Consider the following 57,671-nt stretch of genomic DNA (forward strand, 5'->3'; position numbering starts at 1 on the left):
GGCGCGAGGGTGGCCAGCCCGGACAGGTCGGCGCCGACCGCGACCACCGGGGTGCCGGCGACCACCGCCCGGGCCACCACCATCAGTCCGGCCACGTAGTGGGTCGGCAGCGCGAGCAGCCACTCGCCGGGTCCGCCGACCCGTCGGTGGGTCGCCCGGGCCGAGGCGACGATCCCGTCCCGGGTGAGCACCACGCCCTTGGGTCGGCCGGTCGACCCGGAGGTTGCCACCACCACGGCGGCGTCGTCCTCGTCGACCGGCCGGTCGGGCTGCAGCATGGCCAGCGCCTGCTCGCGTTCGAGGTCGTGACTCGGCAGCGGGGCCAGCACCCGGTCGGCGCCGTCGAGCACCGCGGCCAGCTCGGCGCGCAGCCGGTCGAGGCCGCCCGGATCGGTCGGCACGGTCGTCAGCTGCGCCACGCGGTCATCCTCGCCGGTCCCCGCCGGAGCGCCCAAATCCGCTCGTAGGCTGGCGCGGTGCCCGCCGACGACCAGCCGCGCGTCTACGCGATCGCCATGCGGCAGCGGTTCCGCGGGATCACCGAGCGCCAGGGCGTGCTCTGGCGCGGACGGGCCGGCTGGACCGAGTGGAGCCCGTTCCTCGACTACGACGACGCCACCGCGGCCGCCTGGCTGGCCGCCGCCGACGAGGCCGCCGAGCAGGGCTTCCCGGCGCCGGTCCGGGACCGGGTCCCGGTCAACTGCACGGTGCCCGCGGTGGACCCCGCCACCGCACACCGGCTGGTCGCCGCGTCGGGCTGCCGGACGGCAAAGGTCAAGGTGGCCGAGCCCGGCCAGCGGCTCGACGACGACCGCGAACGGGTGGCCGCCGTCCGGGACGCGCTCGGCGCCGCCGGCCGGGTCCGGGTGGACGCCAACGGCGGCTGGGACGTCGACACCGCGGTCGAGGCGCTGACGGCGCTCGACCGCTGGGACCTCGAGTACGCCGAGCAGCCGTGTCCGCGGGTCGAGGACCTGGCCGCGCTCCGCGTCCGGCTGGCGGGGAAGGGACGCTCGGTGCCGGTGGCCGCCGACGAGTCGATCCGGCGGGCCGCCGACCCCTACCGGGTGGCCGAGCTCGAGGCTGCCGACGTCGCGGTGCTCAAGGTGCAGCCGCTCGGCGGCGTCCGGGCCTGTCTGGAGATCGCCGAGCGGATCGGGCTGCCGGTGGTGGTCTCCAGCGCGCTCGAGACCGGCGTCGGGCTCGCCGCCGGGCTGGCGCTGGCCGCGGCCCTGCCCGAGCTGCCGTACGCCTGCGGACTCAACACCGGCCCGCTGCTCACCGACGATCCGGTGGCCGCGCCGCTCCGCGCCGTCGACGGCGTGATGCCGGTGCCCACCCAGGACGCGCTGGTGCTCGACGAGGCGGCCTGGTCGCGCTGCGCCGCCGGCGTGCGGACCGCCGAGGGCTGGGCCGAGCGGCTGGCCCGGGTCCGGGGGGTGCTCGGTGCACGCGACACCGAGGGCCCGCGCGACGGGGGAGCCCGGTGAACACCGCCACGTCGGCGGCCCGGCTGGTCGTCGACCAGCTGGTCGGCTGGGGCGTCACCGACGCGGTGCTGGCGCCCGGGTCGCGGAGCGCGCCGCTCGCGTACGCGCTGGAAACGGCCGACCGCCGGGGACAGCTGCGGCTGCACGTCCGGATCGACGAACGCGGGGCCGGCTTCCTCGCGCTCGGGCTGGCCCGGGCCACCGGGCGCTGCGTCCCGGTGGTCACGACCTCGGGGACGGCCGCCGCCAACCTGCACCCGGCGGTGCTCGAGGCCCGGCACAGCGGGGTCCCGCTGCTGGTGGTCACGGCCGACCGGCCGACCGCGCTCCGCGACCGCGGGGCCAACCAGACCACCACCCAGAACGGGCTCTACGCCGCAGCCGTGCGAGCCGAGGCCCAGCTCGACGCCGCCGACCAGGACCCGGCCGGCTGGCGGCACCAGCTGGCCCGGCTGGTCACCGCCGCACAGGGGCTCCGGACCCGGACGCCCGGGCCGGTGCACCTCAACCTCGGGCTCGTCGAGCCGCTGCTCCCACCTGCCGACGACCTCGACGGTCCCGGACCGGCGGTCGCCGGTCCGGCGGTGGTGCAGGCGGCCCGACCGGACCCGCCCGAGGTGCTGCCCGCAGGGCCACCGACCGTGGTGCTGGTCGGCGACGCGCGACCGGCGGTCGGGGCCGCGGCGGTCGCCCTGGCCCGGGCGTCCGGGCTGCCGCTGCTGGCCGAACCGTCGAGCAACGCGCGGGTGGCCGAGGCGGTGGCGGGCTACCGGCTGCTGCTCGGCGACGACCGGCCGGAGGCGGTGCGCCGCCGGATCGAGCGGGTGATCATGGTCGGTCACCCGACGCTGTCCCGGCCGGTGACCCGGCTGCTCGGACGGTCCGACGTCGAGCTGGTCGTGGTCGCCGACGGGGCCGAGTGGGTCGACCCCGGTGCGCGAGCCGCCCGGGTCTGCGACGCGGTCCGGCTCGACGGGCCCGGCGATCCGGGCTGGCTCGCCGCCTGGCGGGACGCCGACCGCGCGCTGCGACCGCGGGTCGAGGCGGTGCTCGCGGGAGCCGGGGTGACCGGGCCGGCGGTGGCCGAACGGGTCTGGCGCTCGTCGGGCGCCGACGACGTGCTGGTCGCCGGGTCGTCGAACCCGATCCGCGACCTCGACCTCGCCGGACCCCACCCGGCGCCGCCGGAGGTGCACGCGAACCGCGGGCTCGCCGGGATCGACGGGACGCTGTCCACGGCCATCGGGATCGCCCTCGGCACCGGACGTCCGACCACGGCGCTGGTCGGCGACCTCACCTTCCTGCACGACGTCACCGCGCTCGCCGTCGGACCGGCGGAGCCGCGGCCCGACCTGCGGATCGTGGTGGTCAACGACGACGGCGGCAGCATCTTCGCCACCCTCGAGCAGGGCGGACCCGACCACGCCGGGCCGTTCGAGCGGGTCTTCGGCACCCCGCACCACGCCGACCTCGGCGCGATCTGCGCCGGTTTCGGGGTGCCGTTCCGCCGGGCCACCACCCTCGACGAACTCGACGCGGTGCTGGCGACCCCGCCGCGGGGCCTCGAGGTGGTCGAGGTCCCGCTCGACCGCACCCGACGCCGCGACCTCGACGCAGCCCTCCGCGCCCTGGTGCGCTGACGCGTGGGTTGAGCTTGTCGAAGCCCTGGGTGGAGACGTGGGCTGAGCTTGTCGAAGCCCCGGGTGGAGACGGTGGCTGAGCTTGTCGAGGCCCTGGGTGGGGGCGGTGGCTGAGCTTGTCGAGGCCCTGGGTGGGGGCGGTGGCTGAGCCTGTCGAAGCCCCGGGTGGGAACGGTGGCTGAGCTTGTCGAAGCCCCGGGTGGGAACGGTGGCTGAGCTTGTCGAAGCCGTGCTCGTGCGCTCAGCGCGTAAAAGCCTGTCGGGTTTCCGTGCACTTCGACAGGCTCAGTGCACGGTGTGCAGTCCCGTGGGCTGAGCGGTTGCACTTCGACAGGCTCGGTGCGCGCGGGTGTGCAGTCCCGTGGCAGAGCGGTGGCACTTCGACAGGCTCAGTGCGCGTGGGCGCGGTGCCGTCGGCTGAGCTTGTCGAAGCCCTCGGTGGGGACGGTGGCTGAGCTTGTCGAAGCCCTTTTTCCTGCACCTCGACAGGCTCAGTGCGCGTGGGTGCGGTCCCGTCGGCTGAGCTTGTCGAAGCCCGCTGGGTTCCCGTGCACTTCGACAGGCTCAGTGCACGGGGTGCGGTCCCGTGGGCTGAGCGGTGGCACTTCGACAGGCTCAGTGTGCGTGGGTGCGATCACACTTCGAGAGGCTCCGGGCACGTGGGTGCGCGATCAGGGAGCGGCGGGGTGGACCACGGCGGCGAGGGCGGCGATGTCGGCGGGGCCGACCTGGCAGCAGCCGCCGACGAAGCGGGCGCCGGCGTCGATCCAGGCGCGGGCGACCGTGACGTCGATCTGCGGCTCGTCGATCCAGCGGTGCTCGACGGCGTCCCAGCCGGAGCCGCGGTTGGGATAGACGACCCCGGGTTTCCCGGTGGCGCCGACCTGCTCGAGGGCGGGAAGCACCTCGGCCGGGTCGGAGCAGTTGATCCCGACCGCGATCACCGCGGGGCAGCCGGCGACCAGGGCGAACGCCTCGTCGAGCGGCTGACCGGCCCGGGTCCGGCCGCGGGCCACCGTGTAGCTGAACCATGCGGTCAGCCCGGTCCGGGCGTGCAGGTCGGCGAGCAGGTCGACCAGCACCGCCGCCTCGTCGAGGTCCGGGACGGTCTCGACCGCCAGCAGGTCGGGCCCGGCCGCGGCGAGCAGCTCGAGCCGGTCGGCGTGGAAGGCACGCAGGGCGGCCGCCGGCACCCCGTACCGACCGCGGTACTCCGACCCGTCGGCCAGCACCGCCCCGTACGGACCGACCGAGGCCGCCACCAGCCGCGGCCGGTCCCGCGGGTCCTCGGCGTCGACCGCGTCGCGCACCTCCCGGGCCAGGGTCACGCTCCGCTGGATCGCCCGCTCCGCCTCGACCGCGCTCAGCCCGGCGTGGACGAACCCCTCGGTGCTCGCCTGGTAGCTCGCGGTGGTCGCCACCTCCGCCCCGGCGTCGAAGTAGGTCCGGTGCGCCGCGGCGATCTCGCCGGGCGCCTCCTGGAGCAATCGCGCGGTCCACAGCTGGCCGCCGAGCCGGTGGCCACGCTCGGCCAGGGCGTCGGACAGCCCGCCGTCCAGCACGACCGTCCGGTCCGCGCTGGTCACGGCTGCGACCGCAACCAGTCCCGGACCCGGGCGGTGGCGATCACGTCGTCCTCGTTGTAGGCGAGCAGCCGCTCGCGGGCCGCGCGGCGCTCGGTCCCGGTCTCGCCGTGGACGGCGTCGAGGAACCAGCGCTGCGAGTTCAGCCCGCCCGGGTCGTCGTCGCGCCAGGCGAAACCGGCGCCGTCGCTGGCCACCACCTTGAGCCCCAGACCGCGCGCCCCGAAGAAGTGGGCCTTGACCACGCCGAGCAGGTCGACGAACCCGCCGAGCCCGGCCAGACCCCCACGCCCGGTGGCGAATGCGTCGACCCAGGCGAACAGCTCGTGCTGGTCCGGTGTGGCCCCCGGGTCGGTCGCCAGCCGGTGCAGGTGGTTCGTCTCGAACTCGGAGTAGTGGTAGACCCCGGTCCGCCCGCCGGCCAGCACCGTCTCCCGGAGCCAACCGAGCGCCTCGGCGGCCAGCGCCCGCTCCGCCTCGTCGTCGAGGTCCTCGAACGCGGCGAAGGACCGGTAGCGGCCGCCGAGCAGGAAGCCCCACAGATAGACCCGGCCGTCGGCCGAGGTCTCGATGTCGAGGTCGACCTCGGTGGCGAACGCCGGCCCGTCGGCCGGCACCCGGATCGGGCCGTCGGTGGTCCGGACGAAGGCGACGTCGGCCAGCAGCATCCGGGCCCGCCGGGCGGCCGCGGCCAGCCGGTCGGCCGCACTGGTCCGGTGCGCGACCTCGGGCAGGTACCAGACCGCGACCTCGTCGAGATCGGCCGCGGCCAGCTGCGCGACCGTCCGGATGCCGTGGGCCCGCAGGGTGCCGATCTCGCGGATGTCGAGCGCCCCGGACCCGATCCGCAGGCTGATGTCGTCGGGGTCGAGCCGGGTGGCGCAGTGCTCCCACCACTCGCAGCGCCCGCACTCCTTGACCACCACCGGCTCGACCAGCGGGGCCGGCGGGTCCGGCTGGTCCTGACGGCGCGCGACCTCGGCCACCGCCACCCGGAAGCCGAACTCGTGGTCGTAGCGCTCGAGCGGGCTGTGCAGCGTCCACCCCTCGCCCGACGCCGCGCCCTCGTCCGCGCGGGTGCGGTCCGACCGCGGGTCGGCGCTGCGCGAGAACGTCCGGAGCAGCGGCTCGTCGAGGTCGACCCAGGTCACCAAGGTGCGTCCGGCCCAGTCGTCGGTGCCGACCAGCATCGCGGCGGGCCGCCCGGGGGCCGACCAGCCGGCCGCCTCGAGCATCCGGTGGTAGTGCGCGACCTGGAGCAGATCGGCCTCGCGGGTGTGGGTCCGGAACCCGTAGCCCCACTTGCGCACCGCGCGGTCCCGGGCCGGCGCGTCGAGCTCGGCGAGCAGCAGCGCCGTGTTCGGACGGGTGGTGCCGGTCAGCGTCCGGCGTTCGTGCAGCTTGTGCCACTTGATCTCGCCGGCGTGATAGCCGTGGCGGCCGTCGGGACGTCGTCCGCCGCGGACCAGCAGATCGACCGATCCGAGCCGGCCGGCGGTGCCGTCGGTCCGGCCGGCCGCGCCCCGGCCGACGGTTCGCTCCGATCCGCCGGAGCCGTTCGCGCCGTCGGCCAGCGTCGGGGGAAGCAGCGCACCGACGATCAGGTCGACGCCGTCGGCCACCGCCTGCGCCGAGGCCGCCTGCTGCACCGGCCACGGCTGGTCGGCGAGCAGCCGCAGGTCGACGACGCTGAGCCCGCTCTCCCGGACGAGCCGGTCGACCACCGCGCTCTCGAACCCGTCGCCGCCGTTGAACAGCTCCTGCAGCGTCTCGTCCGGCTGCCAGCTGACCGTGGCCACCGTCGGGTCGAACTGGTTGTGGGTCTTCACCGCGCAGCTGCGGGCGGCGTACGCATTGAGCCAGATCGGGCCGTCGGCCGCTCCGCTGCCGACCTCGCCCGAGGGTGCGCCGACCTCGGGACCGGTCGGGGCTCCGTCGGGCACCGGCCGGTCGTCGAGGCCGAGCCGGCCGGCCAGTCCGAGCCGGTGGGTCAGGTCGAGCCCGGAGCGGCCGCTGCTCACCGCGCGACCGCCCGGTGCAGCGCGACGATCCCCCCGGAGAGGTTGCGCCACCGGACCTCGCCCCAGCCGGCCGCGCCGATCAGCTCGGCCAGCGCACGCTGGTCGGGCCAGGCCAGGATCGACTCGGCCAGGTAGACGTAGGCCGACGGGCTGGGGGAGAGCCGGCGGGCGATCCGGGGCAGCGCCGCCAGCAGGTAGTTGCGGTAGACCGAGCGGAACGCGGCCGAGGTCGGCTGGGAGAACTCGCAGATCACCATCCGGCCCCCCGGCCGGGTCACCCGCCGCAGCTCGGCCAGCGCGGCCGCGGTGTCCTCGACGTTGCGCAGCCCGAAGGAGATCGTCACCGCGTCGAAGACGCCGTCGCCGAAGGGCAGCCGGAGCGCGTCCCCGGCGACGAACCAGAAGTCCGGACGGCGGCGCTTGCCCACCGTCAGCATCCCCAGCGACAGGTCGGTCGGCACCACCTGGGCGCCGGCCTCGGCGAACGGCACGCTCGAGGTGCCGGTGCCGGCGGCGAGGTCGAGCACCCGCTCGCCGCGGCGGGCCCCGACGGCCTGGGTCACCCGGCGCCGCCAGACCCGGTCCTGGCCGAGCGACAGCACGTCGTTGGTCAGGTCGTAGCGGCCGGCGACCGCGTCGAACATCTCCGCGACGTCGGCCCGGCGCTTGGCCAGGGTGGCGCGGTGGTCGCCCGGAGCGGTCACCGGGGCGGAAGGATCGGACACGCGTTCAGCCTGCCATGCGGCACCGACAAGTCCGGGTGCTCGCCGCTGAGCAGCGGGCTCAGCTCAGAGCTTCACCACGGCGAACGGCGTCATCGTCGGAGCGGTCGGCGTCGACCCGGCCCGCTCGACGGTGATGGCCAGGGCACCCGCCCGGTCGATGTCCCCGGTCATGAAGACCCGCTGGTTGGTGCCGGCGACGAAGGTCGTGTCGCGGACCGGCTGACCCGACCCGGGCACCGTCCACAGCTGCCAGACCCTGTCGGCGCCCGGGCTGCGGACGTCGGCGGCCACCAGCATCGCCTGGTTGAGCCGCTTCGACACCACGTAGGAGACCGGGGTGCCGTCGTTGAGCGTGGTCGCGTAGACCGTGGCGTCGGGGGCGTTGAGCAGCGCCGACTCGCGCTGGTTGAGCTGCTGCCCGGCGACCTGCGCCTGCTGCTGCTGCTCGAGCTGTCGGTTGAGGTTGACCGCCCAGCCACCGGCGCCGACGGCGATCACCGCGGCGGCGGCCGCCACCGCGATCCAGGCCCGACCGCGGCCGGTCCGCCGCTCACGCCGCTCGCGGGCCGCGCCGAGATCGGCCACCGTTCCCCCGCTGCGTTCGGCGACGGTCCCGCGGACCCCGTCCTCGCTCGCGCTCGCCGTCCGGCTGTCGGGCTCGCCGCTCTGCCGGCTGTCCGGCTGGCTGTCCGGCTGGCCGTCCGGCTGGCCGTCGAGCTGCGCGGCGTGCCGCGGCCCGTCGGCGGCCTCGATCGGGGGCAGCTGCGCGGTCCCCGCGATGGCGGCCAGCACGTTGCTGCGCACAGCCGGGGGCGGGGCCACCTCGATCACCCCGTCGAGCTCGGTCAGCGCCTCGCGGAAGGAGCGGACCTCCTCGCGGCACTGCGCGCAGTCGTGCAGGTGCGCCTCGAACTCGCTCAGCTCGGTGCCGGTCAGCGCGTGCACCGCGTAGCTGCCGCTGAGCTCGTGCAGCGACTCCTCGATGGGCGGGGTCATGCGTTCACCCCCAGCACCGACCGGAGGCCGCTGAGGCCGTCGCGGATCCGGGTCTTGACGGTGCCCAGCGGCACGCCGAGGTGCTCGGCGACCTGGCTCTGGCTGTAGCCGCCGAAGTAGGCGAGGGTCAGCGCCTCGCGCTGGATGCTGGTGAGCTGGGCCATCCCCTCACGCACGCGCTCGACGTCGAGCCGCTGGTCGACACCGGCCCAGACCTCGTCGTGCGCGACCTCGACGGTGTGCTCGGCGTACTTCACGTCGCGCGCGGTCTCGCTGGTCACCGAACGCACCCGGTCGACGGCACGGCGGTGCGCCATCGTGGTGATCCAGGCCAGCACCGAGCCGCGGCCGGCCGAGTAGCGGGTCGCCTGTCGCCAGACGTCGACGAAGACCTCCTGGGTGACCTCGGCGGCGTGGTCGGGCGAGCGGAGGACGCGCAGCGCGACGCCGTGGACCCGGGCACTGGTGCGGTCATAGAGCTCGGCGAAGGCCTGCTGGTCACCCTCGGCGGCCGCGGCGAGCAGAGCGGCGAGCTGGTCGTTGCCGCGCTCGGGGCGGTCCTCGGGAAGCTCGGACGAACCGGCGGAGGCGGGGTCGTCCCCGCCGTGCACCGCGCCGTCCATGGAGGCAGCTTCTCACATGCGCTGTAAAACCCGCGGGTGCGAATCCCGGGCACGGCGGTGCGCAGGCTGACGCCTCTGCTCATGCCACCTCCGCCCGCTCCCCGGCCGCCGTGCGACCGGTCGTCCGTCCCGTCACCGTTGGTTCGCAGCGGGATCCGTCCCGGATTGGGCGAACCGCCTCCGGGTGCCGTGAGGTGGGTCCGTTCTCAGTCGGCCCGCAGCACGGCAGCTTCGCCGGGTTCGTCCGGCGCGGACGGAACAGGCAGAATCAGTGACTATGGCCAAGGGCAGCAACACCGTCGTCAGGGTGTCCGGACTCCGTCGGGCGTTCGGGTCGACGGTGATCCTCGACCGCTTCAACCTCCAGGTGCGTGAGGGTGAGGCGATCGCGCTGACCGGCCGCAACGGGGCCGGCAAGTCGACGCTGCTCCGGCTGCTGGTCGGCGCCGACAAGGCCGACGAGGGCACCATCGAGGTCTGCGGCACCCCGATGACCGAGACCTCGGCGGCGATCCGTCGCGACATGGCCACCGTCATCGACGACCTCGACTTCTTCCCCGACCTCAGCGTGGTCGAGCACCTCGACCTGCTGGCCCGCGCCCACGGCGTCGAGAACCCCGACCCGCTGGTCGACGAGGTGCTCGAGGAGGTCCAGCTGGTGCCGCAGTCCGGCCAGCTGCCCGGGACGCTCTCCTCGGGTCAGCGCCGCCGGCTGGCGCTGGCCACCGCCTTCGTCCGGCCGCGCCGGCTGCTCATCCTCGACGAGCCCGAGCAGCGGCTCGACGTCGAGGGCGTCACCTGGCTGGCCAACCGGCTCAAGAACGAGCGCGAGCAGGGGCTGGCCATCATCTTCGCGAGCCACGAGCCCCGACTGGTGCAGACCGTGGCCACCCGGGTGGTGACGCTCGGTGCGCCGCGCGCCGGCGCCGAGAACCTGCTCGCCGGCACCGACCCCGACGAGGTCCTCAGCGCCGACGGGGAGACCCCGGTGGCCGACGACGTCGCCCCGAAGCCGCCGAAGCCGCAGGCCGCGAAGCAGCAGGGCGGCAAGGGGGGTGGTCGTCCCGGCCAGCCCAAGGGCCGTCCGCGTCCGCGGCAGGGTGGTCGCCGGTGACCGCGTCCACCGTTGGGTCCTCCGGCCCCTACGACCCGCTCGAGGCGATCCGCCGCGCCGACCTGACCCCGGCGCGGCCGCGCGAGCTCAAGCTGATGGTCCGCGACTGGCGGTCGGGCCGGGCCACCAAGAAGCTGTCCGAGGCGATCTTCGACGGCTACGTCGTGCTGTTCGGCGTCGTCCTGGTCGGCGCGATGATCGTCAACGTCGTGCTCCAGGCGCAGCGGGTCGTCGCCTCCTGCGCGACCGGGCCCTGCCTGTCCGGCCGCACCGTACTGCCCTGGGCGGCGTACGCGCTCGCCGCCGCCGGCGCGCTGGCCGCGGCCCGGCTGTTCGGCCCCGTGCTGGCCTCGGCCGCCGAGGGCTTCTGGATGCTCGACGCCCCGATCCGCCGGTCCTCGATGCTCCGGGCGCGGATGGCCGGGATCATCGCCGGCGCCGGGGTGATCTGCTTCGTGCTCGGCGGGCTGGTCTCGGCCCTCACCGGCTCGACCTGGACCTCGATCCTGATCTGGGCCGCCGCCACCGGCGTCGCGGGGGCCGGCGCGGTCGCCTTCGCCGCGGCCCAGCAGGGAGCCGAACGCCGCCTGCTCACCAAGCTGGCGACCTGGCTGTTCACCGCGCTCGGGGTGGCCGCCCTGCTCGCGGTGATCGCGGTCGCCGCCGGCTGGGTGACCCTCGCGCTGCCCACCGGCTTCAACCCCGAGCTCGGGGTCGCGCTGCTCGGGCTGGCCCTGGTGGTGCTCGTGATCGGCGCCGTGATCGCCAGCGCCCGGCTGGGCCGGATCCGACGCAGCACCCTGACCAGCGGCGGCGCGCTGGTCAGCGGCATCTCCGGAGCGTTCTTCGCGCTCGACCTCGGCCTGGTCCGCGACATCGTGGTCGAGCGCCGGGCCCTCGAGATCGGCCAGGTCCGCTCGAAGCCGGGCCGCTCGGTCGGGCTCCAGACCCTGGTCTGGCGCGAGCTGCAGCGGCTGGGCCGCGCCCCGCAGGTGCTGATCGCGGTCGCGGTGGTGCTGGTCGTCCCCTACGCCGCCGACGCCCTCGGGCTCGGCCAGGTGGCCCCGGTCTTCTCCGCACTCGCGCTGTTCGGGTCGCTGATCCCGCTGATGGGCGGGCTGCGCGTCTTCACCCGGACGCCCGGGCTGGCCCGCTGCCTGCCCTTCACCACCGGCCAGATCAAGCGGGCGGTGGTCACCGTCCCGGCGATCGTCGCGGCGGTCTGGGCGTTGCTGGCCACTCCGGCCTTCGCGGGGTTCGGTCAGGGCAGCACCCGACGCGACGTCGTCGCCGCGTTCCTGTACGCGGTGGCGGTCGGCGCCGCCGGGTTCCTCGGTGCGGTCCGCTGGACCACCGCCAAGGGCCCGGACTTCAGCAAGCCGGCGATCTCCACCAACGCCGGGGCGGTGCCGCCCGGGCTGATGACCAACATCTTCCGCGGCTTCGACATGTGCCTGTTGATCACCGCCCCGCTGCTGCTCAACCTGTCCCCGGTGATCTCGCTGGTGCTGGCCGGCATCGTGGCGCTCTTCCTGCTGGCCTTCGACTTCGAGGCGATGCGGATCCAGAGCGAGCAGCAGCGCAAGCAGATGGAAGCCGAGCGGGCCAAGCGGAACGCCGCCCGCAAGTAGCGCTCGTTCGCCGGCGGCGAAAGGCCTCGGCGCAGGTACGGGTCCCGGCCTAGCGTGGGCAGCGGTCGGCGACCCTCTGTCGCGGCCGTGGATGGTCGCCGGAGGGAGCCCGATGTCCGAGCCAGCCACCCCGCGCCGGGACCCGGCGACCCGGACCCCGGACGGCCGTGACCGCGCCCCGGTGCTCCGGCCGGTGCCCGGGCGCCAGCGGCCCGATCCGCTGCTCCGGACGCTCGAGGGCGCCGCGCTGCGCCGGGCCCGGCACCGTCAGGGGCTGACGCTCACCCGGCTGGCCGCCCGGTCCGGGGTCTCGCTGGCCTACCTGTCGGAGATCGAGCGCGGGCGCAAGGAGGCCTCCTCCGAGATCCTGGCCGACGTCTGCAGCGCGCTGGGGATCGGGCTGTCCGACCTGCTCCGCGACTGCGTGCTCGACCTCACCACCCGCAACCGCGACGACCGGCTCCGACGAGGCGACCGACCGGGGACGCCCGACCGACCGGGGACGCCCGACGGGAAGGGGCGTCCGGACGTGGGACGTCCGCTCGCCGTCCGCCCGCTCCGGGTGCGGCCGGCGCCGGTGGCCGACCGCCCCCGGGTGGACCTGCTGCTCGCGGCCTGAGCGGGGCCACGCTCAGGCGGCCATCCGTGCCTTCCGGCTGCCGATCACGCTGTCGGCCAGTCCGTAGGCCACGGTGGCGCGGGCGTCGAGGACGAGGTCCCGGTCGGTGTCGGCGCGGATCTTCTCCACCGGGTGCCCGGTGTGCGCGGCCAGGATGGTCTCCATCTCGGCCCGCACCTTGGCGATCTCGGCGGCCTGGACGGCCAGGTCGGGGATGGTGCCCTGCGCCCGGGCCGACGGCTGGTGCAGCAGCACCGTGGCGTGCGGGAGCACCGACCGCTTGCCCGGCGCCCCGGCGGCCAGCAGCACCGCGGCGGCGCTGGCGGCCTGACCCATGACGGTGGTGGCCACGTCGGGCCGGATGAACTGCATGGTGTCGTAGATCGCCGTCATCGCCCGGTAGTCGCCGCCGGGGGAGTTGATGTAGAGGTTGATGTCGAGGTCCGGGCTGACCGACTCGAGGTGGATCAGCTGGGCCATGATCACGTTGGCCACGCCGTCGTCGATCTCGGTGCCGACGAAGACGATCCGGTCGCCGAGCAGCCGGCTGTAGATGTCGAAGGCCCGCTCCCCGGTGAGCGTCCGCTCGACCACGGTGGGGATCGTGTACTGCCCGCTCACAGCCCGGCCCTCCGCGCGACGCCCGCCGGGCGGACGTCGTCGAGCCGTTCGACCACCGCATCGATCATCCCGTAGTCGAGCGCCTCGGCGGCGGTGAACCAGCGGTCCCGCTCGCTGTCGGCCCGCACCCGGTCGGGGCTCTGGCCGGTGTGCCGGGCGATCAGCTCGGTCATCAGCCGGTTGGTGTGGTCGAGGTTCTCGGCCTGGATCTCGATGTCGGCCGCGGTCCCGCCGAGCCCGGCGGAACCCTGGTGCATCAGCACCCGGGCGTGCGGCAGGCTGAACCGCTTGCCGGGGGCGCCGGCGCAGAGCAGGAACTGGCCCATGCTCGCGGCCAGGCCCATGGCCAGCGTGCCGACGTCGTTCGGGATCAGTCGCATGGTGTCGTAGATGGCCAACCCGGCGGAGACCGAGCCGCCGGGGGAGTTGATGTAGAGACTGATGTCGCTGCGCGGGTCCTCGGCCGAGAGCAGCAGCAGCTGCGCGCAGATCCGGTTGGCGATCGGGTCGTCGACCTCCTGGCCGAGCACGACGATCCGCTGCTGGAGCAGCCGGGCGCCGAGCTGATCGTCGCTGGGGGCGAGCGGTGCGGCAGTGGGTGTGGCGGTCGCCGCCGTCCGTGCGGAGCTGCCGCGGGGCAGCGTGGGCGAGGTGTGCATCGGTCCTCCTGGCGTCGGGTCCGGGTGCCGGGGTCGGCTCCGGACACCGCCAGCCTGCGGCGGCGCGGCCCGGGATCGCGGACGCTTCTGCCGGCGGCGGATCCGCTCCTGGCAGAACCAGATGCTTCGAAGATCGAACGGTCAGACCGTCAACCATCCGGGAAAAACTCCCCCGATGAGCCGATTCGAGGTAAAGTTCCACCAATCCAGCCGATCAGCGGGATCGAATTAGGCTGGGAGTCTCACGAGAGCCCACCGCGGTGTTCACCTCGGGGGAGGGCGCCGGCGCGGGCCGCGTGAGCACCTCACGTCTCCAACGGGGGGATGTGATCCCAGGGCGCGGGGCGACCGTTTCGACGGGAGCCCCGCGCTTTGGTCTCTCCCGGGGGCTGTCCCGCCCTGACGCGAGGCGACGGCGCCCGTCATTCCGACGGGGTCGGGACGGATGCAGCCCGAGGGGCGTTCCATCTCACACCGTCCGGGCCGCTCCGCCGCACGGTCCCCGACCCCGCGCGCATACGCTGGCGCCGTGATCTCGTCGCCACGGCTCTACGTGCGCACCGAGGCCATCGCCGACCCCGGACCGCTCGACCAGGTGCTCGAGCAGCTCGCCGCGAGCGATCCCCGGGCGCTGGTCTGGATCCGGGCCGGCGACGGCATGATCGGCCTCGGCGAGGTGATCCGGCACAAGGCGACCGACGTGGCCGACGCCGAGGCCTGGTGGGGCGAGGTCTGTCGCGCGGTCGTCGACGTCTCCACCGACCCGGACGCGACCGCTGGGCTCTTCGGGTCGGGCCTGCTCTGCTTCGGCAGCTTCGTCTTCGATCCCGACAACACGGCCGGCCAGTCGGTGATGATCGTCCCGCAGCAGGTGATCGGCCGCCGCGCCGGCCGGGCCTGGCGGACCCGAGTCGCCGAGACCGAGGAGGCGCTCGACCAGCCGCCGGTTCCCGACCCCGTGTCCCGCTCCTTGCCGGCGTCGGTGAGCCTGCCGGTCGCCGCCCCGGGCCGGGTCGGGCCCGCGAGCCCCGCCAGTGCTGACAGTCCCGCCAGCCTCGACGGCACGGACAGCGTCGACGGGCGGGCCGAGCGCGACCCGCGGTGGGAGCGGGCGGTCGCCGACGCGGTCGGGCGGATCCGCGCCGGACGGCTCGACAAGGTGGTGCTGGCCCGCGACCTGACGCTGGTCGCCGAGCGTCCGGTCGACCCGCGGTGGGTGGCCACCCGGCTGGCCGACCGCTACCGGCGTTGCTGGACCTACCACGTCGACGGACTGGTCGGGGCGACGCCGGAGATGCTGATCCGTCGCGAGGGCGGGCTGGCCGTCTCGCGGGTGCTGGCCGGAACCATCCGCCGATCCGCCGAGCCGGCCGGGGCAGCGGGTCGCGGCGCGACCGGCGACCAGGCGCTGGCCGCCGCCCTGGCCTCGTCGACCAAGGACGTCGAGGAGCACGAGTACGCGGTCAGCTCGGTGGCGGCGGCGCTGGCGCCGTTCTGTTCCGCGATGAACGTCCCCGACGCGCCCTACGTGCTCGAGCTGCCCAACGTGCTGCACCTGGCCACCGATGTGACCGCGGTGGCGAGGCCCGAGGCGACCGCCCTCCGGCTGGCCGCCGCGCTGCACCCGAGCGCCGCCGTCTGCGGCACCCCGACCGCGGTGGCCCGCGAGACCATCGCCGAGCTCGAGCGGATGGACCGTGACCGCTACGCCGGTCCGGTCGGCTGGGTGGACGCCGACGGTGACGGCGAGTGGGCGATCGCGCTCCGCTGCGGGCTGGTCGACGCCGACGACCCGCACCGGATCCGGCTGTTCGCCGGCTGCGGCATCGTCGCCGGCTCCGAGCCGGTCGCCGAGTCCGCCGAGGCCGCAGCCAAGTTCCTGCCGATGCGCGAGGCGCTCGGCGCGGGCTGAGGGGTTGCGAGGTCGGCCCGACGCGCGGGGACGCGCGCAGCCGGCCGGACGGGTGGCATTGTCCGGCCCGACCGCCTAGGCTCGACGGGCCCCTCCGGTCCGCACACCGATGTCCGGTCCGTGCAGCACGCCACCACAGCGTCAGGACGGAGGATCGATGACCTCGGCGACCACCCCGGCCGCGACCACCATCCCGGCCGGGACGACGACCACCGTCGCCGGCCGCAGGTCCGACCCGCACCCGCAGAGCGACCACGACACCGACGAGGCCGTCGAGCCGATCCGGCTCCGGGTGGTCGGGGGCGGCGAGATCGCGGTCGCGCTCGCCCAGCTGGCCAGCGTGCTCCGCTGGGACTGCACCATCTGCGAACGCCTCGACGACGCCGACGACCTCCGCGGCACCCACGCGCTGGTCGTGCTCAGCCACGACCTCGAGGTCGCGGGCACGGCGCTGTGCCGCGGGCTGGCCGGCCCGCTCGACTACGTCGGCGGGCTCGGCGGCCACACCACCCAGCGGCTGCGCCGCGACTGGCTGCGCAGCCGACGGGTCGACCCGCAGCGGATCGACCGGATCCACGGCCCGGCCGGGCTCGACATCGGGGCCTCGGCGCCGGTCGAGATCGCGCTCGCGATCGTGGCCGAGATCGTCGCCGTCCGGCACGGCGCCGCGGGCGGCCCGCTCAGCTGAACGGCCCGCCCAGCCGAACGAACGGTTCAGCCGAACGAAGGGTTCAGCCGAACGATCGGTTCAGCTGAACGGCGGCCGGGTGTCCAGCGCGATCGAGCGCCGGCCGGCCCAGCGCCACAGGCGCGCGGTCAGGTCGTGGTCGGCCTCGGTGACCAGGTTGCCCATCACCCGCAGCGCGACCGTCATCAGCAGCCGCGACCGCATCCCGATCGGGCCGAGCCGGGCCAGCAGCCCGGGCACGGTGATCAGCGCGGCCAGCCGCCGGGCGATCGAGAACGCCGGCCCGTAGTGCTCGCGCAGCAGCGCCGGCCAGGCCGCGTCGAGGGTCTCGCCGGCGGCGAGCAGCTCGGCCAGCACCCGTCCGGTCTCCAGCCCGTAGTCGATGCCCTCGCCGTTGAGCGGGTTGACGCAGCCGGCCGCGTCCCCGACGAGCGCCCAGTTCGGGCCGGCCACCCCGCTGACCGCGCCGCCCATCGGCAGCATCGCGGAGGTCGGGTGCTCGAGCTCGGTGCCGAGCTGCCACTCCTCGCGCCGGGCGCCGGCGTAGAAGTTCATCAGCGGCCGGAGGGCGACGTGCGCCGGCCGCTTGGCGGTGGCCAGCGTCCCGACGCCGAGGTTCACCCGGCCGTCGCCGAGCGGGAAGATCCAGCCGTAGCCCGACAGCAGCTCGCCGGCCTCGCCGCGCAGCTCGAGGTGCGAGGAGATCCAGGCGTCGTCGCGTCCGGTGGTCAGGTAGCTGCGACCCGCCACCCCGTAGACCGACTCCCGGTGCCAGCTGCGGCCGAGCAGCCGCCCGAGCGGTGACCGGACGCCGTCGGCCACCACCAGCCGCCGGCAGCGGACGCGGTGCTGCTCACCGGAGGAGAGCGTGAACCCGACGCCGGTGATCCGGCTGCCGTCGCGCTCGACCTCGACCGCCCGCGCACCCTCCAGCGGGCGGGCGCCGTCGTCGAGGGCGACCTGGCGGATCCGGGCGTCCAGCTCGGTGCGCGGGACCGCGGAGCCGTGGTCGGGGAGCGAGCCGCCCGGCCAGGGGAGCTCGAGCACCTGACCGAAGCCGTGCGCCCGCAGCCCCCGGTTGACCGCCCGGCCGCGGGCCCAGTCACCCAGCCCGAGCCGGTCGAGCTCGGCCATCGCGCGCGGGGTCAGGCCGTCGCCGCAGGTCTTGTCGCGCGGGAAGGTCGCCTGGTCGGCGAGCACGACGTCGAGCCCGCGTCGCGCCGCCCAGGCCGCCGCCGACGCCCCCGCGGGACCGGCGCCGACGACCAGCACGTCGGTCTCGGCGGGCCGGGCCGCGGTCGTCTCGGTCACGAGATCGAAGTCTTCCATCGGGGACCAACGCGCCCAACCCGTCGGCCCGCGATCACGGGATTTACGCGCCGGCCGCGTTGCCGAATGGCGACCGGAAGCCGTGGCGCACAAAGCGTTCCGCACCGGTCCCGCGCGTCGTCGCAACCCGACTGCGGCAGCCCTGAGAACCGTCGTAGAGTGTGGGCCGGAGTTCGTGAAGAAATTCACGAAGTCGGTCCGGATCGGCTCCCCGCGTGCTCGGTCCGCCCGTCCCACTCCGCTCGGCAAGGCGGCCGACGACGGCAGGAGCGATCATGAACGTCCACCCCCGACGGGCGATCCGGTGAACCCGTACGCGCCGCTCGTCGTGCTGCTGGTGATCGCCGCCGGCTTCGTCGCCCTGACCATCATCACCAGCGTCTCGGTCGGACCCAAGCGCTACAACCGCGCCAAGCTCGACTCCTACGAGTGCGGCATCGAACCCACCCCGCAGCCGATCGGCGGCGGTCGGGTGCCGGTGAAGTACTACATCACCGCGATGCTCTTCATCGTCTTCGACATCGAGATCGTCTTCCTCTATCCCTGGGCCGTCTCGTTCAACCAGATGGGCACCTTCGCGCTGGTCGAGATGGTGCTGTTCATGGTCACGGTCTTCATCGCCTACCTCTACGTGCTGCGCCGCGGGGGGCTGGATTGGGACTGACCGGCCCCTGCGCCACCACGACCACCACCACGATCACCACCACCGTCACTCGTCCGGGAAGGGGTTGAGCCGATGCCCGGCGGCTTCGAGGAGAAACTCCCCAGCGGCGTCCTGCTGACCACCCTGGAGGGCCTGTTCGGCTACATGCGTAGCGCCTCGTTCTGGCCGGCCACCTTCGGGCTGGCCTGCTGCGCGATCGAGATGATGACCTACGGCGCCCCGCGCTACGACTCGGGTCGCTGGGGCCAGGAGGTCTTCCGGGCCAGCCCGCGGCAGGCCGACCTGATGATCGTGGCCGGCCGCGTGAGCCAGAAGATGGCACCGGTGCTGCGGCAGATCTACGACCAGATGCCCAACCCGAAGTGGGTGCTGGCGATGGGCGTCTGCGCCAGCTCGGGCGGGATGTTCAACAACTACGCGATCGTCCAGGGCGTCGACCACGTCGTCCCGGTCGACATCTACCTGCCCGGCTGCCCGCCGCGTCCGGAGATGCTGATCGACGCGATGTTCAAGCTGCGCGACAAGGTGCGGCACACCCCGATCGGGATCAACGCGGTGAACGCCGTCGAGGAGCAGGAGCAGGCCGCGCTCGAGGCGCCGGCCTCGATCGAGCTCAAGGGGCTGCTGCGGTGAGCCCCGCCGACGGCGACCGCACCGCCGGCGAGGCGGAGAGCGCCGGGGTCCGGGCCGCCAACCCGAGCAACCGGCCCGGCGAGTCCGACGACTACAGCGCCACCGAGGGACGCCGGACCGGGACGGTGACCCCCGGTGAGCCGGCGGTGGGGAGCGAGCAGACCGAGGCGGCGACCGCGGAGATCGACCGGGCCGGGACGCTCGACGAACCCAGCGGGTCGCGCACCGAGGTGCTCTCCACCCGACGCGGCATGTTCGGCGTCCGGGGCAGCGGCGACACGTCCGGCTACGGCGGGCTGAACAAGATCATCGAGTTCCCGCCGGCGGCCGAGCGCCCCTACGGCGGCTGGTTCGACCAGGTCGCCGACCGGATCGGTCAGCTGGTCCCCAACAGCTCCGAGGTGATCACCAAGGTGGTCGTCTTCCGCGGCGAGATCACCTTCCACGTCGCCCGCCGGCACGTCGCCACCCTGGCCCGGATGCTGCGCGACGACCCGCACCTGCGGTTCGAGTTCTGCAGTGCGGTGTCGGGGGTGCACTACCCGGCCGACACCGGAGCGGAGCTGCACGCGGTCTACCACCTGCAGTCGATGACCCACAACCGGCGGATCCGGCTCGAGGTGTCCTGCCCCGACGACGACCCGCACATCCCGTCGGTGGTCGGGACCTACCCGACCGCCGACTGGCACGAGCGCGAGACCTACGACATGTTCGGGATCGTCTTCGACGGCCACCCGGCGCTCACCCGCATCCTGATGCCGGACGACTGGCCCGGCCACCCGCAGCGCAAGGACTATCCGCTCGGCGGCATCCCGGTGGAGTACAAGGGCGCCACCGTCCCGCCGCCCGACCAGCGGAGGAGCTACTCATGAGCACCGACCAGCAGACCGACCGGCAGACCGACCCGTACGGCGCCTCCGACCCGGCCGAGGGCACCGTCTACACGGTCACCGGGCAGGACTGGGACGACATCGTCAACGCGCAGGCCGAGCGCGAGGACGAGCGGATCGTGGTCAACATGGGTCCGCAGCACCCGTCGACCCACGGCGTGCTCCGGCTGATCCTCGAGCTCGAGGGCGAGTCGATCACCGAGGCCCGGTGCGGCATCGGCTACCTGCACACCGGCATCGAGAAGAACATGGAGTTCCGCACCTGGACCCAGGGCGTGACCTTCTGCACCCGGATGGACTATCTGTCGCCGTTCAGCCAGGAGACCTCCTACTGCCTCGGAGTGGAGCGGCTGCTCGACATCGAGGACGACATCCCCGAGCGGGCCAAGGTCATCCGGGTGATGATGCTCGAGCTCAACCGGATCTCCAGCCACCTGGTCTGCATCGCCACCGGGGGGATGGAGATCGGCGCGCTGACGGTGATGACCATCGGGTTCCGCGAGCGCGAGAAGGTGCTCGACGTCTTCGAGCTGATCACCGGGCTGCGGATGAACCACGCCTACGTCCGTCCCGGCGGGGTGGCCCAGGACCTGCCGCCCAAGGGGCTGGATGCGGTCCGCGACTTGGTCGCTTGGCTCAAGAAGCACCTGCCCGAGTACGCCGCGTTCTGCAACGCCAACCACATCTTCAAGGGTCGGCTGGTCGACGTCGGCCACCTCGACCTGGCCGGCTGCCTGGCCCTCGGGATCACCGGCCCACCGCTGCGGGCCACCGGCTACGACTGGGACCTGCGCAAGAAGCAGCCCTACCTGGGTTACGAGACCTACGACTTCGACGTGATCACCCGCACCGAGGCCGATTCCTACGCCCGGTTCCGGATCCGGCTCGACGAGATGTGGGAGAGCCTCAGGATCGTCGAGCAGTGCGTCGAGCGGCTCGCCGGCACCGAGGGCCAGCCGGTGATGGTCGACGACCCCAAGATCGCCTGGCCGGCGCAGATGTCGATCGGTCACGACGGCATGGGCAACTCCAACGAGCACCTGAAGCACATCATGGGCGAGTCGATGGAGTCGTTGATCCACCACTTCAAGCTGGTCACCGAGGGCTTCCGGGTGCCGGCCGGCCAGGCCTACGTCCCGGTCGAGAGCCCCCGCGGCGAGCTGGGCGCGCACGTCGTCTCCGACGGCGGCACCAAGCCGTTCCGGGCCCACTTCCGCGACCCGAGCTTCGTCAACCTGCAGGCGATGCCCGCGCTCAGCGAGGGCGGGATGGTCTCCGACGTGATCGTCGCGGTGGCCAGCCTCGACCCGGTGATGGGCGGGGTCGACCGGTGACCCGGACCCACACGAACGGGCACGCGCCCGCGGGCGTCCACCACGGCGACCCGAACGCGCACCGGCCCGAGCCGATCGACGTCGAGGAGACCTCGACGCTGATCGACGAGGGCGTCCGCGAGGAGCTGCGGGCGATCGTCGCCCGCTACCCGCAGCCCCGCTCGGCACTGCTGCCGATGCTGCACCTGGTGCAGAGCGTCGAGGGCCGGGTGACCGCCGCCGGGATCGAGGCCTGCGCGGAGATCCTGCAGATCAGCGCCGCCGACGTCAGCGGGGTGGCGACGTTCTACACGATGTACAAACGGCGTCCGGTCGGCCGCTACCACGTCGGGGTCTGCACCACCTCGCTCTGCGCGATCATGGGCGGCGACGAGCTGTTCGCGGCGCTGCAGGACCACCTCGGCGTCGGGAACGACGAGACCACCGAGGACGGCGTCTTCACCCTCGAGCACATCGAGTGCAACGCCGCCTGCGACCTGGCGCCGGTGATGACCGTCAACTGGGAGTTCTTCGACTCCCAGACCCCGGACAGCGCGGTCGACGTGCTCGAGCGGCTGCGGTCCGGCGAGGAGGTCCGGGCCACCCGCGGGGCCCGGGTCTGCACCTGGAAGCAGGCCGAGCGGGTGCTCGCGGGGTTCCCCGACGGCCGTGCCGACGAGGGCCCGACCTCGGCGCCCGAGTCGCGGCTCGGGCTCCGGATCGCCGCCGAGCGCGGCTGGACCGCACCCCCGGTGCCCGGGCGGGACGAGCCGAGCGGCGACCGCAACCCCCAGGCCCAGACCCAGGCCGCCGGTGCGCAGGGCCACGCCGAGGACGCCTCGCTCAAGCAGGCCGAGAGCAAGGAGTCGGGCGTCAGCGCCGACGAGGCCCGGCCGGCTTCGGGCCCGGCCGGCGGGCAGACCGGCACCAGCACCGCGACCGAAGAGGGCAGCGCCCGGCGGGGCGAGGGCGAGAACGGCACGACGAAAGGCGGCGAGGCCTGATGGCCGACACCCTGACCCCCGTGCTCACCGCGAACTGGGGTGACGAGCGCGCCTGGAAACTGGCCAACTACGAACGCCGGGACGGCTACCAGGGACTGCGCCGGGCGCTGACCATGGAGCCGGCCGAGGTGGTCGCGCTGGTCAAGGACTCCGGGCTCCGCGGCCGCGGCGGCGCGGGTTTCCCGACCGGGATGAAGTGGAGCTTCATCCCGCAGGACAACCCGAAGCCCAAGTACCTGGTGGTCAACGCCGACGAGTCCGAGCCGGGCACCTGCAAGGACATCCCGCTGATGATGGCCAGCCCGCACACGCTGGTCGAGGGCGTGATCATCTCGGCCTACGCGATCAACTGCCACACCGCGTTCATCTACGTCCGCGGCGAGGTGCTGCACGTGGTTCGCCGGGTGCAGCAGGCCGTCCGCGAGGCCTACTCGGCCGGGTACGCGGGCAAGAACATCCTCGGCTCGGGCTACGACCTCGACATCGTCGTCCACGCCGGGGCGGGCGCCTACATCTGCGGCGAGGAGACCGCGCTGCTCGACTCGCTCGAGGGCCGCCGCGGCCAGCCGCGCCTGCGTCCCCCGTTCCCCGCGGTGGCCGGGCTTTACGCCAGCCCGACGGTGATCAACAACGTCGAGTCGATCAGCTCGGTGCCGGCCATCGTCCGCGGCGGCGCCGAGTGGTTCTCCTCGATGGGCACCGAGAAGTCCAAGGGCATGACGATCTACAGCCTGTCCGGGCACGTGCGGAACACCGGCCAGTTCGAGGCGCCGCTGGGCATCACCCTGCGCCAGCTGCTCGAGCTGGCCGGCGGGATGCGCGAGGGCCACCGGCTCAAGTTCTGGACGCCGGGTGGCTCGTCCACCCCGATCCTCACCCCCGAGCACCTCGACGTCCCGCTCGACTACGAGGGCGTGGCCGGGGTGAGGTCCATGCTCGGGACCAAGGCGCTGCAGTGCTTCGACGAGACCACCTCGGTGGTCCGGGCGGTGCTGCGCTGGACCGAGTTCTACAAGCACGAGTCCTGCGGCAAGTGCACGCCGTGTCGCGAGGGCACCTGGTGGCTGGTCCAGATCTTGTCCCGGCTGGAGGCCGGCCGCGGCGAGCCCGGGGACATCGAGAAGCTGCTCGACCTGTGCGAGAACATCCTCGGCCGGTCGTTCTGCGCGCTGGGCGACGGGGCCACCAGCCCGATCAGCTCGGCCATCCAGCACTTCCGCGACGAGTTCGAGGCCGGCATGCACACCCCCGCCTGGGAGCTGTTCCCCTACGAGGCCAGCCGGAGGTTCGCCCCGGCGCCGGCCACCGCCGGAGCCGGCGCATGACGGTCACCGACGGCACCCGCGCCGGCGAGCTGGAGAAGCGCGAGGACCTGGTCACCCTGACCATCGACGACGTCGAGGTCAGCGTCCCCAAGGGCACCCTGGTGATCCGGGCCGCCGAGCTGATCGGGGTGGAGATCCCGCGGTTCTGCGACCACCCGCTGCTCGACCCGGTCGGCGCCTGTCGGCAGTGCCTGGTCGAGGTGCCGGACATGGGCAACGGGCGCGGCATGCCCAAGCCGCAGGCGTCCTGCACCCTCGAGGTGATGCCGGGGATGCAGATCCGCACCCAGTTCAGCTCGTCGGTGGCGGACAAGGCGCAGCGGGGACAGATGGAGTTCCTGCTGATCAACCACCCGCTCGACTGCCCGATCTGCGACAAGGGTGGCGAGTGCCCGCTGCAGAACCAGGCGATGACCCGCGGCTCCGGCGAGAGCCGGTTCGACGGGGTCAAGCGGACCTACCCGAAGCCGATCAGGATCAGCAGCCAGGTGCTGCTCGACCGCGAGCGGTGCGTGCTCTGCGCCCGCTGCACCCGGTTCAGCGAGCAGGTCGCCGGCGACCCCTTCATCGCGCTGGTCGAGCGCGGCGCCCTCCAGCAGGTCGGCATCTACGAGCGCCAGCCGTTCGAGAGCTACTTCTCGGGCAACACCATCCAGATCTGCCCGGTCGGCGCGCTGACCAGCTCGGCCTACCGGTTCCGGTCGCGGCCGTTCGACCTGGTCTCGACCCCGAGCGTCGGCGAGCACGACGCCTGCGGCTCGGCGATCCGGGTCGACCACCGTCGCGGTACCGTGATGCGACGGCTCTCCGGGGACGACCCCGAGGTCAACGAGGAGTGGATCACCGACAAGGACCGCTTCGCCTTCCGCTACGGCCGGGGCGCGGACCGACTGACCACACCGCTGGTCCGCGTCACCGACGAGAGCGGGGCGAGCGTGCTCCGGCCGGCGTCCTGGCCCGAGGCGATCGACGCCGCGGTCGAGGGACTCCGTCGCGCCGGGACGTCGGTCGGCGTGCTGACCGGGGGCCGGCTGACCCTCGAGGACGCCTACGCCTACAGCAAGTTCGCCCGGACGGTGATCGGCACCAACGACATCGACTTCCGGGCCCGTCCGCACAGCAGCGAGGAGGCCGCCTTCCTCGCCGCCGTGGTGGCGGGCAGCGGGGTCAGCGCCGAGCAGCCGGGCGGTCTGCGCTCGGCGAGCTTCGCCGACCTCGAGCACGCCTCGAGCGTGCTGATGGTCTGCTTCGAGCCCGAGGAGGAGGCCGGCACGGTCTTCCTCCGGCTGCGCAAGGGCTTCCGCAAGCGCGGGCTGCGGTCCTGGACCATCGCGCCGTTCCTCAGCCCGGGAGCCCGCAAGGCGGGTGCGCAGCTGATCGCCACCGTGCCCGGGGGCGAGGCCGCGGCGGTCAGCGACCTGCCCGACGACGTCTTCGACAGCCTCGACGCCGACAGCGTGATCATCGTCGGCGAGCGCGCCGCGCTGCAGGCCGGCACCCTGACCGCGGTGCTCCGGGTCGCCGAGCACACCGGCGCCCGGCTGGCCTGGATCCCGCGCCGGGCCGGGGACCGCGGGGCGCTCGACGCCGGGTGCCTGCCGACCCTGCTGCCCGGCGGCCGGCCGGTGGCCGACGCCACCGCCCGGGTCGACGCGGCCAGCGTCTGGGGGGTCGAGAGCCTCCCGCGCGGCGAGGGCCGCGACGCCGACGAGATGCTCACCGCCACCGACGACCGGTCGCTCGACGCGTTGGTCGTCGCCGGGATCGAGCCGTCCGACTTCGCCGACCCGGCCGCCGTCCGCGCCGGGCTCGAGAACGCCGGCTTCCTCATCAGCCTGGAGACCCGGACCTCGGAGGTCACCGAGCGGGCCGACGTGGTCTTCCCGGTCAGCCTGGTGGAGGAGCGCGAGGGCAGCTTCGTCAACTGGGAGGGCCGGCCCCGGCCCTTCCCGACGGTGATCAGCAAGCCCAACGCGCTCAGCGACCTCCGGGTGCTGGCCGCCCTGGCCGACGGGCTGGGCCGCGACCTCGGCTTCCGGACCGCCGGGCAGGCCCGCAGCGAGTTCGCCGAGTTCGCCGGCTGGGACGGCGCCCGCGTCGAGCAGCCCGCCATCGACCCGCCGAGCCGTCCCGAGGGCGACCACCCGCACCTGCCGCACCTGCCGCACTGGCTGCACCGGTTGACCACGGCCCGGCCGGGCGGCAGCCCGGCCCCGGGAACCCCGCTGGTGCTGGCCGGCTGGCGGATGGCCCTCGACGACTCCCGGGCCGTCCGGGCCGAGCTCGACCTGCTCGACACCGCGCGCCGCCCGGTGGCCCGGGTCAGCCCGGCCACCGCCGAGCGCGCCGGGCTGGCCGGCCGGGTGGTGGTCAGCAGCGACCGCGGTTCGCTGGCCTTCCCGCTCGAGGTGACCGAGGGGATGGTCGACGGCGTGGTGTGGGTGCCGGTCAACGCTCCGGGTCTGTCGGTGCCGGAGAATCTCGCCGCCGGGGCCGGTGACGTGGTCCACGTCCAGGCCGGGCAGTGAGTGCCGTGAGGAGGAGGAGCCGATGAGTCCGTCCGGTCCCGCCGGGATCCCGGTGCCGCTCGACCTGAGCCTGTTCGGCAACGACGTCTGGTGGCTGGTGCTGCTCAAGGCGCTGTTCGCCTTCGTGGTGCTGCTGGTGATGACGCTGTTCACGATCGTCTACGAGCGCAAGGTCGTGGGCAAGATGCAGCACCGCAAGGGCCCGACCATGAACGGCCCGTTCGGCTCGCTGCAGAGCCTGGCCGACGGCATGAAGCTGATGTTCAAGGAGGACATCACCCCGACCGCCGCCGACCGGGTGGTGTTCACCCTGGCCCCGTTCATCACCTCGATCCCGGCGATCACCGCGTTCGCGGTGATCCCGATGGCCGGCACCGTCCCGCTGCCGTTCCGGAACCACCCGACCACCCAGCTCCAGGTCACCGACCTGCCGGTCTCGGTGCTGTTCGTGGTCGCGGTCGCCTCCATCGGCGTCTACGGCATCGTGCTGGCGGGCTGGTCCTCCGGCTCCACCTACGCGCTGCTCGGCGGCCTGCGGTCGAGCGCCCAGGTGATCAGCTACGAGGTCGCGATGGGCCTCAGCCTGGTCGCGGTCTTCCTCTACGCGAACTCGATGTCCACCTCGGAGATCGTCGAGGCGCAGGCCCGGGTGAGCTACGCCGACCTGTTCGGCGTCCAGGTCCCGCTGCCCAGCTGGTACGCGATCGTGCTGATCCCGTCCTTCGCGATCTACCTGATCTCGATGGTGGGGGAGACCAACCGGGCGCCCTTCGACCTGGCCGAGGCCGAGGGCGAGCTGGTCGGCGGCTTCCACACCGAGTACACCTCGATGCGGTTCGCCATGTTCTTCATGGCCGAGTACATGAACATGATCACCGTCTCGGCCCTGGCCACCACCATGTTCCTCGGCGGCTACCACGCGCCGCTGCCGTTCAACCTGCTCGGGATGGACGGCGGCTGGTGGGGACTGCTGTGGTTCCTGGTCAAGGTGCTGATCTGCCTGTTCGTCTTCGTCTGGCTCCGCGGCACCCTGCCCCGGATGCGCTACGACCAGTTCATGCGGCTCGGCTGGCGCTGGCTGATCCCGATCTCGCTGGTCTGGATCCTCGCCGTGGCCGCGTTCAACGTCGGCCGCCGCGAGGGCTGGTTCTCCACCAAGGCGTTCTGGATCGTCACCGCGGTGATCTTCGTGGTGCTGCTGCTGGTCGCCTTCTTCGGTGGCCGGGCCGAGGAGCAGGAGACCGAAAAGCCGCAGGGCGAGTTCGACGCCTTCGCCGGCGGCTACCCGGTGCCGCCGATGCCCGGGCAGGAGCTGCCCGAGCTCGCCGGGGTGGTCACCGGTCAGCCGGCCGACCCCGCCCAGGCGCCCGGCGGGGTGACCCCGTCCACCGGTGCCGGCCCCGAGACCGAGAGGAGGCCCGATGGGTCTGCTTGACCCGATCGCCGGTTTCGGCGTCACCTTCAAGACGATGTTCCGCAAGACCTTCACCCAGGCCTACCCGGAAGCACCGAAGGTCACCGCGCCGCGGTTCCACGGTCGGCACCAGCTCAACCGGTGGCCGGACGGACTCGAGAAGTGCGTCGGCTGCGAGCTGTGCGCGTGGGCCTGCCCGGCCGACGCGATCTACGTCGAGGGCGCCTCGAACCGGGACGAGGAGCGGTTCAGCCCCGGTGAGCGGTACGGCCGCGTCTACCAGATCAACTACCTGCGCTGCATCCTCTGCGGGCTGTGCATCGAGGCCTGTCCGACCCGGGCGCTGACCATGACCAACGAGTTCGAGCTGGCCGACGACAGCCGGCAGAAGCTGATCTACGAGAAGAGCGATCTGCTGGCCCCGCTGCTTCCGGGGATGACCGCGCCGCCGCACGAGCGGCAGCTCGGCGACTCCGAGCGGGCCTACTTCCTCGGGCTGCCCGAGACCCGCCCGGTCGACCTGCCGCAGGGCACCGGCAACCCGAACCTCGGGCTGGCCGGCTGGAAGGACAAGAAGAAGAAGGCCAAGGCGGAGGCGGAGCTGGCCCGCAAGGGTGCCGCCGTCGCGCCCGCCGTCGACGGCGGCGACGTCCCCGCCGAACACACCCAGGGGGTGCGCGAGTGACGCCGACCGTCACGCTGGTCCCGATGGTCACCGGCGCCGAGGTGGCCTTCTGGCTGCTGGTTCCGGTGATGGTGCTCGGCGCGCTGGGGATGGTGCTGAGCCGCAAGGCGGTGCACTCGGCGCTCTGCCTGGCCGCGGTGATGATCTGCCTAGCCGTGCAGTACGCGGCCCAGGACGCGCCGTTCCTGTTCGCGGTGCAGATCATCGTCTACACGGGCGCGATCCTGATGCTGTTCCTCTTCGTGCTCATGCTGGTGGGCGTCGACGTCTCGGACTCGTTGGTCGAGACGATCAAGGGCCAGCGGGTGGCGGCGGTGGTCGCCGGGGTCGCGTTCGCGGTGCTGCTGGTCGTCGCCGTCGGCAACGCGGTCGTCGGCAGCCCGGTCGGGCTCTCCGAGGCCAACGCCGCCAACGGCGGCAACGTCCAGGGCCTGGCCGCGCTGATCTTCAACCGCTACGTCTTCGCCTTCGAGGCGACCTCGGCGTTGCTGATCACCGCGGCGGTCGGCGCGATGGTGCTCGCCCACCGCGAGCGGCTGACCAAGAAGAAGGGCCAGGCCGAGCTGGTCACCGAGCGGATGCAGCGCTACGCCCGGACCGGCCAGCACCCGGGCCCGCTGCCGACCCCGGGCGTGTTCGCGCGGCACAACGCGGTCGACACCCCGGCGCTGCTGCCCGACGGGAGCATCGCGGAGGACTCGGTGTCGGCCACCCTGCGGGCTCGCGGGGAGATCTCCGACGCCGAGTCGCTGATCCGGCCGACCCGGGCCACGGTCCGCGAGATCGCCCCGGAGGACCCGAGCCAGCCACCCGGCAAGACGGTCCCGCGGGGCCAGGGCTGAGAGGAGTGAGCCGATGAACCCGGACAACTACATCGTGCTGTCGGCGATCCTGTTCACCATCGGCGCGGTCGGCTTCCTGGTCCGCCGGAACGCCATCGTCGCCTTCATGTGCGTCGAGCTGATGCTCAACGCCGCCAACCTGGCGCTGGTCACCTTCTCCCGGATGTACGGGAAGCTCGACGGCCAGGTCGCCGCCTTCTTCGTGATGGTGGTCGCCGCCGCCGAGGTGGTGGTCGGGCTGGCGATCATCGTCAGCATCTTCCGCACCCGACGCTCGGCCTCGGTCGACGACGCCAACCTGCTGAAGTTCTAGGAGACCCGTGAGTCCGCTCCTGCTCGCACTTGCCGTCCCTCTGCAGGTCGTCCCGCTGGAGGTCCCCACGCCGGTCGCCGCGACCGGCGTCTTCTCGGTCGCCTGGCTGTCCATCGCGGCTCCCGCGGTGGTGGCGGCCTTCCTGATGCTGTCGGGCCGGGTGGCCGACCGGTGGGGCCACCTGCTGGCCACGCTGGCCCCGATCGTCTCCTTCGGGGTCGCCGCCGCGATGTTCGTCGCCCTGCTCGGCCGACCGGTCGAGCAGCGTTCGGTGGCCCTGCCGCTGTGGAGCTGGATCCCCACCGGCGGCTGGGACATCTCGGTCGGGTTGCAGGTCGACCAGCTGTCGATCACCTTCGCGTTGCTGATCACCGGGGTCGGCAGCCTGATCCACGTCTACTCGATCGGCTACATGGCCCACGACGAGCGGCGGCGGCGGTTCTTCGCCTACCTCAACCTGTTCGTCGCCGCGATGCTGCTGCTGGTGCTGAGCGACAACTACCTGGTGCTCTTCGTCGGCTGGGAGGGTGTCGGTCTGGCCTCCTACCTGCTGATCGGTTTCTGGCAGCACAAGCCGACCGCGGCCACCGCGGCCAAGAAGGCGTTCGTGGTCAACCGGGTCGGTGACATCGGCATGTCGATCGCGGTGATGCTGATGCTGGCCACCTTCGGCTCGTCGGCCTTCACCGCGGTCAACGCCGGCTCGCCGCAGATGAACGGCACCACCGCCACCGTGATGGGGCTGCTGCTGCTGCTCGGGGCGTGTGGCAAGTCCGCCCAGGTGCCGCTGCAGTCCTGGTTGCTCGACGCGATGGAGGGGCCGACCCCGGTGTCGGCGCTGATCCACGCGGCCACCATGGTCACCGCCGGGGTCTACCTGGTGGTCCGCAGCCACGCGGTCTTCGCCCAGAGCGAGGTCGCCTCGCTGGTCGTGGTCGTCGTCGGCACGGTGACGCTGCTGTTCGGCGCCTGGATCGGCTGCGCCAAGGACGACATCAAGAAGGTGCTGGCCGGCTCGACCATGAGCCAGATCGGCTACATGATGCTGGCCGCCGGGATCGGCCCGGCCGGCTACGCGTTCGCGATCTTCCACCTGGTCACCCACGGCTTCTTCAAGGCCAACATGTTCCTGGGGGCCGGCTCGGTGATGCACGCGATGGACGACGACGTCGACATGCGGCACTACGGGGCGCTGGCCCGGGCGCTGCCGGTCACCTTCGTCACCTTCGCCGCCGGCTACCTGGCGATCATCGGTTTCCCGTTCTTCGCCGGCTTCTACTCCAAGGACCACATCATCGAGGCGGCCTGGGAGCACAGCACGGTGGCCGGGGCCTGTGCGATCATCGGCGCCGGCGTCACCGCCTTCTACATGACCCGGCTGATGCTGATGACCTTCGCCGGCCAGAAGCGCTGGCGCGAACACGTCCATCCGCACGAGTCGCCGCTGGTCATGACGATCCCGCTGGTCGTGCTCGGGATCGGCTCGGTGCTCGGCGGCCTGGTGCTCAACAACGCGATCGGGTCCTGGCTCAACCCGGCGGTCGACGGCGAGAGCGAGGGGGCGCCCGCGCTGATCCACGTCACCGTGATCGGGGTGGTCACCATGGTGGTGGTGCTGGCCGGGGTGGCGGTCTCGTTCGCCTTCTTCGGCCCGCGCCGCTCGATCCCCGACACCGCGCCGGCCAGCCGGTCGCCGTTCACGGTCGCGGGTCGGAACGACCTCTACGGCGACGCCTTCAACGAGGCGGTGTTCATGCGCCCGGGCCAGTCGCTGACCACCACGCTGGCCTACGTCGACGCGCACGGCGTCGACGGCGCGGTCCGCGGGCTGGCCGCGCTCTTCGCCGGGGTGTCGGCGGGCCTGCGCCGCTGGCAGTCCGGGTTCGTCCGCTCCTACGCCCTGACCATGCTGGCCGGCGCCGCCGTCGTCGGCGCGGTCCTGATCCTCGGCCGGCTCGGCTGACGAGGGGATGATCATGAGCTTCCCGTGGCTGACCGTGCTCGCCCTGCTCCCGCTGGTCGGGGCGGTGCTGATGCTGGTGGTGAAGGGCCCCCGGGCCAAGCCGCTCGCGCTGGCCTTCTCGCTCGCCACCCTGGTGCTGGCCGTGGTGGTCGCGCTGCAGTACCGGCCGGGCGGCGGGATGCAGTTCGTCGAGCAGGTGGTCTGGATCCGTCCGCTCGGCGCCCACTACGCGCTCGGGCTCGACGGCATCGGGCTGACCCTGGTGCTGCTCACCGCGGTGCTCACCCCGATCGTCATGATCGCCAGCTGGAACGACGCCGAGGAGCGCAAGCCCGGCGAGACCGACGCCCCCGAGCCCGGCCGGAACAAGTGGGGACCGGCGGCGTTCATGGGCCTGGTGCTGTGCATCGAGAGCTTCGGGCTGTTCGCCTTCACCTCGATCGACGTCTTCCTGTTCTACCTGTTCTTCGAGGTCATCCTGATCCCGATGTACTTCCTGATCGGCGCGTTCGGCGGCTCCCGCCGCTCCTACGCGGCCGGGAAGTTCCTGCTCTTCGGGCTGTTCGGCGGCTTCGTCATGCTCGCCTCGGTGATCGGCCTCTACGTGGTCTCGGCCCGGGCCGGCACCCCGAGCTACCTGCTCAGCGACCTGATGCGGCTCGACATCCCGGAGACCACCGGGCGCTGGCTGTTCGTCGGTTTCATGGTCGCCTTCGCGATCAAGGCCCCGCTGGTGCCGTTCCACAGCTGGATGCCCGACGCGGCCGAACAGTCCACCCCCGGCGGTGCGGTGCTGCTGGCGGGCGTGCTCGACAAGGTCGGCACCTTCGGGATGATCCGGTTCTGCCTCTACCTGTTCCCCGAGGCGAGCCGGTGGGCGACGCCGGTGGTGCTCACCCTGGCCACCGTCTCGATCATCTACGGCGCGCTGATGGCCATCGTCAGCAAGGACCTGCACCGGCTCATCGGCTGGACCTCGATCAGCCACTTCGGCTTCATCGTCCTCGGCATCTTCGCCTTCACCAGCCAGTCGATGGTCGGCTCGACGCTCTACATGCTCAACCACGGGCTGTCGACCGCCGCCCTGTTCCTGGCCGCCGGGTTCATGATCAAGCGGCGCAACAGCCGGCAGATCGGCGACTTCGGCGGGGTGCAGAAGGTGGCGCCGGTGCTGACCGGGCTGTTGCTCTTCGCCGGGCTGTCCACCATGGCGCTGCCCGGGCTGTCGAGCTTCGTCAGCGAGTTCATGGTGCTCGGGGGGACGTTCTCCCGGCACCCGGCGTTCGCCTCGATCGCCACCGTCGGCATCGTGCTGGCCGCGCTCTACGTGCTGATCATGTACCAGCGCACCGCGACCGGTCCGGTCACCGAGCAGGTGCGCGAGCACGTCACCAGCGACCTGGGGACGCGCGAGCGGTTGGCCCTGGCCCCGCTGGTGCTGCTGATCCTGGTGCTCGGCTTCTTCCCCAAGCCGTTGCTCGGGGCGATCGAGCCGACGGTGGCCGCGACCATGACCCACGTGGGTGTCAGTGACCCGGCCCATCCGGTGGCCGAGGAAGGGCGGTGAGCGTGCTCAGCTCGTCGGTGGCGGCGGTGACCATGGAGATCACCGCCCCGAAGATCGAGTACGGCACGCTGATGCCGTTCATCCTGGTCTTCCTGGTCGCCTGTCTGGGCGTGCTGGTCGAGGCGCTCGCGCCGCGCACGCTCCGTTTCGGGCTGCAGATGCTGCTCACCTTCGGCGGCATCGTCGTCGCGCTGCTGATCACCGTGCTCAACTGGCTGACCGGCGCCCGCGGCGAGGTGGCCGTCGGCGCGGTCACCGCGGACGTCCCGACCTACTTCTTCTGGGTCGTGCTGCTGGTGTTCAGCGGGCTCTCGTTCCTGATCTTCGCCGACCGCAAGCTCGAGAACGGGGCGCTGGCCTTCACCCCGCAGGGCGCGGCCACGCCGGGCAGCGCGGCCGAGCAGGAGGCGATCACCGCCCGGGTCGAGCACACCGAGGTCTTCCCGCTGGCCATGTTCGCGCTCTCCGGGATGATGCTGTTCCCGGCCTCGAACGACCTGCTGACCATGTTCGTCGCGCTGGAGATCCTGTCGCTGCCGCTCTATCTGCTCTGCGGGCTCGGCCGGCGCCGCCGGCTGCTCAGCCAGGAGTCGAGCCTCAAGTACTTCCTGCTCGGTGCGCTGAGCTCGGCCTTCTTCCTCTACGGGGTCGCGCTGGTCTACGGCTACGCCGGCAGCTTCCAGCTCTCCGACATCGCCGTCGCGCTCAACACCTCCGACCAGAAGGACGGGCTGCTGCTCGCCGGGATGGCGCTGATCGGGGTCGGGCTGCTGTTCAAGTTCGGCGCGGTGCCCTTCCATTCCTGGACGCCCGACGTCTACGCCGGCGCCCCGACCGGCGTCACCGCCTTCATGGCCGCCTGCACCAAGATCGCCGCGGTCGGCGCGCTGCTGCGGGTCTTCTACGTCGCCTTCGGCGGGATGCGCTGGGACTGGCAGCCGTTGCTGCTGATCGTCACCGTGGCCACCATGTTCGTCGGCGCGGTGCTCGGCATCACCCAGACCGACGTCAAGCGGATGCTGGCCTACTCCTCGATCGCGCACGCCGGGTTCATCCTCACCGCGGTCACCGCGGCCTCCCAGCTCGGCACCGGCAAACCGGCCGGGTCCCTGTCGAGCATCTCGGCCGTCGGCTTCTACCTGGTCGCCTACGGGGCGGCCACGCTCGGGGCGTTCGGGATCGTCACCATGGTCCGCGACCGCGGCGGCGAGGCGACCCTGCTGTCCAGCTGGGCCGGGCTCGGCCGCCGGTCCCCACTGACCGCGACGGTGTTCAGCCTGTTCCTGCTCAGCTTCGCCGGCATCCCGCTGACCAGCGGGTTCATCGGCAAGTGGTCGGTGTTCGCCGCCGCCTGGGCGGCCCGGGACTACTGGCTGGTGGTGGTCGCGGTGGTGCTCAGCCTGGTCGCCGCGTTCTTCTACCTGCGGGTCATCATCGTCATGTTCTTCTCCGAGCCCGAGCTCGAGGCGACCGGGGCGCAGCCGGGCACCGTGGTGCGGCCGGGCTGGACCACGTTGACGGCCGTCGGGGTTGGGGTGGTCGCTACTGTTGCGTTGGGTGTCTTTCCCGGGCCGGTGCTCGCGCTGGCCCAGCAGGCCGGCGAATTCCTCCGCTGACCGAGCGGCACCGGGCGTGGCCCGGGCCGTCGATCGGACGGGAGGCGGTCTCGGCGTGTGGAAGGATTCTCACCGGTCGGCCGTGGTGGTCGGCCGGGTGATCCTGCTGTGACCGGGCGGGGTGCCGGTTCGACACCGCGCGGACGCGTCCGAGAACAGGAGCAGGGGTGCCAGAGCTGACGCAGGCCGACCTGCCCGCGCCTGTCCGCGCGCAGCTCGAGGTGATCGAGACCGAGCTGCTCCGGGTCGCCGAGGCCCAGACCGAGCTGGTCACCGAGGCCGCCCGCTGGAGCATCGAGGCCGGCGGCAAGCGGTTCCGCCCGCTGCTGGTGCTGCTCGGGGCCGCGTTCGGCCCCGAGGTGGACGCGATCGAGCGCGACCGGATCGACGCCGACGTGATCCGCGGTGCGCTGGTGGTCGAGTTGACCCACGTGGCCAGCCTCTACCACGACGACGTGATGGACGACGCGAACGTGCGGCGAGGGGCGCCGAGCGCGAACGCCCGGTGGGGCAACTCGATGGCCATCCTGGTCGGTGACTTCCTCTTCGCGCGCGCCTCGGACCTGGTGGCCGAGCTCGGCCCGGACTACGTCCGGCTGCAGGCGCGGACCTTCGCCCGGCTGGTGCAGGGCCAGATCGCCGAGACCGTCGGACCGCGGGCCGGGGACGACCCGCTGCACCACTACCTGCAGGTGGTCGCCGACAAGACCGGAGCGCTGATCGCCACCTCGGCGCTGTTCGGCGCCAAGATCGCCGGCGCCGGACCGGACGTCCAGGCCCTGCTGGCCGAGTTCGGCGAACAGATCGGCGTGGTGTTCCAGCTCAGCGACGACATCATCGACGTGACCAGCGACGAGACCGGCAAGACGCCGGGGACCGACCTGCGCGAGGGCGTCCCGACGCTGCCCACGCTGCTGGTCCGCTCGACCTCGGACCCGGCCGACCCGGGCCACCGGCGGCTGCTCGAGCTGCTCGACAGCGACCTGCACGACGACGACCACCTCGCCGAGGCGCTCCGGCTGCTCCGCGCCCACCCGGCGCTGGACCGGGCCCGCGCCGACGTGCTGGCCCGGGCCGAGACGGCCCGACGGCTGCTCGACCCGCTCCCCGCCGGTCGGGCCAAGGACGCCCTGGTCGAGCTCTGCGACAGCGTCGTCACCCGCACCACCTGAGGTCAGACGGGGGACCGGGCACCGAGCCCGCTGCCCGCGCGCTGAGCCCACTGCCCACGCGCTGAGCCCACTGCCCACGCGCTGAGCCGCTGCCCGCGCGCCGAGTTCACTGGCGCGCCTTGAGCCACTGCCCGCGCGCTGAGCCTGTCGAAGCGTGTGTGTGCCCTTCGACGAGCTCAGGGCGTGGGTGGGCTCGTGCTCGGTCTCCGTGCGCTGAGCCTGTCGACGCGTGTGCGTGCCCTTCGACGAGCTCAGGGCGCGTGGGTGGGCTCGTGCTCGGTGTCCGCGCGGGGAGCCTGTCGAAGCGGGTGTGCCATTCGACGAGCTCAGGGCGCGTGGTTGGGCTCGTGCTCGGTGTTCGCGCGCTGAGCCTGTCGAAGCGCCTGCTCGCCCTTCGACCAGCTCAGGGCACCGGGATGCTGGGGCTCAGGGCAGCGTGCGGCTGCCCGGGCTCACTCGTGCTTGTAGGAGATGGTGAAGCGGCCGGTCGGGGTGACGGTGGCGGTGTGGTTCTGCTTGTGGGTGCTGGTCGAGGCGTCGAGCCGGAGCAGCGGATAGCGGGTGACCGGTCGCTTGTTGGCGCTGGCACCGGTGAAGGTCAGGGTGCTGAACTTCGGGTAGCGGCCGCTGGGGGACTCGAGGGCGATCTCGGCGCTGGTGTGGTCGGCGTCGGCGTGCCGGACCGTGGTGCGGGTCCAGTGCCGGGTGTGGTTGGTCAGCTTGAGGGTGTAGCGACCACCGACCCGGCTGACCGAGGCGGTGATCTTGTCCCCGGCCTTGACCGTGTTGCGGTAGTAGACCGGCGGCTCGGGGTACATCTCGTACCAGCCGCGGTAGCGGGCCTGGCCGTTGTGGCAGCTGGTCTCCACCCCGGTCTGCTGGACGGTGTTGCTGTCCCAGCCGTCGATCCCGACCCAGGGCGCCATCAGGTTGTTGTGGTGGGTGCAGCTGACCTTGGGCTCGGTCCAGCTGGCGCTGACCGAGGTGAAGGTGCCGCGGCGGACCACCACGCCGGCCCAGTTGCCGCCGTCGATGTTGCGCTGGCTCCCGTAGCGCACCGACCCGTCGCCCACCACGTCCCCGGGCGCCACGGCCGCGGCGACCGACGCGCCGGTCGCCGACGCGGGTACGTCGGCAGCCGCTCGCGACCCGTCGGTGGCGGTCAGCGCGCCGACCAGCAGCACCGGTGCGACGAGGGCCGCCAGGCCGGCGCGGAGACGCCGGAGGGAGCGCGATCGGGAGCGATCAGACGGGGTGGGAACGGGCACGGTCGTCCTTCCGGCGTGGACGGAAATCTGGAGGCATCGTAGGTCGGCGCACCCCCGACACGCCGAACGACAGACGGCCGTTTGGCCTGATCGTTACCGGTTTCCAGCGTGAGATAAGAGACTGCTGAACAGCCCCTGAACGAACCCCCGGACGCCCCGTTCCGGACGCGGTCCGACGGCTCCGGCCGTCGGCCCCGCAGGGTCGGTGACCTAGGCGTGCGCCTCGGCGAAGGCCTGCTGGATCGCCGCCGGGATCCGGCCGCGGGCGTTGATGCTGTGGCCGTTCTGCTTGGCCCAGGAACGGATCTTGGCCAGCTGACTGCGGTCGGTCGGCGCGCTCGCCCGGCGAACCGGGGCCCCGACCCGTCGGGCCGCGGCGACCCACGGACCGAGGTCGTCCCGCAACCGGGCCGCGTTGGCCCGGCTGAGCGGCAGCAGGTAGATGGTGCCGTCGAGGGTCACCTGCACCGACACCTCGGCGGGTGAGCCGTCGACGACGTCGCGGACCTCCGAGGTCTCGTCGTAGCCGTACCGCGTCACCGCGTCCCCCCGTTGGACCATGCACCGATCGTTTCATGTGCCGGGCAGGCGTGTACCCCAACACACCGAATCCGCCAGGGTCGGGCGCGATCGGTCGCTTCCTTCCCCACTCGGTCAGGGCAGCGCGGCGGCCAGGTCGAGCACCCGGGTGATCTGGGTCGGGTTGAAGTTGTCGTCGCTGATCAGCGCCACCCGGTAGAGGCCGCCGCCGAGCGGCCGGGTGGTCATCCCCTCGTAGTTGTCCATCAGCGGGTTCGCCTGCGGCTGCTTGGCGGTGGCGCCGAGCGTCGGGCAGGCGGTCACGTCGGCGATCAGCGTCTTGTGCATCACCGCGGACGGCGCGGTCGACAGGTTGCCGATCCGGCTGACGTCGCGGGCCCGGTTCAGCCCGGTCACCGCGTACAGCTTGATGGTGTTGCCGGTGGTCGGGTCGTAGGCCGCCTCCATCACCAGCAGCTTCCCGGGCGCGTACTCCTGCACCTCGGAGATCCGCAGCCCCGCGTCGACCCGGTAGCCGACCTGCTTGACCAACCGGAAGCGGTCCGACGCACCGTGGCGGGCCTGGTAGACGAGGAAGCGGCGGAAGTCACCCGCGGTCGCGCCGGCGGGCAGGTCACCCGACAGCGTGCCCTCCATCGCCGCGACCGCCGTCCTCCCGTCGGGGCTCAGCGTCAGGCCCTCCAGCGTGGCGTTGGCGGTCGCCTCGCCGGCCGGCGCGACCCGGAACCGGGCAGGCACCGGGAGCTCGGAACGCTGCCGGCCGTCCCGGCCGAACACCCGGATCGAGGGCTCGACCTCCGAGCTGACCAGGAAGCGTCCGTCGTTGAGCACCGCCAGCCCCTCGTTGTCGGCGGTCTCCCCGGTCCAGGCGGTGCCGTCGGGCTTGCGGAGCACCAGCGGCTTGCGCCAGACCCGGGGGTGGTCGAGGTCACGGTAGAACCACAGCCGCGACGGGTCGCTGGCGTGGTTGTCGACCGAGGAGACGTAGGACCGCAGGCGCTTGTCGAAGCCGATGTCCGACAGCCCGCCGATCGTCGCGCCGTCGACGACCTTCTTGTCGAGCGCGTCGCTGTAGTGCAGCGCCAGCGCGCGCGGCGGGCAGGCGCCGGGAGCCGAGCCGGTGGTGGCCGACGTCCGGGGCCCGGTGCCGGACGACGCCGGCGCCGCACCGGCACCGGCGGCCGAGCCGACGAGCGCGCTGAGCACCGCACCGCCGGCGAGGGTGGCGGCGAGGGCCGCGCGGGCGACGCGGCGGCCAGGGATCACGGTCGAGGTCATCACGGTGTCCTTCCGGGCTCGGGATCTGGGGGCAGCATGGCACCGGGGACCGACAGCCTCCAGGGCCGGGTCGGACTGTTCGCCCGCTGTTCAGCGAGCCCCCGGTCCGGACGGCCGCGAGGCTCGCGGACGGGCTCAGGCGCCGGTCCGGCCGTAGCCGGCCGGCATCCGGAACGGGCAGTAGGCCTCCATCTGCGGCGCCACCCGCGCCTGCGCCTGCTCGAGGGCCGACTGGGCGGTCTGCGAGCCGATCTCCATCGCGCTGTGCGCCTGCACCAGCGCGTCCCACCACAGCGAGCTGACCGGGAAGGGCGGCCGCGAGGTGGAGTAGCGGAGCTGGTCGATGAACGGCTTCATGTCGGCCAGCGGCTGGTAGTCGAACAGCGAGGTCAGCGTGGGCAGCGACTTGGTGGCCGGCATGAAGATCTCCTGGCCGGGCCGGCCGCCGTAGAACTTCATCAGGTCCCAGACGTTCTTGTTCAGCTGCGAGCCCTTGGGGGCGACCACCGAGAAGCCGCCGGACCAGGTGTAGGGCTGGTCGCCCTCGTTGAACACCGGCAGGTAGGTGTAGCCGTAGTCGAGCTTCGGCGCGTACTTGGCCAGCGCGAACACCGTGGTCGACGTCTGCACGGTGAACGCCGTCCGCTCGCTCAGGAACACCGTCTGCGACGGCGGCGCGTTCAGCGGCTGGTAGCTCGAGGTGAACGCGTTCACCTGCGACCAGCCCATCTCCTTGCCCCAGTCGTAGAGCATCCCGAACGCGTCGACGATCGGCTTGGCCGTCAGGTCCATCGAGCAGTTGCGGTCGTCGAAGTAGCTGGCCCCGGTGCCGATCGACCAGGTGTAGCCCCAGCCCTGCGCGTCCCAGGGGATCAGGCCCATCTGGGTGTAGTTGCCGCTGCCGTCCTTCTTGGTGACCTTCTCGCTGATCTCGAAGATCCGCTGCAGGGTCGGCGGCCCGTTCTTCGGGTCGAGCTCGTCGAGGTCGACGCCGGCGTTCCGCAGCAGCGTCTTGTTGTAGTAGAGCGCGCGGACGTCGGTGCCGACCGGGAGCCCGTAGAGCTGGTTGTCGTAGGTCAGCTCGTTGAGGCCGAACTTGAGGTAGCCGTCGGTGAACCCGGGCTCCTCGTAGCGCTCGATCAGCGGGGTGATCGGCTCGAGCAGCCCGATCGCCGCGTACTGCGCGCCGGTGAAGCGGTCCATGTACCAGACGTCCGGGGCGTCCCCGCCGCGGACCGCGGTGATCACCGGGGTGGCGTCGCCGTCCACCGCGCTCGGCACGCTGCGGGCGTCGATGGTGACGCCGGGATGGGTCTTCAGGTAGCCGTCCAGCACCTTCTGCTGGTTGGGGATCTGGTCGCCGCCGACGCCCCAGAGGATCAGGTGGTTGGGGTCGCGCGGGCCGCCGGAGCACCCGCCGAGCACCCCGGTCCCGGCCGCGGCGCCGAGCGCGGCGGCCCCGCCGAGCAGACGACGTCGGGTGATCATGGCTTCCTCCTGCGGTGTCTCGGGCCCGGCTGCGGGATCACTTGAAACCCCCGAGCGAGATGCCGCGGAGGAAGTAGCGCTGGAAGACGAAGAACAGCACGATCAGCGGCAGCACCACCAGGAACGAGGCGGCCATCAGCTGGTTGTACTGCAGGTCCTCGGTCTGGGTCTCGCGAAAGTACTGCAGGCCGATCGAGAGCGTCTGCACCCGGGTGTCCTGCAGGTAGATCAGCGGCCCGAGGAAGTCGTTCCAGGCCGCGACCGCGCTGAAGATCGCCACCGCGGTGATCGCGGGCAGGGCGGAGGGGAAGACCAGGGTCCAGGCGATCTTCCACTCCCCGGCCCCGTCGACCCGGGCGGCGTCGAGCATGTCCTTGGGCACCTGCAGCAGGAACTGGCGGAGCAGGAAGGTGTAGAACGCCGAGGCGAACAGGTGCGGGACGATCAGCGGCAGGAACGTGTTGACCCAGCCGAGCTTGGCGTACAGGTCGAACATCGGGATCAGGGTGACCGGGAACGGCAGGAACAGCGTGGCCAGCACGACGTAGAACACCTTGTTGCGCCCGATCCACTCGACGCAGGCGAACCCGTAGGCGACCAGGAAGTTGCTGACCACCGAGAAGACCACGGTCGCGACGGTGATGATCGCGCTGTTGGCGAACATCCGCCAGAACGGGAACGTCCGGACCGCGTCGGCGTAGTTGGAGAACTGAGGCCGGGCCGGCCACCAGGCCGGCGGATAGGTGGCCATCTCCTGGTTGGTCTTGAGCGAGGACGAGACCATCCAGAAGAGCGGCAGCAGGAACAGCAGGCACAGCGCGATCATCACGATCCGCGCCAGCGCCGAGGTGTACCAGGGCTGCCGGCTGCCGTCGGCGGCGCGACCGCTGTCGCGACTGGGCCGGACGGCCAGATCGGGCCCCGGGGTGCCGGTGAGAGTGGCCATGATCGGGTTCCTCCTGCCTCAGCCGGCCGAGACGTCGTAGTTGACGAACCGGCGGGACAGCCAGTAGACGACGACGGCGAGCACCATGCCGACCAGGAACAGCAGCACGGCCAGCGCCGAGGCGTAGCCGAGCGAGGCGTAGCTGAAGGCGTTCTTGTAGAGGTACATCATGTAGAACAACGTGCCGTTGTCCGGGTTCCCGGTGCCGTTGGTCAGCACGTACGCCTCGGTGAACACCTGCAGGGCGCCGGAGATCCCGGTGATCAGGTTGAACAGGATCGCCGGGCTCAGCAGCGGCAGGGTGATCGCGGTGAACTGGCGGAACGGGCTCGCGCCGTCGACCCGGGCCGCCTCGTAGATCGTCTTGGGGATGTTCCGCAGCCCGGCGAGGAAGATCAGGGCCGCGTTGCCGGCACCGAGCTGGGCCATGATCACGATCACCACCTTGGCGGTGGTCGGGTCCTGCAGCAGGTCCACCCGCTGGAAGCCGACGGCGCTGAGCACCCGGCTGATCAGCCCGAAGGTCGGGTTGACGAAGACCGCGAACACGAAAGCCAGCGCGAACGCTGGGACCAGCGAGGGGATGTAGAGCGCGGCCCGGTAGACGGCGACCTCGCGGACGTTGCGGTTCATGCAGAGCGCGAGCACCACCGCCACCACCAGCCCGATCGGGACGGCCAGGCAGGCGTAGAAGACGGTGTTGCCGGCCGCGGTGCGGGTCAGCGGGTCGGTAAAGGCACTGACGTAGTTCTGCAACCCGACGAAGGTCGGGCTGAGCATCCCGGAGTAGCGGGTCAGGCTGATGACCACCGAGTAGATCAGCGGATAGAGCACGAAGACGCAGACCCCGACGATCCAGGGGGAGACGAAGAGCAGTCCGGTGCGGAGCCGGCGCTTGTCGCCCGCCGACCAGCGGTGCCGGACGCGGCGCCCGGGGGCAGCGGTCGGCGCGGTCCGGGTGGTGGTGTCGGTCGTCCCCTGGGCGGTGCCCACGGTGCTGGCCATCGGTTCTCCTGCCCGACTCGGTCGTCCTCGACTGCCTGCGTCCGACCATAGGCTAGGGTAGGGAAGTGATACAACCACTGGACTAATCAGTCGAAGGTAGGAAAATCACTTCTCGCGGTCCGCGGGCGTCCAGCCCGGTCGGCCGCAGGTCCCCAACAGCCGTGGCGCCGTCGCCGGTCCTGGTTCTCCTGCCCTGCCTTCGACGACGTGGTGCGCCCGGCCCGCCCAGCCGAGAGGAACCACCGATCACCATGACCGAGCCCGTCCCCACCGACGCGGGCGCGCAGCCGATCCGCGTCGCCGTCCTGAGCTTCTGGCACGTCCACGCCGGCGACTACGCCCGCAGCACCGTCGAGCACCCCGGGACCGAGCTGGTCGCCGTCTGGGACGACGACGCCGAGCGCGGCCGCGCGGGGGCCGAGCGGTTCGGTGTCGAGTTCGTCGCCGACCTCGACGCCCTGCTGGCCCGGGACGACGTCGACGCGGTCACCGTCACCACCGAGACCAGCGTCCACGCCGACGTGATGACCCGCGCCGCCCGGGCCGGCAAGCACGTCTTCACCGAGAAGCTGCTCGCGCCCACCGTCGAGGAGGCCGAGCAGATCATCGCCGCCTGCGACCAGGCCGGGGTGAAGCTGATCGTCTCGCTGCCGCGGCTCTACCACGGCTACACCGCCGCCATCGACCAGGTGCTGGCCGACGGCAAGCTCGGCACCCTCGACTACGGCCGGGTCCGGCTGTCGCACGACGGGGCCACCGCGGGCTGGCTGCCCGACCGGTTCTTCGACCCCGATCCCTCGATCGGCGGCGCCCTGACCGACCTCGGCTGCCACCCGGTCTACCTGACCCAGCGGTTCCTGGGCGCCCGGCCCACCGACGTCCAGGCGGTCTACCGCTCGGTCACCGGCAAGGCCGTCGAGGACAACGCCGTGGTCACCGTGGGCTACGACAGCGGCGCGATCGGCGTGATCGAGGCCGGCTTCGCCGCCCGGACGCCGTTCAGCATCGAGCTGGCCGGCACCCAGGGGTGGCTCCGCTACAGCGACGACACCAAGCAGCTCACCGCGATCGGCGCCGCCTTCGGTGACGGCCCGGTCACCCTGGAGATCCCGGCCGACGCCGAGGACGCCTTCGGCCAGTGGGTCGGGCACATCCGCGACGGTGGCCGCGCCGACGCCAACCTCGAGGCCGCGGTCGAGCTGACCCGGCTGGTGGTGGCCGCCAACCGCGCCGCCGGCGAAGGCCGCACGGTCGCGCCCTGAGCGGTCGCGCCCTACCGAGACCCCGCTGCGACCCTGCAGCACCCGTCCCCCGACACATCCGAGAACGATCCAGCAGAGAGGAACACCCGTGCCCGACACCCTGACCGCGCCGGTGAAGGTCGGCCTGATCGGCGCCGGCGGCATCGCGAACGCCCACGCCAAGGGCTATCAGCAGCACGCCGACGTGATCACCGTCGCCGCCGTCGCCGACGTCTCCGAGGAGGCGGCGCAGCGCCGCGCCGAAGAGCTCGGCGCGACCCCGTACACCGACTACCGGACCATGATCAGCGAGGCCGAGCTCGACGCCGTCGACATCTGCCTGCCCCACCACCTGCACGCCGACGCGATCGTCGCGGCGGCCGGGGCCGGTCTGCACATCCTGTGCGAGAAGCCGCTCTGCCTCACCCCGGAGGAGGCCCGCCGGGTGCAGGCGGCGATCCGCGAGGCCGGCGTCACCCTGATGTGCGGCCACAACCAGCTGTTCATGCCGGCGGTGGCCAAGGCCAAGGAGCTGCTCGAGCAGGGCGTGCTCGGCAAGGTCTACGAGGTCCGCACCACCGACAGCTTCTACAACAACTTCGACCCCGAGAACATGGGGTGGCGTGCGCACGCCTCGACCTCGGGCGGCGGGGAGCTGATCGACACCGGCTACCACCCGAGCTACCTGATGCTGCACCTGGCCGGTGGGTCGCCGGTGGAGGCCACCGCGATGCTGTCCACGCACCGGCTGACCTTCATGGAGGGCGAGGACTCCGCGCAGGTGCTGATCCGGTTCGACAACGGCGTGGTCGGCCAGCTGATGACCTCGTGGGCCTACGTGCCCTCGGCGAACACCGAGCGGTTCTCCGCGGTGGGCGAGCTCGGCTCGCTGCACAGCGACGGCACCACGCTCAGCTACCGGCTGCACGACGGCACCACCGAGAGCTTCACCTTCGACCCGGTGGAGACCATCCCGGCCGAGATCGGCCACTTCGGTCGCTGCCTGCTCGACGGGGTGCGGCCGCCGCACACCGAGAAGGAGGGCATCGAGGTGCTCGGGATGATCCTCGCCGCCTACGAGGGCGCGCGGACCAAGACCATCGCGCCGGTCCTCCAGGCCTGAGGCCCGCTCCCGGCTCCGCTGAGTGCGGGCTGGGACCGGCTGATATCCGGCTGGCCGGGGAGCCGGCCGATCGCGGGGTTCGGAGCAACCTCCGGGATCCTCGCTCCGGGACGAGCGGTGGTCCGCCCGGGGACGGGCGGGCCACCGGTCCCGGAGAGGAGCCCGATGACCCCGCCCGCCGTGCCGGTCCCGCGTCGTACGCGTCCACGTCGGTCGCGCGCGATCCGATCGGGGACGCCCGGTCGGCGCCGCGTGCTGGCCGGCGTGCTGGCCGCGGCGCTCGTGCTGCTGGCGTTCCCCGGCGTCTCGCTCGGTCGCGCGCTGGCGGCTCCCACCAGTGACCCCCTGGGCGCCAAGGCGGCCGAGTGGGCCCGGGACCACGGTCTCGGGTTCGCGGTCACCGCGGCCGAACAGGTCGTCTACTGGCTCCACCCACCGAAGACCGGTGGCACCCCCGACCCGTCGCTGCTGCAGCCGCCGGCGGGCAGCGCCGACGGCGGCTCGGACACCACCGCGCCGGGGCGCGACGCAACCGGGTCGACGGGCCGGCACCATGCCGTCGCCTGGGCGCTCCCGCACGCGCCGCTGACCACCGTGGCCACCCCGGCGCTGCCCGGGGAGGGCGTCTTCCGCACGGTGGTCCGGGTCGACGGCCACCCGGCCGTCCAGGTCGCGTACCTGCGTCCCGACCCGGTGCACACCTCCTACCTGGCCGCGGTCACCGTCTTCGACCCCCGGCTGGTCCGCTTCGTCCAGCACCCGGGGGCCACCGAACCCGGGCACCTCGGGCTGTTCCGCCAGCCGGACTGGCTGCCGCCGAGCGAGCGCAGCGGACTGCTGGCCACGTTCAACAACGGCTTCAAGCTGGCCGACGCCCACGGCGGCTACCAGGCCGACCACCACACGGTGGTGCCGCTACGCACCGGCGCGGCCTCGCTGGTCGTCGACGTCTCCGGTCGGATCGACGTCGGCAGCTGGGGCACCGAGGTCGGCCCAGGTCCGCAGGTGGCGGCGGTCCGGCAGAACCTCCAGCTGCTGGTCGACCACGGCCGGGTCTGCGCCGACGTCGCCTCCAACGACCCCGCGGTCTGGGGCCTGACCATCGCGGGTGCCGACTACGTCTGGCGCTCCGGGATCGGTGTGGACGCCCACGGCACGGTGATCGAGGTGTCCGGCCCGTCGCTGTCCGCGCCGTCGCTGGCCCGGCTGCTCCAGCGCGCCGGTGCGGTGCGGGCGATGGAGCTCGACATCAACCCGGCCTGGGTGTCGACGATGTGGTACTCGGGCTCGGGCAGCACCCCGCACAAGGTGCTGCCCTTCAGCCGCCCGGCCGACCGCTACTTCACCCCGTCGACCCGGGACTTCGTCGCGGTCTACGCCCGCTGACCGCCACAGCCCGTCGCCGGGCTCACCAGATCGAGACGCGCTGCTCCGGGTCGAGCCAGAGCCCGTCGCCCGGCTGCACGCCGAAGGCCGCGTAGAACGGGTCGAGGTTGCGGACGATCTGGTTGCAGCGGAACTCCCCGGGGGAGTGCGGGTCGGTGGCCAGCCGGTTGAGCAGCGCCTCGGTCCTGATCTTGACCTGCCAGATCGCCCCCCAGCTGCAGAACAGCCGCTGGTCGGCGGTCAGCCCGTCGACCGGCTCGGGCTCCTGCCCGTCGAGTGAGATCCGGAACGCCTCGTAGGCGATCGACAGACCGCCCAGGTCGCCGATGTTCTCGCCGATGGTCAGCGCGCCGTTGACGTGGTGGCCGGGCGCCTGCTCGGGCTCGAGCGCGTCGTACTGCGCGATCAGGCTCTTGGTCCGGGTCTCGAACGCCTCGCGGTCGGCGTCGGTCCACCAGTTCACCAGCCGGCCGTCGCCGTCGCAGGTCGAGCCCTGGTCGTCGAACCCGTGGCCGATCTCGTGGCCGATCACCGACCCGATCCCGCCGTAGTTGACCGCGTCGTCGGCGTGCTCGTTGAAGAACGGCGGCTGCAGGATGGCGGCCGGGAAGACGACCTCGTTGCGCAGCGGGTGGTAGTAGGCGTTGACCGTCTGCGGGGTCATCAGCCACTCGTCGCGGTCGATCGGCTGGCCGATCTTGCGGATCGAGCGGTCGAGCTCGAAGCTCGAGGCCCGCATCACGTTGCCGAGCAGGTCGTCGGGCTTGATCTCGAGGCTCGAGTAGTCCCGCCAGACGTCGGGGTAGCCGATCTTGGGGGTGAACTTGCCGAGCTTGTCGAGCGCCTTGGCCTTGGTGTCGTCGGTCATCCAGTCCAGCGCGGTGATCGAGCGCCGGTAGGCCTCGATCAGGTTGGCCACCAGCTCGTCCATCCGCTGCTTGGCCACCGGCGAGAAGTGCCGCTGGACGTAGATCTTGCCGACCGCCTCGCCGAGCGCGCCCTCGACCAGCTCGACCCCGCGCTTCCAGCGGTCCTTGAGCTGCGGCGTGCCGGAGAGCACCGTGCCGTAGAAGGAGAACTTCTCGTTCACGAAGTCCGACGAGAGGTAGTCGGCCAGCGCGTTGACCAGCCGGAACCGGGTCCAGGCCTTCCAGTCCGCGAGCCGGTCGTCGGACAGCAGCGGCGCGACGTCGGTGAAGAAGGACGGCTGGGTGACCACCATCTCGGTGAAGGCCGACTCGTCGATCTCCGCGGCGGCCAGGAACAGCCGGAAGTGCAGGCCCGGGGCGGCGTCGACGAACTCGTCGAGGGTGCGCAGGTTGTACATCGCCCGCATGTCCCGGCAGCGGACCCGGTCCCAGTGGTGCGAGGCGATCTCGGTCTCGAGCGCGAGCACGCGGTCGGCGTCCGCCTCGGCGTCGGCGACCCCGGCCAGCCCGAGGGCGCGGGCCACGTGGTCGCGGTAGTGGCGGCGGATCTCGGCGTGCTCGTCCAGCCGGTAGTAGGCCTCGTCGGGCAGCCCGAGCCCGGACTGGCCGATGAACATCACGTAGCGGGTCGGGTCGCCCGGGTCGGACTCGGCCTCGATGTCGAACAGGCCGCCGATCCCGCGGCGGGAGAACCCGCCGAGCAGGGTGACCAGCGCGTCCATCTCGGTGACGGCGTCGACCCGGGCCAACGGCGGCTGCAGCGGCTCCGCGCCGGCGGTCTCGATCGTCGCCTCGTCCATGAAGCTGGTGTAGAGGTCGGCCACCTTGCGGGTCTCGGGATCGGCGTCGTCCCCGGCGCCCTGGTCGGCCAGGCCGGTGATGATGTCGCGGACCGCTTCCTCGGCCTCGTCCCGGAGCCGGACGAACGAGCCCGCCAGCGGCCGGTCCGACGGGATCTCCGCCGTGGCCAGCCAGCCGCCGTTGACGTGCCGGAACAGGTCGTCCTGGACCCGGACGTCGTGGTCGAAGGTGCTGAAGTCGAGGGCGGGACTGGTCGGGGCGGTCGCGTCGGTCACCCGGGCGATGCTACCCAGCCGGTCCGCCGCCGGGGACCGTGCTCCGTGGCGGTCGGCACGGTCCCCGCGGCGGTCCGCTCAGTCCTCCCAGCTGACCTTCAGCGGCTCGGAGAAGAGGTTGACCACCGGCTTGTCGACGAACTCGGTCGAGTAGGAGCTGAAGTTCGTCTTGCGGCCCTTGTAGGTGCCGACGTACTTGGCCTTCATGCCGACCGAGACGTAGCCGACGGCCTGGCGCCCGTCCTCGTAGTTGAGCCGGACGCTCGAGAGCTTGCTGAAGGAGCCGAACGACACCGACCAGCGGATCGTGCTGGTGTCGACCTTGGTCCCGCTCGGCGGGTGGATCGACGGACCGCAGGAGGTGGTGGCCTTGCGCTCCTTCACGCACGCCTCACCGGCCGACTTCACCGCGGCGGTGACCGCGGAGGTGCCCGCGCTGGTCAGCTTCGGCGACAGCCCGGACATCGAGACGTAGCCCTCCGGGTCCTTGACGGTGATCGAGGACGTCCCCCAGGTCACGTACTTGCTGCCGGTCGAGATGGCGTAGGTGCCGGGGAAGAGGTAGATCGTGTCGCCGGTGACCTTGACCCCGGAGACCAGCAGCGGCAGGCCCTCGTAGCTGCTCGAGTACAACTTGACGTCGTTGGCGACGTTCTCCAGCTTCCAGGTCGAGCCGAACTTCTCCACCCGGAAGCTGCCGGTGACCAGCGAGTTGCCGACCTTGTAGGAGGCATCCACCGAGGTGGAGTAGTTGCTGCTCACCGGGGCGACCTGGATGTCGGTGATCGGCGCGGCCTGCTGCGAGGCCTTGAGCACCTCGTCGGTGAGGAAGGTGGTGTCGGACGGGGTGTTGGCGGCGTAGGCGAGGGCCTGCTTGGCGTTGCCGGCCGCCAGCGCGCCGAGGAAGCCCTTGACCGCGCCGGCCTGGTCCTCGGCGGCCGGGGCCGTCGTGGTGGTCGGGTCCGGGTCGGCGACCGGGGTGTTCTTCTTGCCGAACAGCGCGACCCCGCCGATCACCGCGATCAGCAGCAGGACGAGCGCTCCGCCGGCGATCATCAGCACGAGCTTGGTCCGGCCGCCGCCCTTGGGGGGCTGGCCGGGGCCGCCCGGGTAGGGCGAGGGCGGCTGCGGCCCGCCGTAGCCCTGCGGTCCGGTCGGGTTCCAGGTCTGCGGGCCGGTCGGACCGGTCGGACCGGTCGGGCCGTAGCCGCCAGGTCCCTGGGGCCCGGGCTGCTGCGGTTGCGGGGTCCACGGGGCGCCGCCGCCGTAGCCCGGCTGCGGGCCGTTCGCGGGGTTCGGGCCGCCCGGGCCGCCCCCGAAGCCGGGGCCGCTGGGCCGGCCGAAGCCGGGCTGGTCGCCGCGCGGGCCGTCCGCGCCGGGGCCGTTCGGGTTCTGGCCGCCGTAGGGGTGGTCGGGTCCAGGCGTGTTGCCGCTCAAGGTGTGCTCCGAAGGTCGCAGATCGAGGGACGGGACGCCCGGAACGATAGGTGTTCACAGGTTCACCCAAGGCATCGTCCGCGCCGAGGGGGCCGGCGCGTCGGCGCCACCTTTCCGCGTCGCGATCAGCGGCGGCGATCGGCGGCGATGATCACAGGCGAAGATCAGCGGCAGCCGGGGTCAGCGGCCGCGGCGCAGCAGCAGCCCCAGGTACTCGCCGTAGCCGGACTTGGCGAACCGCTCGGCCCGCTGCGCCAGCTGTTCGTCGGTGAGGAACCCCCGGCGCCAGGCCGCCTCCTCCGGGGCGCCGACCTTGAGCCCCTGCCGGGCCTCCAACGTGCGGACGAAGTTGTTCGCGTCGTTCAGCGAGTCGAAGGTGCCGGTGTCGAGCCAGGCGGTGCCGCGGGGAAGCACGCCGACCTGCAGCCGGCCCTCCCGCAGGTAGTGCCGGTTGACGTCGGTGATCTCGTACTCGCCGCGGGCCGACGGCTCGAGCGCGGCGGCGATCCGCACCACGTCGTTGTCGTAGAAGTAGAGCCCCGGGACGGCGTAGTTGGACCGCGGCTCGGCCGGCTTCTCCTCGAGCGAGACCGCGCGGCCGTCGGCGTCGAACTCGACCACGCCGTAGGCGTGCGGGTCGGCCACCCAGTAGGCGAACACCGCGCCGCCGTCGACCTCGGCGAACCGCTCCAGCTGGCTGCCCAGCCCCGGCCCGTAGAAGATGTTGTCGCCGAGCACCAGGGCGACCTTCTCGTCACCGATGAAGTCGGCGCCGATCACGAACGCCTGCGCCAGCCCGTTCGGTTCCGGCTGGGTGGCGTAGCTGATCGCGATGCCGAACTGCGAGCCGTCGCCGAGCAGCCGGACGAAGCCGTCCGCGTCGTGCGGGGTGGTGATCACCAGCACCTCGGAGATCCCGGCGAAGATCAACGTCGAGAGCGGGTAGTAGATCATCGGCTTGTCGTAGACCGGGACCAGCTGCTTGCTGACGCCCAGGGTCACCGGGTGCAGCCGGGTGCCGGAACCGCCGGCCAGGATGATGCCACGCACGGTGCACCAGTGTGGACCAGCAATCCGTAGCTGTCGTCCCGTCCTGCCGATTCCTCACCTAAGATCCCGCCACGTGGCTGAACTGTTGGTGACCGGTGGCGCCGGGTTCATCGGGTCGAACTTCGTGCACCACGTGCTCGCTCACACCGACCACACGGTGACCGTGCTCGACAAGCTGACCTACGCCGGCAACCGTGCCTCGCTCGACGGGCTCGATCCCGACCGGTTCCGCTTCGTCCAGGGCGACATCTGCGACGCCGACGCCGTCGACCCGCTGGTGGCGGCCGCCGACGCGGTGGTGCACTACGCCGCCGAGTCGCACAACGACAACTCGCTGAACGACCCGACGCCGTTCCTGCACACCAACCTGATCGGCACCTTCACCCTGCTCGAGGCGGTCCGCCGGCACCGGGTGCGCTACCACCACATCTCCACCGACGAGGTCTACGGCGACCTCGAGCTCGACGACCCGCAGCGGTTCACCGAGGCGACGCCGTACAACCCGTCCAGCCCGTACAGCTCGACCAAGGCCGGTTCCGACCTGCTGGTGCGGGCCTGGGTGCGCTCGTTCGGCATCGAGGCGACGCTGAGCAACTGCTCGAACAACTACGGGCCCTACCAGCACGTCGAGAAGTTCATCCCGCGCCAGGTCACCAACGTGCTCGACGGCGGCCGGCCGAAGCTCTACGGCCAGGGCCTCAACGTCCGCGACTGGATCCACGCCGACGACCACAGCTCGGCGGTGCTGACCATCCTCGAGCGCGGCCGGATCGGCGAGACCTACCTGATCGGTGCCGACGGGGAGCGGAACAACCGGCAGGTGATCGAGACGATCCTGCGGCTGCTCGGCCGGCCGGTCGACGGCTACGACCACGTCAACGACCGGGCCGGCCACGACCTGCGGTACGCGATCGACTCGACCAAGCTGCGCACCGAGCTCGGCTGGGCCCCGGCGTTCGGCGACTTCGAGGCCGGGCTGGCCCGGACCATCGACTGGTACCGCGACCACGAGTCGTGGTGGCGTCCGCAGAAGCAGGCCACCGAGGCCAAGTACGCCGCCGTCGGTCAGTGACCGGAACCCGACCGAGGAGAAGTCGATCATGGCCGACCTGACTGTAACGGCGACCCCGATCCCGGGGCTGCTGCTGCTCGCGCTGCCGGTGCACGGCGACAACCGCGGCTGGTTCAAGGAGAACTGGCAGCGGGCCAAGATGACCGCGCTCGGGCTGCCCGACTTCGGCCCGGTGCAGAACAACGTCTCCTACAACGCGAGCGTCGGCGCGACCCGCGGGTTCCACGCCGAGCCGTGGGACAAGTACGTCTCGGTCGCCGCCGGGAAGATCTTCGGCGCCTGGGTGGATCTGCGCGAGGGCCCGACCTTCGGCACCGTGTTCACCACGGTGATGGGGCCGGACGCCGCGGTGTTCGTCCCGCGGGGGGTGGGCAATGCGTTCCAGACCCTCGAGCAGGGCACCGTCTACTCCTATCTGGTCAACGAGCACTGGAGTGCCGAGGCCAAGGCCGACTACCTGTTCGTCAACCTGGCCGACGAGCAGCTCGCCGTCGACTGGCCGCTGCCGCTGGTCGACGCCGAGATGTCGCAGGCCGACCGTGATCATCGGCGGCTGGCCGAGGTCCGCCCGATGCCGGCCAAACCGGTGGTGATCGTCGGCGGGAACGGCCAGGTGGGACGGGCGCTGCGGCGTCGGCTGCCCGGTGCGGTGGCCACCGACCGGAGCACGCTCGACCTGACCGACCCGGACTCGGTCGCGGCCTACCCGTGGCGGGAGGTCGGCGCGATCGTCAACGCCGCCGCCTGGACCGCGGTGGACGCCGCCGAGACGCCGGACGGTCGCCGGGACTGCTGGCGCGCCAACGTCGACGGGATCGCGGCGCTGGTCCGGGTCGCCGCCGAGCACCGGCTGCCGCTGGTGCACCTGAGCTCGGACTACGTCTTCGACGGCACCGCCGAGTGGCACACCGAGGACGAGCCGCTCAGCCCGCTCGGGGTCTACGGGCAGACCAAGGCGGCCGGTGACGTGCTGGTGGGGACGCTGCCGGAGCACTGGGTGCTGCGGACCAGCTGGGTGATCGGCGACGGCGGCAACTTCGTCCGGACGATGGCCTCGCTGGCCGACCGGGGCGTCGCGCCGTCGGTGGTCGACGACCAGTGGGGCCGGCTGACCTTCGCCGACGACCTGGCCCGCGCCGTCGAGCACCTGCTGACCACCCGTCCGGCGCCGGGCGTCTACAACGTCTCGTGCGACGGCCCGGTGCAGAGCTGGGCCGAGATCGCCGCCGCCGTCTACGCCGCCCGCGGGAAGGACCCGGCGGTGATCACCCCGGTGAGCACCGAGACCTACGGGGCGGGCAAGGCGCTGGCGCCCCGGCCGCGGCACAGCGCGCTCGACCTCACCAAGATCATCGCCAGCGGGTTCGCCCCGGCCGACGGGCCCGCGGCGCTGGCCGACTACCTGGCCGCCCTGGACTGACCCGACGCGCAGGATCCGACCGCTCGATCGCGGTGGCCGCTGCGCCTCCCGCGTGAACGGAGCGGCGGGCGCCGTCGAGCGGTCAGATCCTGCCAGCGCGCTTGCGTTCGGCAGTTCAATCCACTCCCTCATCTCCGAACGACGAAGACGCGCGAGATACCTTGCTCTAGAGGCGTGCCTTTGACGACTTGACGAGAGCTGCTGCAACCGAGAGGGGAATCCATGCCCGCCGCCTGGGTCGTTCGATCAGGAAAGAACGGGGAAAGGGAGGCGTGGTCGCTGCAGAACGGCGTGGCCGGCACCGGTTGGTGGGAGTTCCCCGACCTGACCCCGATTGGATCGCGACAAGAACTGACCGAGCTCGTTCTCCACCGGCTCACCGGCCTGAAGTCCGGCGCTGTCGCGGGTTACGTCGGTCAACTCTGGGCTTTGAGCAAGCGCATCCAGGTCGGCGACTTGATGGTGCTGCCGCTCAAGACGACTAAGCAGATCGCCCTCGGTCGGGTCACGGGTCACTACGAATACCGGGCGAATGAGACCGATCTCAGCCTTCGTCATGTGATCCCCGTGGACTGGATACGCACTGACGTGGCCCGCAACGCAGTGAAGCAGGATCTCCTCTTCACCCTTGGAAGTGCGCTGACCGTCTTCGCACCAACGAAGAACCACGCCATAGCTCGATTGGAGGCGGTTCTCGCGACCGGCCAGGACCCCGGTCAGGTTCCGTCCATCGGCGGCTCCCTCTCCAATATTTCGAGCGCGGGAGCGTCCGAGACGGACGGAACCGTCGATGAACCCGAGTTGAGCCCAGACATCGAGGATGTCGCCCAGGTCAAGATCACAGCCCGGATTGCGGAGGAATTTGCGGGGCACGATCTCGCGACGCTGGTCACCGCGTTGCTCAGTATCGACGGCTTCGATTGCCGACAGTCGCCGCCCGGACCGGACGGAGGTGTCGACATCCTCGCCGGCAGGGGCCTTCTCGGGCTCGATGAGCCATTGCTGCTCGTTCAGGTGAAATCAGGGAGCCAGGTCGGCGCTCCGGTGGTGCAGCAGTTGCACGGTGCGATGGCGCAATTCGGTGCCAGCCAGGGACTCCTGGTTTCTTGGGGTGGTGTGACGAAGCCAGCAGCTGCCCAGCTCCACAACCAGAAGCTGCGGGTCCGACTGTGGGAGGCTCCCGATGTGGTGGAGGCGGTTCTGAGCCGATACGACCAACTCCCCGAGGACATTCGCGTCAAGCTGCCGCTCAAGCGAGTTTGGACCCTTTCCGGCGAGTGAGCGCCGAGGGGCCAATCGTCGGCGCTTGAACCCACCTTGCGGCTCAGACCGGTTCGGGGACCTCGAGCGGGGCGCGACGGCGGCGCCGGGCGGCGGTGAGCGAGCCGACGGTGAGCACGACCAGGGCCAGCCAGACGATCCCGAAGCCGATCCAGCGGCCGGTGGACATCGCCTCGCCGAACCAGAGCACGCCGAGCAGGAACTGGCAGGTCGGGGTCACGTACTGGAGCAGCCCGATCACGCTCAGCGGCAGCCGGGTGGCCGCCGCGCTGAACAGGATCAACGGGATCAGGGTGACCAGGCCGCCGGCCACCAGCAGCAGGCTGTGCGCCCAGCCCTGGTGGCCGAAGGTCAGCCGGCCCCGGCTCTCGAGGAAGACCAGGTAGCCGAGCGCCGGCAGGAACAGGAACGCCGACTCGACGACCAGGGTCTGCAGCGCGCCGCCGTTGACCCGGTTCTTGATCAACCCGTAGCCGCCGAAGCTCAGCGCCAGGGTGAGCGAGATCCACGGCGGACGGCCGTAGTCGACCGTCAGCACGACGACCGCGACCAGCGCCAGTCCGACCGCCACCCACTGCCAACGGGCCAGCCGCTCGCGGAGCACCAGCACGCCGAGCACGATCGAGACGATCGGGTTGACGTAATAGCCGAGGGCGGTCTCGGTCACGTGGTCGTGGTTGGTCGCCCAGATGTAGACGCCCCAGTTGACCGAGATCAGCACCGCCGCGACGCCGAGCAGCAGCAGGGAGCGCCGGTTGGCCAGCGGGCGGAACCAGCGCCGGGGCAGCGCGACCGCCGCGGTGATCACCGCGAAGACCAGCGACCACACCACCCGGCTGGCCAGGATCTCCAGTGCGCCGGCCGACTCGACCAACCGCCAGAACAGCGGCACCAGACCCCAGATGCCGTACGCGCCCAATCCGTAGGCGATCCCGCGCGAGGAGCGGTCAGCCACGGCGGGTGCCCTTCGACAGGCTCAGGCCCTTCGACAGGCTCAGGGCACCGTGGTGGCCCTTCGACGGGCTCAGGCCCTTCGACGGGCTCAGGGTGCTCGGCGGGCTCAGGGTGCTCGGCGGGCTCAGAGGGCCGGGATCACCGGACAGTCCAGGTGTCCTTCCCGGCGATCATGGCCTGCAGGGCGTCGTCGTCGTTCGGGCCGCCGGACGCGGCGAGCTGGACCTGCTCGCGGGCCAGGTCGTCGTAGACCGGGGCGTCGACGTCGCGGAAGATGCCGATCGGCGAGCGCTGCAGCACGCCGGCGTCGGTCAGCCGGGACAGCCCGAAGGCCCAGGACGGGTCCTGCCGGTGCGCGTCGTGGACGGCCAGCGCCTCGACGCCGACCTCGGCCACCTCGGCCACCGAGAACTCGCCGGTCTGCGGATCGCGGACCACGCCGAGCCGGTCACCGGCGCCGAAGACGATCGGCTCGCCGTGCCGGAGCGGGATGATCGCGTCCGCCTTGCTGTCGGCGTCCTTGACCGCGTCGAACGCGCCGTCGTTGAAGATCGGGCAGTTCTGATAGATCTCGACGAACGACGCGCCGCGGTGCTCGGCGGCCGCGCGGAGCACCTCGGTGAGGTGCTTGCGGTCGGAGTCGACCGTGCGGGCCACGAAGCTCGCCTCGGCCCCGAGGGCCAGCGAGACCGGGTTGAACGGGTTGTCCAGCGAGCCCATCGGCGTCGACTTGGTGATCTTGCCGATCTCCGAGGTGGGGGAGTACTGGCCCTTGGTCAGCCCGTAGATCCGGTTGTTGAACAGCAGGATCGTGAAGTTGACGTTGCGGCGCAGCGCGTGGATCAGGTGGTTGCCGCCGATCGACAGCGCGTCACCGTCGCCGGTGACCACCCAGACGCCGACGTCGGGTCGCGCGGTGGCCACGCCGGTGGCGATCGCCGGCGCCCGGCCGTGGATCGAGTGCATCCCGTAGGAGTCGACGTAGTAGGGGAACCGCGACGAGCACCCGATCCCCGAGACGATCACGGTGTTCTCGCGGGTGATGCCGATCTCGGGCATGAAGCCCTGGAACGCGGCCAGCACGGCGTAGTCCCCGCAGCCGGGGCACCAGCGGACCTCCTGGTCGCTGGTGAAGTCCTTGCGGTTGAGCGGGGTCAGCGACAGCGGGACGCCGGCCAGGCCCTTCGGCCGGCCCGCGGGCTCGCCGAGACCGGGATGGGTGGTGTCGAGCGCGGTCACAGCGCGGCTCCTTCCAGGGTTGCGTCGGCCGGCGTCGGGGCGCCGTCGAGGGCGTCGATCTCCACCTCGAGGTCGAGGGCGAGCTCGCTCAGCGAGATCGGCAGCCCCCGGACCCGGCTGTAGGAGTGGACGTCGACGAGGTACTTGGCCCGCAGCAGCATGGCCAGCTGGCCGAGGTTCATCTCGGGGACGATCACCCGGTCGTAGCGGTGCAGGACCTCGCCGAGGTTGCCCGGGAACGGGTTGAGGTGGCGCAGGTGGGTCTGGGCGACCCGGCGGCCCCCGGCCCGGACCCGGCGGACCGCGGCGGTGATCGGCCCGTAGGTCGAACCCCAGCCGACCACCAGCACCCGCGCGCCGTCGCCGTCCTCGGCGCCCGGGTCGTCGACCACCAGGTCGGGGATGTCGCGGACGATGCCGTCCACCTTGGCCTGCCGGGTGCGCACCATCGCGTCGTGGTTGGCCGGGTCGTAGGAGACGTTGCCGGTCTCGGCGTCCTTCTCGATGCCGCCGATCCGGTGCTCCAGACCCGCGGTGCCGGGGATCGCCCACGGCCGGGCCAGCGTCTCCGGGTCGCGCTTGTAGGGCAGGAAGGCGGGCGAGCCGTCCTTGCCGGTGGCGTTCGGCTCGGTGGCGAAGCCGGGGTCGATCTCGGGGATGGCGGCGACGTCCGGCACCCGCCACGGCTCGGCGCCGTTGGCGATGTAGCCGTCGGAGAGCAGGAAGACCGGCGTCCGGTAGGTGACGGCGATCCGGACCGCCTCGATTGCGGTGTCGAAGCAGTCGGCCGGGCTCTGCGCGGCGAGCACCGGGACCGGTGCCTCGCCGTTGCGCCCGAACATCACCTGCAGCAGGTCGGACTGCTCGGTCTTGGTCGGCATGCCGGTGCTGGGCCCGGCGCGCTGGATGTCGCAGACGATCAGCGGCAGCTCGGTCATCACCCCGAGCCCGATGGTCTCGGCCTTGAGCGCGATGCCAGGGCCCGAGGAGGTGGTCACGCCGAGGTGGCCGGCGAAGCTGGCGCCGAGCGCGGAGCCGACGCCGGCGATCTCGTCCTCGGCCTGGAAGGTGGTCACGCCGAAGCGCTTGTGCTTGCTGAGCTCGTGCAGCACCTCGGAGGCCGGGGTGATCGGGTAGGCGCCGAGGAACAGCGGCAGCCCGGCCTTCCGGGCCGCGGTGACCAGGCCGTAGGCGAGCGCGGTGTTGCCCGAGATCTGCCGGTAGCGGCCGCTCGGCATCGGCGCCGGGGCGACCTCGTAGCGGACCGCGAACACCTCGGTGGTCTCGCCGAACGCGTAGCCGGTGCGGAACGCGGTGATGTTGGCGTCGCGGATGGCCGGCTTGGAGGCGAACTTGGT

At 72.2% G+C, this 57,671-nt stretch carries 47 protein-coding genes and 2 pseudogenes (2 of these 49 cut by a window edge); 28 read left to right on the top strand and 21 right to left on the bottom strand.

Annotated elements, in window-relative coordinates; all coding sequences use genetic code 11:
* A protein-coding gene (locus tag FHX74_RS01805) for an AMP-binding protein (RefSeq protein WP_182558365.1) crosses the window boundary here: on the bottom strand, positions 1-419 show its beginning. Its footprint begins 772 nt before the window's first position; only the first 419 of its 1,191 coding nucleotides appear in the window; it begins with the start codon at positions 417-419; the stop codon falls past the left edge of the window.
* 57 nt (positions 420-476) lie between these two features.
* Here FHX74_RS01805 and FHX74_RS01810 point away from each other — a divergent pair, with 57 nt between their 5' ends.
* A complete protein-coding gene (locus tag FHX74_RS01810; RefSeq protein WP_328823567.1) occupies positions 477-1,490 on the top strand; it encodes an o-succinylbenzoate synthase in 1,014 nt (337 codons plus the stop codon).
* Positions 1,487-3,130, top strand: coding sequence for a 2-succinyl-5-enolpyruvyl-6-hydroxy-3-cyclohexene-1-carboxylic-acid synthase (gene menD / locus FHX74_RS01815; protein ID WP_182558366.1), 1,644 nt, complete (start codon positions 1,487-1,489; stop codon positions 3,128-3,130). The genes FHX74_RS01810 and menD overlap by 4 nt, the downstream gene beginning before the upstream one ends.
* Positions 3,131-3,801: 671 nt before the next feature.
* On the opposite strand, the gene mmuM is transcribed toward menD, so the two are convergent.
* The 5 genes from mmuM to sigK form a co-directional block, all read right to left on the bottom strand.
* The gene (gene mmuM / locus FHX74_RS01820) at positions 3,802-4,716 is read right to left on the bottom strand and encodes a homocysteine S-methyltransferase (protein ID WP_328823568.1); all 915 of its coding nucleotides are present in this window, start codon (positions 4,714-4,716) and stop codon (positions 3,802-3,804) included.
* A complete protein-coding gene (locus FHX74_RS20875) occupies positions 4,713-6,734 on the bottom strand; it encodes a TM0106 family RecB-like putative nuclease (RefSeq protein WP_182558367.1) in 2,022 nt (673 codons plus the stop codon). Before FHX74_RS20875 ends, mmuM begins: the two co-directional genes overlap by 4 nt.
* Complete coding sequence (locus tag FHX74_RS01830; RefSeq protein ID WP_328823569.1) at positions 6,731-7,459, bottom strand: demethylmenaquinone methyltransferase; 729 nt, start codon at positions 7,457-7,459, stop codon at positions 6,731-6,733. Before FHX74_RS01830 ends, FHX74_RS20875 begins: the two co-directional genes overlap by 4 nt.
* Before the next feature lie 63 nt (positions 7,460-7,522).
* Positions 7,523-8,455, bottom strand: coding sequence for an anti-sigma factor (locus FHX74_RS01835; protein WP_182558368.1), 933 nt, complete (start codon positions 8,453-8,455; stop codon positions 7,523-7,525).
* Entirely contained in the window at positions 8,452-9,078 is a 627-nt protein-coding gene (sigK, locus tag FHX74_RS01840) for an ECF RNA polymerase sigma factor SigK (protein ID WP_182558369.1), read from the bottom strand. Before sigK ends, FHX74_RS01835 begins: the two co-directional genes overlap by 4 nt.
* Positions 9,079-9,349: 271 nt before the next feature.
* Here sigK and FHX74_RS01845 point away from each other — a divergent pair.
* The 3 genes and pseudogenes from FHX74_RS01845 to FHX74_RS19750 form a co-directional block, all read left to right on the top strand.
* Positions 9,350-10,000, top strand: a pseudogene (locus FHX74_RS01845) (ABC transporter ATP-binding protein); the annotation flags it as partial.
* Positions 10,001-10,188: 188 nt separating this feature from the next.
* Positions 10,189-11,823, top strand: coding sequence for a DUF6297 family protein (locus FHX74_RS01850; RefSeq protein WP_182558370.1), 1,635 nt, complete (start codon positions 10,189-10,191; stop codon positions 11,821-11,823).
* Between the two features lie 112 nt (positions 11,824-11,935).
* On the top strand, positions 11,936-12,442 hold the full coding sequence (locus tag FHX74_RS19750; protein ID WP_220483376.1) for a helix-turn-helix domain-containing protein: 507 nt from the start codon (positions 11,936-11,938) through the stop codon (positions 12,440-12,442).
* A gap of 12 nt (positions 12,443-12,454) precedes the next feature.
* Here FHX74_RS19750 and FHX74_RS01860 read toward each other — a convergent pair whose 3' ends face one another.
* Both FHX74_RS01860 and FHX74_RS01865 read right to left on the bottom strand, forming a co-directional pair.
* Positions 12,455-13,063 carry a ClpP family protease gene (locus tag FHX74_RS01860; protein WP_182558371.1) on the bottom strand — a complete coding sequence of 203 codons (609 nt, stop codon included), beginning with the start codon at positions 13,061-13,063 and terminating at the stop codon, positions 12,455-12,457.
* Positions 13,060-13,722 (bottom strand): ClpP family protease, encoded by a 663-nt coding sequence (locus tag FHX74_RS01865; protein ID WP_182558372.1) that lies wholly within the window; start codon positions 13,720-13,722, stop codon positions 13,060-13,062. Before FHX74_RS01865 ends, FHX74_RS01860 begins: the two co-directional genes overlap by 4 nt.
* A 529-nt stretch (positions 13,723-14,251) precedes the next feature.
* Between FHX74_RS01865 and FHX74_RS01870 the strand changes: the two genes are divergently transcribed.
* Both FHX74_RS01870 and FHX74_RS01875 read left to right on the top strand, forming a co-directional pair.
* A complete protein-coding gene (locus FHX74_RS01870) occupies positions 14,252-15,634 on the top strand; it encodes an isochorismate synthase (protein ID WP_328823570.1) in 1,383 nt (460 codons plus the stop codon).
* 157 nt (positions 15,635-15,791) lie between these two features.
* Complete coding sequence (locus FHX74_RS01875) at positions 15,792-16,322, top strand: XdhC family protein (protein ID WP_182558374.1); 531 nt, start codon at positions 15,792-15,794, stop codon at positions 16,320-16,322.
* 60 nt (positions 16,323-16,382) lie between these two features.
* Here FHX74_RS01875 and FHX74_RS01880 read toward each other — a convergent pair whose 3' ends face one another.
* The gene (locus FHX74_RS01880) at positions 16,383-17,633 is read right to left on the bottom strand and encodes a geranylgeranyl reductase family protein (RefSeq protein ID WP_328823572.1); all 1,251 of its coding nucleotides are present in this window, start codon (positions 17,631-17,633) and stop codon (positions 16,383-16,385) included.
* A 322-nt stretch (positions 17,634-17,955) separates the two neighbouring features.
* Between FHX74_RS01880 and FHX74_RS19955 the strand changes: the two genes are divergently transcribed.
* The 15 genes and pseudogenes from FHX74_RS19955 to FHX74_RS01955 all read left to right on the top strand — a co-directional run bounded on the left by FHX74_RS19955 (position 17,956) and on the right by FHX74_RS01955 (position 35,580).
* Entirely contained in the window at positions 17,956-18,315 is a 360-nt protein-coding gene (locus FHX74_RS19955; protein WP_182558376.1) for an NADH-quinone oxidoreductase subunit A, read from the top strand.
* Positions 18,316-18,387: 72 nt separating this feature from the next.
* Positions 18,388-18,948, top strand: a complete 561-nt coding sequence (locus FHX74_RS01890) for a NuoB/complex I 20 kDa subunit family protein (protein WP_182558377.1) — start codon at positions 18,388-18,390, stop codon at positions 18,946-18,948.
* 182 nt (positions 18,949-19,130) lie between these two features.
* On the top strand, positions 19,131-19,820 hold the full coding sequence (locus FHX74_RS01895; protein ID WP_328823630.1) for an NADH-quinone oxidoreductase subunit C: 690 nt from the start codon (positions 19,131-19,133) through the stop codon (positions 19,818-19,820).
* Entirely contained in the window at positions 19,817-21,172 is a 1,356-nt protein-coding gene (locus tag FHX74_RS01900) for an NADH-quinone oxidoreductase subunit D (RefSeq protein WP_182558378.1), read from the top strand. Before FHX74_RS01895 ends, FHX74_RS01900 begins: the two co-directional genes overlap by 4 nt.
* Positions 21,169-22,155: an NADH-quinone oxidoreductase subunit NuoE gene (gene nuoE / locus FHX74_RS01905; protein ID WP_328823573.1), complete on the top strand. Its 987-nt coding sequence runs from the start codon at positions 21,169-21,171 to the stop codon at positions 22,153-22,155. The genes FHX74_RS01900 and nuoE overlap by 4 nt, the downstream gene beginning before the upstream one ends.
* Positions 22,155-23,480: an NADH-quinone oxidoreductase subunit NuoF gene (nuoF, locus tag FHX74_RS01910; RefSeq protein WP_182558379.1), complete on the top strand. Its 1,326-nt coding sequence runs from the start codon at positions 22,155-22,157 to the stop codon at positions 23,478-23,480. Before nuoE ends, nuoF begins: the two co-directional genes overlap by 1 nt.
* A complete protein-coding gene (locus FHX74_RS01915) occupies positions 23,477-26,008 on the top strand; it encodes an NADH-quinone oxidoreductase subunit G (RefSeq protein ID WP_182558380.1) in 2,532 nt (843 codons plus the stop codon). Before nuoF ends, FHX74_RS01915 begins: the two co-directional genes overlap by 4 nt.
* Before the next feature lie 22 nt (positions 26,009-26,030).
* Entirely contained in the window at positions 26,031-27,443 is a 1,413-nt protein-coding gene (nuoH, locus tag FHX74_RS01920; RefSeq protein WP_182558381.1) for an NADH-quinone oxidoreductase subunit NuoH, read from the top strand.
* A pseudogene (gene nuoI, locus FHX74_RS01925) lies at positions 27,430-27,928 on the top strand (NADH-quinone oxidoreductase subunit NuoI); the annotation flags it as partial. The gene nuoH and the pseudogene nuoI, both read left to right, overlap by 14 nt.
* Before the next feature lie 202 nt (positions 27,929-28,130).
* Positions 28,131-28,949 carry an NADH-quinone oxidoreductase subunit J gene (locus tag FHX74_RS01930; protein WP_182558926.1) on the top strand — a complete coding sequence of 273 codons (819 nt, stop codon included), beginning with the start codon at positions 28,131-28,133 and terminating at the stop codon, positions 28,947-28,949.
* A gap of 13 nt (positions 28,950-28,962) precedes the next feature.
* Positions 28,963-29,262 (top strand): NADH-quinone oxidoreductase subunit NuoK, encoded by a 300-nt coding sequence (gene nuoK, locus FHX74_RS01935; protein ID WP_182558383.1) that lies wholly within the window; start codon positions 28,963-28,965, stop codon positions 29,260-29,262.
* A 55-nt stretch (positions 29,263-29,317) separates the two neighbouring features.
* Positions 29,318-31,225: an NADH-quinone oxidoreductase subunit L gene (nuoL, locus tag FHX74_RS01940; protein WP_182558927.1), complete on the top strand. Its 1,908-nt coding sequence runs from the start codon at positions 29,318-29,320 to the stop codon at positions 31,223-31,225.
* Positions 31,226-31,238: 13 nt separating this feature from the next.
* Positions 31,239-32,792 (top strand): NADH-quinone oxidoreductase subunit M, encoded by a 1,554-nt coding sequence (locus tag FHX74_RS01945; protein ID WP_182558384.1) that lies wholly within the window; start codon positions 31,239-31,241, stop codon positions 32,790-32,792.
* Positions 32,789-34,408, top strand: coding sequence for an NADH-quinone oxidoreductase subunit NuoN (nuoN, locus tag FHX74_RS01950; protein ID WP_328823574.1), 1,620 nt, complete (start codon positions 32,789-32,791; stop codon positions 34,406-34,408). Before FHX74_RS01945 ends, nuoN begins: the two co-directional genes overlap by 4 nt.
* A gap of 167 nt (positions 34,409-34,575) precedes the next feature.
* Positions 34,576-35,580: a polyprenyl synthetase family protein gene (locus FHX74_RS01955; RefSeq protein ID WP_182558385.1), complete on the top strand. Its 1,005-nt coding sequence runs from the start codon at positions 34,576-34,578 to the stop codon at positions 35,578-35,580.
* Positions 35,581-36,032: 452 nt separating this feature from the next.
* On the opposite strand, the gene FHX74_RS01960 is transcribed toward FHX74_RS01955, so the two are convergent.
* The 6 genes from FHX74_RS01960 to FHX74_RS01985 all read right to left on the bottom strand — a co-directional run bounded on the left by FHX74_RS01960 (position 36,033) and on the right by FHX74_RS01985 (position 42,105).
* Entirely contained in the window at positions 36,033-36,848 is an 816-nt protein-coding gene (locus FHX74_RS01960; protein WP_182558386.1) for a G1 family glutamic endopeptidase, read from the bottom strand.
* A gap of 210 nt (positions 36,849-37,058) precedes the next feature.
* Positions 37,059-37,409 (bottom strand): histone-like nucleoid-structuring protein Lsr2, encoded by a 351-nt coding sequence (locus FHX74_RS01965; RefSeq protein ID WP_182558387.1) that lies wholly within the window; start codon positions 37,407-37,409, stop codon positions 37,059-37,061.
* Between the two features lie 93 nt (positions 37,410-37,502).
* On the bottom strand, positions 37,503-38,666 hold the full coding sequence (locus FHX74_RS01970) for an esterase-like activity of phytase family protein (RefSeq protein ID WP_182558388.1): 1,164 nt from the start codon (positions 38,664-38,666) through the stop codon (positions 37,503-37,505).
* Positions 38,667-38,801: 135 nt separating this feature from the next.
* Positions 38,802-40,154, bottom strand: coding sequence for an ABC transporter substrate-binding protein (locus FHX74_RS01975; protein ID WP_182558389.1), 1,353 nt, complete (start codon positions 40,152-40,154; stop codon positions 38,802-38,804).
* Positions 40,155-40,191: 37 nt separating this feature from the next.
* Entirely contained in the window at positions 40,192-41,100 is a 909-nt protein-coding gene (locus FHX74_RS01980; protein WP_182558390.1) for a carbohydrate ABC transporter permease, read from the bottom strand.
* Between the two features lie 18 nt (positions 41,101-41,118).
* On the bottom strand, positions 41,119-42,105 hold the full coding sequence (locus FHX74_RS01985) for a carbohydrate ABC transporter permease (protein ID WP_182558391.1): 987 nt from the start codon (positions 42,103-42,105) through the stop codon (positions 41,119-41,121).
* Positions 42,106-42,356: 251 nt separating this feature from the next.
* On the opposite strand from FHX74_RS01985, the gene FHX74_RS01990 reads away from it, so the two are divergent.
* The 3 genes from FHX74_RS01990 to FHX74_RS02000 all read left to right on the top strand — a co-directional run bounded on the left by FHX74_RS01990 (position 42,357) and on the right by FHX74_RS02000 (position 45,855).
* Entirely contained in the window at positions 42,357-43,367 is a 1,011-nt protein-coding gene (locus FHX74_RS01990) for a Gfo/Idh/MocA family protein (RefSeq protein WP_182558392.1), read from the top strand.
* A gap of 88 nt (positions 43,368-43,455) precedes the next feature.
* Positions 43,456-44,469, top strand: coding sequence for a Gfo/Idh/MocA family protein (locus tag FHX74_RS01995; protein ID WP_182558393.1), 1,014 nt, complete (start codon positions 43,456-43,458; stop codon positions 44,467-44,469).
* A 165-nt stretch (positions 44,470-44,634) separates the two neighbouring features.
* Positions 44,635-45,855: a hypothetical protein gene (locus tag FHX74_RS02000; RefSeq protein WP_182558394.1), complete on the top strand. Its 1,221-nt coding sequence runs from the start codon at positions 44,635-44,637 to the stop codon at positions 45,853-45,855.
* Between the two features lie 22 nt (positions 45,856-45,877).
* On the opposite strand, the gene FHX74_RS02005 is transcribed toward FHX74_RS02000, so the two are convergent.
* The 3 genes from FHX74_RS02005 to rfbA form a co-directional block, all read right to left on the bottom strand.
* Positions 45,878-47,860 (bottom strand): M13 family metallopeptidase, encoded by a 1,983-nt coding sequence (locus tag FHX74_RS02005; protein WP_182558395.1) that lies wholly within the window; start codon positions 47,858-47,860, stop codon positions 45,878-45,880.
* A gap of 78 nt (positions 47,861-47,938) precedes the next feature.
* Positions 47,939-49,297 (bottom strand): hypothetical protein, encoded by a 1,359-nt coding sequence (locus tag FHX74_RS20620; RefSeq protein ID WP_182558396.1) that lies wholly within the window; start codon positions 49,295-49,297, stop codon positions 47,939-47,941.
* 180 nt (positions 49,298-49,477) lie between these two features.
* Complete coding sequence (gene rfbA / locus FHX74_RS02015) at positions 49,478-50,347, bottom strand: glucose-1-phosphate thymidylyltransferase RfbA (protein ID WP_182558397.1); 870 nt, start codon at positions 50,345-50,347, stop codon at positions 49,478-49,480.
* A 73-nt stretch (positions 50,348-50,420) separates the two neighbouring features.
* Here rfbA and rfbB point away from each other — a divergent pair, with 73 nt between their 5' ends.
* From rfbB to FHX74_RS02030, 3 genes are all read left to right on the top strand, one after another.
* The gene (rfbB, locus tag FHX74_RS02020) at positions 50,421-51,419 is read left to right on the top strand and encodes a dTDP-glucose 4,6-dehydratase (protein WP_182558398.1); all 999 of its coding nucleotides are present in this window, start codon (positions 50,421-50,423) and stop codon (positions 51,417-51,419) included.
* A gap of 28 nt (positions 51,420-51,447) precedes the next feature.
* A complete protein-coding gene (locus tag FHX74_RS02025) occupies positions 51,448-52,839 on the top strand; it encodes a sugar nucleotide-binding protein (protein ID WP_182558399.1) in 1,392 nt (463 codons plus the stop codon).
* Between the two features lie 222 nt (positions 52,840-53,061).
* Entirely contained in the window at positions 53,062-54,120 is a 1,059-nt protein-coding gene (locus FHX74_RS02030; RefSeq protein ID WP_182558400.1) for a restriction endonuclease, read from the top strand.
* A gap of 43 nt (positions 54,121-54,163) precedes the next feature.
* Here the strand turns inward: FHX74_RS02030 and rarD are convergent, their stop codons facing one another.
* The 3 genes from rarD to FHX74_RS02045 all read right to left on the bottom strand — a co-directional run.
* The gene (gene rarD, locus FHX74_RS02035; RefSeq protein WP_182558401.1) at positions 54,164-55,075 is read right to left on the bottom strand and encodes an EamA family transporter RarD; all 912 of its coding nucleotides are present in this window, start codon (positions 55,073-55,075) and stop codon (positions 54,164-54,166) included.
* Between the two features lie 137 nt (positions 55,076-55,212).
* Positions 55,213-56,313, bottom strand: a complete 1,101-nt coding sequence (locus tag FHX74_RS02040) for a 2-oxoacid:ferredoxin oxidoreductase subunit beta (RefSeq protein ID WP_182558402.1) — start codon at positions 56,311-56,313, stop codon at positions 55,213-55,215.
* On the bottom strand, positions 56,310-57,671 hold the 3' portion of the coding sequence (locus FHX74_RS02045; protein ID WP_182558403.1) for a 2-oxoacid:acceptor oxidoreductase subunit alpha. The gene runs 558 nt beyond the window's last position; 1,362 of the gene's 1,920 nt are visible here — the last part of the coding sequence; its start codon lies beyond the right edge, outside the window; it ends in the stop codon at positions 56,310-56,312. The genes FHX74_RS02040 and FHX74_RS02045 overlap by 4 nt, the downstream gene beginning before the upstream one ends.

The organism is Microlunatus kandeliicorticis (assembly GCF_014137855.1).
Classification (GTDB): domain Bacteria; phylum Actinomycetota; class Actinomycetes; order Propionibacteriales; family Propionibacteriaceae; genus Microlunatus; species Microlunatus kandeliicorticis.

Excerpts from the sequence above, each read along its gene's own strand:
- FHX74_RS01835 (WP_182558368.1), bottom strand. The coding sequence starts at position 8,455 with ATGACCCCGCCCATCGAGGAGTCGCTGCACGAGCTCAGCGGCAGCTAC.
- sigK (WP_182558369.1), bottom strand. The coding sequence starts at position 9,078 with ATGGACGGCGCGGTGCACGGCGGGGACGACCCCGCCTCCGCCGGTTCG.
- FHX74_RS19750 (WP_220483376.1), top strand. The coding sequence starts at position 11,936 with ATGTCCGAGCCAGCCACCCCGCGCCGGGACCCGGCGACCCGGACCCCG.
- FHX74_RS01865 (WP_182558372.1), bottom strand. The coding sequence starts at position 13,722 with ATGCACACCTCGCCCACGCTGCCCCGCGGCAGCTCCGCACGGACGGCG.
- FHX74_RS01875 (WP_182558374.1), top strand. The coding sequence starts at position 15,792 with ATGACCTCGGCGACCACCCCGGCCGCGACCACCATCCCGGCCGGGACG.
- FHX74_RS01890 (WP_182558377.1), top strand. The coding sequence starts at position 18,388 with ATGCCCGGCGGCTTCGAGGAGAAACTCCCCAGCGGCGTCCTGCTGACC.
- FHX74_RS01900 (WP_182558378.1), top strand. The coding sequence starts at position 19,817 with ATGAGCACCGACCAGCAGACCGACCGGCAGACCGACCCGTACGGCGCC.
- nuoF (WP_182558379.1), top strand. The coding sequence starts at position 22,155 with ATGGCCGACACCCTGACCCCCGTGCTCACCGCGAACTGGGGTGACGAG.
- FHX74_RS01915 (WP_182558380.1), top strand. The coding sequence starts at position 23,477 with ATGACGGTCACCGACGGCACCCGCGCCGGCGAGCTGGAGAAGCGCGAG.
- nuoH (WP_182558381.1), top strand. The coding sequence starts at position 26,031 with ATGAGTCCGTCCGGTCCCGCCGGGATCCCGGTGCCGCTCGACCTGAGC.
- FHX74_RS01930 (WP_182558926.1), top strand. The coding sequence starts at position 28,131 with ATGGTCACCGGCGCCGAGGTGGCCTTCTGGCTGCTGGTTCCGGTGATG.
- nuoK (WP_182558383.1), top strand. The coding sequence starts at position 28,963 with ATGAACCCGGACAACTACATCGTGCTGTCGGCGATCCTGTTCACCATC.
- FHX74_RS01945 (WP_182558384.1), top strand. The coding sequence starts at position 31,239 with ATGAGCTTCCCGTGGCTGACCGTGCTCGCCCTGCTCCCGCTGGTCGGG.
- FHX74_RS01965 (WP_182558387.1), bottom strand. The coding sequence starts at position 37,409 with ATGGTCCAACGGGGGGACGCGGTGACGCGGTACGGCTACGACGAGACC.
- FHX74_RS01970 (WP_182558388.1), bottom strand. The coding sequence starts at position 38,666 with ATGACCTCGACCGTGATCCCTGGCCGCCGCGTCGCCCGCGCGGCCCTC.
- FHX74_RS01975 (WP_182558389.1), bottom strand. The coding sequence starts at position 40,154 with ATGATCACCCGACGTCGTCTGCTCGGCGGGGCCGCCGCGCTCGGCGCC.
- FHX74_RS01980 (WP_182558390.1), bottom strand. The coding sequence starts at position 41,100 with ATGGCCACTCTCACCGGCACCCCGGGGCCCGATCTGGCCGTCCGGCCC.
- FHX74_RS01985 (WP_182558391.1), bottom strand. The coding sequence starts at position 42,105 with ATGGCCAGCACCGTGGGCACCGCCCAGGGGACGACCGACACCACCACC.
- FHX74_RS01990 (WP_182558392.1), top strand. The coding sequence starts at position 42,357 with ATGACCGAGCCCGTCCCCACCGACGCGGGCGCGCAGCCGATCCGCGTC.
- FHX74_RS02000 (WP_182558394.1), top strand. The coding sequence starts at position 44,635 with ATGACCCCGCCCGCCGTGCCGGTCCCGCGTCGTACGCGTCCACGTCGG.
- FHX74_RS02025 (WP_182558399.1), top strand. The coding sequence starts at position 51,448 with ATGGCCGACCTGACTGTAACGGCGACCCCGATCCCGGGGCTGCTGCTG.
- FHX74_RS02030 (WP_182558400.1), top strand. The coding sequence starts at position 53,062 with ATGCCCGCCGCCTGGGTCGTTCGATCAGGAAAGAACGGGGAAAGGGAG.